Source organism: Aquabacterium soli, from assembly GCF_003933735.1.
In the GTDB taxonomy this organism is placed as follows: domain Bacteria; phylum Pseudomonadota; class Gammaproteobacteria; order Burkholderiales; family Burkholderiaceae_C; genus Aquabacterium; species Aquabacterium soli.
Genome location: NZ_RSED01000001.1, coordinates 342,898 through 397,687, shown reverse-complemented (window position 1 = coordinate 397,687; position 54,790 = coordinate 342,898). Strand labels below are relative to the sequence as shown.

At 66.8% G+C, this 54,790-nt stretch carries 57 protein-coding genes (2 of these 57 running past the window's edge); 36 read left to right on the top strand and 21 right to left on the bottom strand.

The window, feature by feature from the left end; translation table 11 throughout:
- The 4 genes in view from EIP75_RS01665 to EIP75_RS01650 are tightly spaced (at most 41 nt apart) and all read left to right on the top strand, a layout consistent with a single transcriptional unit that may run on beyond the window.
- Window positions 1-495, top strand: the final stretch of a protein-coding gene (locus EIP75_RS01665; protein ID WP_125241461.1) for a ribonuclease catalytic domain-containing protein. 1,575 nt of this gene lie to the left of the window's left edge; the window shows 495 of its 2,070 coding nt (coding positions 1,576-2,070); the start codon falls outside the window, past its left edge; its stop codon occupies window positions 493-495.
- Between the two features lie 38 nt (window positions 496-533).
- Complete coding sequence (locus EIP75_RS01660) at window positions 534-1,424, top strand: energy transducer TonB (protein WP_125241460.1); 891 nt, start codon at window positions 534-536, stop codon at window positions 1,422-1,424.
- On the top strand, window positions 1,421-2,320 hold the full coding sequence (gene aroE / locus EIP75_RS01655) for a shikimate dehydrogenase (protein WP_125241459.1): 900 nt from the start codon (window positions 1,421-1,423) through the stop codon (window positions 2,318-2,320). The genes EIP75_RS01660 and aroE overlap by 4 nt, the downstream gene beginning before the upstream one ends.
- Before the next feature lie 41 nt (window positions 2,321-2,361).
- On the top strand, window positions 2,362-3,129 hold the full coding sequence (locus EIP75_RS01650) for a transglycosylase domain-containing protein (protein WP_199758464.1): 768 nt from the start codon (window positions 2,362-2,364) through the stop codon (window positions 3,127-3,129).
- A gap of 25 nt (window positions 3,130-3,154) precedes the next feature.
- Here the strand turns inward: EIP75_RS01650 and EIP75_RS01645 are convergent, their stop codons facing one another.
- Window positions 3,155-3,484 carry a hypothetical protein gene (locus tag EIP75_RS01645; protein WP_125241458.1) on the bottom strand — a complete coding sequence of 110 codons (330 nt, stop codon included), beginning with the start codon at window positions 3,482-3,484 and terminating at the stop codon, window positions 3,155-3,157.
- A 273-nt stretch (window positions 3,485-3,757) separates the two neighbouring features.
- On the opposite strand from EIP75_RS01645, the gene EIP75_RS01640 reads away from it, so the two are divergent.
- From EIP75_RS01640 to EIP75_RS01610, 7 genes are all read left to right on the top strand, one after another.
- The gene (locus EIP75_RS01640; protein ID WP_125241457.1) at window positions 3,758-3,955 is read left to right on the top strand and encodes a CsbD family protein; all 198 of its coding nucleotides are present in this window, start codon (window positions 3,758-3,760) and stop codon (window positions 3,953-3,955) included.
- A 90-nt stretch (window positions 3,956-4,045) separates the two neighbouring features.
- Window positions 4,046-4,630 carry a ferritin-like domain-containing protein gene (locus EIP75_RS01635; protein WP_125241456.1) on the top strand — a complete coding sequence of 195 codons (585 nt, stop codon included), beginning with the start codon at window positions 4,046-4,048 and terminating at the stop codon, window positions 4,628-4,630.
- Between the two features lie 8 nt (window positions 4,631-4,638).
- Window positions 4,639-5,469: a putative outer membrane beta-barrel protein gene (locus EIP75_RS01630; RefSeq protein ID WP_125241455.1), complete on the top strand. Its 831-nt coding sequence runs from the start codon at window positions 4,639-4,641 to the stop codon at window positions 5,467-5,469.
- 9 nt (window positions 5,470-5,478) lie between these two features.
- The gene (locus tag EIP75_RS01625; protein WP_125241454.1) at window positions 5,479-6,279 is read left to right on the top strand and encodes an MlaE family ABC transporter permease; all 801 of its coding nucleotides are present in this window, start codon (window positions 5,479-5,481) and stop codon (window positions 6,277-6,279) included.
- A gap of 2 nt (window positions 6,280-6,281) precedes the next feature.
- On the top strand, window positions 6,282-7,037 hold the full coding sequence (locus tag EIP75_RS01620; RefSeq protein WP_125241453.1) for an ABC transporter ATP-binding protein: 756 nt from the start codon (window positions 6,282-6,284) through the stop codon (window positions 7,035-7,037).
- Entirely contained in the window at window positions 7,034-7,990 is a 957-nt protein-coding gene (locus EIP75_RS01615) for an MlaD family protein (protein WP_125241452.1), read from the top strand. Before EIP75_RS01620 ends, EIP75_RS01615 begins: the two co-directional genes overlap by 4 nt.
- 12 nt (window positions 7,991-8,002) lie before the next feature.
- Window positions 8,003-8,665 carry a PqiC family protein gene (locus EIP75_RS01610; RefSeq protein WP_125241451.1) on the top strand — a complete coding sequence of 221 codons (663 nt, stop codon included), beginning with the start codon at window positions 8,003-8,005 and terminating at the stop codon, window positions 8,663-8,665.
- Here the strand turns inward: EIP75_RS01610 and EIP75_RS01605 are convergent.
- Complete coding sequence (locus EIP75_RS01605) at window positions 8,627-8,803, bottom strand: DUF1328 domain-containing protein (RefSeq protein ID WP_125241450.1); 177 nt, start codon at window positions 8,801-8,803, stop codon at window positions 8,627-8,629. The two genes, EIP75_RS01610 and EIP75_RS01605, sit on opposite strands and share 39 nt — an antisense overlap.
- Before the next feature lie 306 nt (window positions 8,804-9,109).
- Here EIP75_RS01605 and EIP75_RS01600 point away from each other — a divergent pair, with 306 nt between their 5' ends.
- Window positions 9,110-9,454, top strand: a complete 345-nt coding sequence (locus tag EIP75_RS01600) for a hypothetical protein (protein ID WP_125241449.1) — start codon at window positions 9,110-9,112, stop codon at window positions 9,452-9,454.
- 64 nt (window positions 9,455-9,518) lie between these two features.
- Here the strand turns inward: EIP75_RS01600 and EIP75_RS01595 are convergent, their stop codons facing one another.
- The 3 genes from EIP75_RS01595 to EIP75_RS01585 all read right to left on the bottom strand — a co-directional run bounded on the left by EIP75_RS01595 (window position 9,519) and on the right by EIP75_RS01585 (window position 13,082).
- Window positions 9,519-11,561 (bottom strand): AsmA family protein, encoded by a 2,043-nt coding sequence (locus EIP75_RS01595; protein WP_125241448.1) that lies wholly within the window; start codon window positions 11,559-11,561, stop codon window positions 9,519-9,521.
- Entirely contained in the window at window positions 11,558-12,055 is a 498-nt protein-coding gene (locus tag EIP75_RS01590) for a pyridoxamine 5'-phosphate oxidase family protein (protein WP_125241447.1), read from the bottom strand. Before EIP75_RS01590 ends, EIP75_RS01595 begins: the two co-directional genes overlap by 4 nt.
- Before the next feature lie 112 nt (window positions 12,056-12,167).
- Window positions 12,168-13,082: a YihY/virulence factor BrkB family protein gene (locus EIP75_RS01585; RefSeq protein WP_158622711.1), complete on the bottom strand. Its 915-nt coding sequence runs from the start codon at window positions 13,080-13,082 to the stop codon at window positions 12,168-12,170.
- 132 nt (window positions 13,083-13,214) lie between these two features.
- Between EIP75_RS01585 and EIP75_RS01580 the strand changes: the two genes are divergently transcribed.
- Window positions 13,215-13,778 (top strand): DUF1345 domain-containing protein, encoded by a 564-nt coding sequence (locus EIP75_RS01580; protein WP_158622710.1) that lies wholly within the window; start codon window positions 13,215-13,217, stop codon window positions 13,776-13,778.
- 56 nt (window positions 13,779-13,834) lie between these two features.
- Here the strand turns inward: EIP75_RS01580 and EIP75_RS01575 are convergent, their stop codons facing one another.
- Window positions 13,835-14,632: an endonuclease/exonuclease/phosphatase family protein gene (locus EIP75_RS01575; protein WP_125241444.1), complete on the bottom strand. Its 798-nt coding sequence runs from the start codon at window positions 14,630-14,632 to the stop codon at window positions 13,835-13,837.
- A 304-nt stretch (window positions 14,633-14,936) separates the two neighbouring features.
- Here EIP75_RS01575 and EIP75_RS01570 point away from each other — a divergent pair, with 304 nt between their 5' ends.
- From EIP75_RS01570 to EIP75_RS01550, 5 genes are all read left to right on the top strand, one after another.
- Window positions 14,937-18,140 (top strand): response regulator, encoded by a 3,204-nt coding sequence (locus tag EIP75_RS01570; RefSeq protein ID WP_125241443.1) that lies wholly within the window; start codon window positions 14,937-14,939, stop codon window positions 18,138-18,140.
- Between the two features lie 2 nt (window positions 18,141-18,142).
- Window positions 18,143-18,982 carry a CheR family methyltransferase gene (locus tag EIP75_RS01565; protein WP_125241442.1) on the top strand — a complete coding sequence of 280 codons (840 nt, stop codon included), beginning with the start codon at window positions 18,143-18,145 and terminating at the stop codon, window positions 18,980-18,982.
- Window positions 18,979-19,590 (top strand): chemotaxis protein CheB, encoded by a 612-nt coding sequence (locus EIP75_RS01560; RefSeq protein WP_125241441.1) that lies wholly within the window; start codon window positions 18,979-18,981, stop codon window positions 19,588-19,590. Before EIP75_RS01565 ends, EIP75_RS01560 begins: the two co-directional genes overlap by 4 nt.
- Window positions 19,587-20,756: a hybrid sensor histidine kinase/response regulator gene (locus EIP75_RS01555; protein ID WP_125241440.1), complete on the top strand. Its 1,170-nt coding sequence runs from the start codon at window positions 19,587-19,589 to the stop codon at window positions 20,754-20,756. The genes EIP75_RS01560 and EIP75_RS01555 overlap by 4 nt, the downstream gene beginning before the upstream one ends.
- 82 nt (window positions 20,757-20,838) lie before the next feature.
- On the top strand, window positions 20,839-21,237 hold the full coding sequence (locus EIP75_RS01550) for a response regulator (RefSeq protein ID WP_158622709.1): 399 nt from the start codon (window positions 20,839-20,841) through the stop codon (window positions 21,235-21,237).
- On the opposite strand, the gene EIP75_RS01545 is transcribed toward EIP75_RS01550, so the two are convergent.
- Together EIP75_RS01545 and EIP75_RS01540 are read right to left on the bottom strand one after the other, a co-directional pair.
- Window positions 21,238-21,963: a hypothetical protein gene (locus EIP75_RS01545; protein WP_125241438.1), complete on the bottom strand. Its 726-nt coding sequence runs from the start codon at window positions 21,961-21,963 to the stop codon at window positions 21,238-21,240.
- Between the two features lie 110 nt (window positions 21,964-22,073).
- Window positions 22,074-22,652 carry a hypothetical protein gene (locus EIP75_RS01540; RefSeq protein WP_125241437.1) on the bottom strand — a complete coding sequence of 193 codons (579 nt, stop codon included), beginning with the start codon at window positions 22,650-22,652 and terminating at the stop codon, window positions 22,074-22,076.
- A 285-nt stretch (window positions 22,653-22,937) separates the two neighbouring features.
- On the opposite strand from EIP75_RS01540, the gene EIP75_RS01535 reads away from it, so the two are divergent.
- The 7 genes from EIP75_RS01535 (at window position 22,938) to EIP75_RS01505 (ending at window position 27,730) form a co-directional block, all read left to right on the top strand.
- Window positions 22,938-23,096, top strand: a complete 159-nt coding sequence (locus EIP75_RS01535) for a DUF3309 family protein (protein WP_125241436.1) — start codon at window positions 22,938-22,940, stop codon at window positions 23,094-23,096.
- Between the two features lies 1 nt (window position 23,097).
- Window positions 23,098-24,600, top strand: coding sequence for a dihydrolipoyl dehydrogenase (locus tag EIP75_RS01530; protein WP_125241435.1), 1,503 nt, complete (start codon window positions 23,098-23,100; stop codon window positions 24,598-24,600).
- A gap of 126 nt (window positions 24,601-24,726) precedes the next feature.
- A complete protein-coding gene (locus EIP75_RS01525) occupies window positions 24,727-25,239 on the top strand; it encodes a BON domain-containing protein (RefSeq protein ID WP_125241434.1) in 513 nt (170 codons plus the stop codon).
- A 115-nt stretch (window positions 25,240-25,354) separates the two neighbouring features.
- The gene (locus tag EIP75_RS01520; RefSeq protein ID WP_125241433.1) at window positions 25,355-25,561 is read left to right on the top strand and encodes a hypothetical protein; all 207 of its coding nucleotides are present in this window, start codon (window positions 25,355-25,357) and stop codon (window positions 25,559-25,561) included.
- Between the two features lie 22 nt (window positions 25,562-25,583).
- Entirely contained in the window at window positions 25,584-26,096 is a 513-nt protein-coding gene (locus tag EIP75_RS01515; RefSeq protein WP_125241432.1) for a hypothetical protein, read from the top strand.
- Window positions 26,097-26,239: 143 nt separating this feature from the next.
- Window positions 26,240-26,593, top strand: coding sequence for a response regulator (locus EIP75_RS01510; protein ID WP_125241431.1), 354 nt, complete (start codon window positions 26,240-26,242; stop codon window positions 26,591-26,593).
- A gap of 45 nt (window positions 26,594-26,638) precedes the next feature.
- Window positions 26,639-27,730 carry a zinc-binding metallopeptidase family protein gene (locus tag EIP75_RS01505; protein WP_125241430.1) on the top strand — a complete coding sequence of 364 codons (1,092 nt, stop codon included), beginning with the start codon at window positions 26,639-26,641 and terminating at the stop codon, window positions 27,728-27,730.
- A gap of 45 nt (window positions 27,731-27,775) precedes the next feature.
- Here the strand turns inward: EIP75_RS01505 and EIP75_RS01500 are convergent, their stop codons facing one another.
- A complete protein-coding gene (locus tag EIP75_RS01500) occupies window positions 27,776-29,185 on the bottom strand; it encodes a phospholipase D-like domain-containing protein (RefSeq protein ID WP_158622708.1) in 1,410 nt (469 codons plus the stop codon).
- A gap of 287 nt (window positions 29,186-29,472) precedes the next feature.
- Between EIP75_RS01500 and EIP75_RS01495 the strand changes: the two genes are divergently transcribed.
- Window positions 29,473-29,934: a PA2169 family four-helix-bundle protein gene (locus tag EIP75_RS01495; protein ID WP_125241428.1), complete on the top strand. Its 462-nt coding sequence runs from the start codon at window positions 29,473-29,475 to the stop codon at window positions 29,932-29,934.
- A gap of 39 nt (window positions 29,935-29,973) precedes the next feature.
- On the opposite strand, the gene EIP75_RS01490 is transcribed toward EIP75_RS01495, so the two are convergent.
- On the bottom strand, window positions 29,974-31,155 hold the full coding sequence (locus tag EIP75_RS01490) for an alkane 1-monooxygenase (protein ID WP_125241427.1): 1,182 nt from the start codon (window positions 31,153-31,155) through the stop codon (window positions 29,974-29,976).
- Between the two features lie 222 nt (window positions 31,156-31,377).
- Between EIP75_RS01490 and EIP75_RS01485 the strand changes: the two genes are divergently transcribed.
- Window positions 31,378-32,334: an AraC family transcriptional regulator gene (locus EIP75_RS01485; protein ID WP_125241426.1), complete on the top strand. Its 957-nt coding sequence runs from the start codon at window positions 31,378-31,380 to the stop codon at window positions 32,332-32,334.
- Window positions 32,335-32,456: 122 nt separating this feature from the next.
- Here the strand turns inward: EIP75_RS01485 and EIP75_RS01480 are convergent, their stop codons facing one another.
- Window positions 32,457-34,052, bottom strand: a complete 1,596-nt coding sequence (locus tag EIP75_RS01480; protein ID WP_125241425.1) for a DEAD/DEAH box helicase — start codon at window positions 34,050-34,052, stop codon at window positions 32,457-32,459.
- Window positions 34,053-34,090: 38 nt separating this feature from the next.
- Window positions 34,091-35,224: an aminoglycoside phosphotransferase family protein gene (locus EIP75_RS01475; protein WP_125241595.1), complete on the bottom strand. Its 1,134-nt coding sequence runs from the start codon at window positions 35,222-35,224 to the stop codon at window positions 34,091-34,093.
- Window positions 35,225-35,321: 97 nt separating this feature from the next.
- On the opposite strand from EIP75_RS01475, the gene EIP75_RS01470 reads away from it, so the two are divergent.
- The 5 genes from EIP75_RS01470 to EIP75_RS01450 are packed head-to-tail and all read left to right on the top strand — an operon-like array spanning window position 35,322 to window position 41,197.
- Window positions 35,322-37,835 (top strand): LPS-assembly protein LptD, encoded by a 2,514-nt coding sequence (locus EIP75_RS01470; RefSeq protein ID WP_233584624.1) that lies wholly within the window; start codon window positions 35,322-35,324, stop codon window positions 37,833-37,835.
- A 4-nt stretch (window positions 37,836-37,839) separates the two neighbouring features.
- Window positions 37,840-39,249: a peptidylprolyl isomerase gene (locus tag EIP75_RS01465; protein WP_158622707.1), complete on the top strand. Its 1,410-nt coding sequence runs from the start codon at window positions 37,840-37,842 to the stop codon at window positions 39,247-39,249.
- Window positions 39,239-40,051 carry a 16S rRNA (adenine(1518)-N(6)/adenine(1519)-N(6))-dimethyltransferase RsmA gene (gene rsmA / locus EIP75_RS01460; RefSeq protein ID WP_125241423.1) on the top strand — a complete coding sequence of 271 codons (813 nt, stop codon included), beginning with the start codon at window positions 39,239-39,241 and terminating at the stop codon, window positions 40,049-40,051. The genes EIP75_RS01465 and rsmA overlap by 11 nt, the downstream gene beginning before the upstream one ends.
- Entirely contained in the window at window positions 40,048-40,665 is a 618-nt protein-coding gene (locus EIP75_RS01455; protein ID WP_125241422.1) for a hypothetical protein, read from the top strand. Before rsmA ends, EIP75_RS01455 begins: the two co-directional genes overlap by 4 nt.
- 10 nt (window positions 40,666-40,675) lie before the next feature.
- Entirely contained in the window at window positions 40,676-41,197 is a 522-nt protein-coding gene (locus EIP75_RS01450) for a hypothetical protein (protein ID WP_125241421.1), read from the top strand.
- A 16-nt stretch (window positions 41,198-41,213) separates the two neighbouring features.
- On the opposite strand, the gene EIP75_RS01445 is transcribed toward EIP75_RS01450, so the two are convergent.
- Window positions 41,214-41,678, bottom strand: a complete 465-nt coding sequence (locus EIP75_RS01445; RefSeq protein ID WP_158622706.1) for a PEP-CTERM sorting domain-containing protein — start codon at window positions 41,676-41,678, stop codon at window positions 41,214-41,216.
- 220 nt (window positions 41,679-41,898) lie between these two features.
- Here EIP75_RS01445 and EIP75_RS01440 point away from each other — a divergent pair, with 220 nt between their 5' ends.
- From EIP75_RS01440 to EIP75_RS01425, 4 genes are all read left to right on the top strand, one after another.
- Window positions 41,899-43,152: a multifunctional CCA addition/repair protein gene (locus EIP75_RS01440; protein ID WP_125241419.1), complete on the top strand. Its 1,254-nt coding sequence runs from the start codon at window positions 41,899-41,901 to the stop codon at window positions 43,150-43,152.
- Window positions 43,153-43,168: 16 nt separating this feature from the next.
- The gene (locus EIP75_RS01435; protein WP_125241418.1) at window positions 43,169-43,879 is read left to right on the top strand and encodes a response regulator; all 711 of its coding nucleotides are present in this window, start codon (window positions 43,169-43,171) and stop codon (window positions 43,877-43,879) included.
- 5 nt (window positions 43,880-43,884) lie between these two features.
- A complete protein-coding gene (locus EIP75_RS01430) occupies window positions 43,885-45,708 on the top strand; it encodes a hybrid sensor histidine kinase/response regulator (protein ID WP_125241417.1) in 1,824 nt (607 codons plus the stop codon).
- 86 nt (window positions 45,709-45,794) lie between these two features.
- Window positions 45,795-45,992, top strand: coding sequence for a hypothetical protein (locus tag EIP75_RS01425; RefSeq protein WP_125241416.1), 198 nt, complete (start codon window positions 45,795-45,797; stop codon window positions 45,990-45,992).
- Between the two features lie 207 nt (window positions 45,993-46,199).
- On the opposite strand, the gene ftsZ is transcribed toward EIP75_RS01425, so the two are convergent.
- The 8 genes from ftsZ to murD all read right to left on the bottom strand — a co-directional run.
- Window positions 46,200-47,426 (bottom strand): cell division protein FtsZ, encoded by a 1,227-nt coding sequence (ftsZ, locus tag EIP75_RS01420; protein WP_125241415.1) that lies wholly within the window; start codon window positions 47,424-47,426, stop codon window positions 46,200-46,202.
- Window positions 47,427-47,482: 56 nt separating this feature from the next.
- The gene (gene ftsA, locus EIP75_RS01415; RefSeq protein ID WP_125241414.1) at window positions 47,483-48,712 is read right to left on the bottom strand and encodes a cell division protein FtsA; all 1,230 of its coding nucleotides are present in this window, start codon (window positions 48,710-48,712) and stop codon (window positions 47,483-47,485) included.
- 21 nt (window positions 48,713-48,733) lie between these two features.
- Complete coding sequence (locus EIP75_RS01410) at window positions 48,734-49,567, bottom strand: cell division protein FtsQ/DivIB (RefSeq protein ID WP_125241413.1); 834 nt, start codon at window positions 49,565-49,567, stop codon at window positions 48,734-48,736.
- Between the two features lie 37 nt (window positions 49,568-49,604).
- Window positions 49,605-50,624: a D-alanine--D-alanine ligase gene (locus EIP75_RS01405; RefSeq protein ID WP_125241412.1), complete on the bottom strand. Its 1,020-nt coding sequence runs from the start codon at window positions 50,622-50,624 to the stop codon at window positions 49,605-49,607.
- A 16-nt stretch (window positions 50,625-50,640) separates the two neighbouring features.
- A complete protein-coding gene (gene murC, locus EIP75_RS01400; protein WP_125241411.1) occupies window positions 50,641-52,044 on the bottom strand; it encodes a UDP-N-acetylmuramate--L-alanine ligase in 1,404 nt (467 codons plus the stop codon).
- A complete protein-coding gene (gene murG, locus EIP75_RS01395; protein ID WP_125241410.1) occupies window positions 52,041-53,171 on the bottom strand; it encodes an undecaprenyldiphospho-muramoylpentapeptide beta-N-acetylglucosaminyltransferase in 1,131 nt (376 codons plus the stop codon). The genes murC and murG overlap by 4 nt, the downstream gene beginning before the upstream one ends.
- A 168-nt stretch (window positions 53,172-53,339) precedes the next feature.
- Window positions 53,340-54,605: a putative lipid II flippase FtsW gene (ftsW, locus tag EIP75_RS01390; RefSeq protein WP_125241409.1), complete on the bottom strand. Its 1,266-nt coding sequence runs from the start codon at window positions 54,603-54,605 to the stop codon at window positions 53,340-53,342.
- Window positions 54,602-54,790: the 3' portion of a UDP-N-acetylmuramoyl-L-alanine--D-glutamate ligase gene (gene murD, locus EIP75_RS01385; RefSeq protein ID WP_125241408.1), read on the bottom strand. It continues 1,674 nt past the right edge of the window; 189 of the gene's 1,863 nt are visible here — the last part of the coding sequence; the start codon falls outside the window, past its right edge — the gene reads right to left on this strand; it ends in the stop codon at window positions 54,602-54,604. Before murD ends, ftsW begins: the two co-directional genes overlap by 4 nt.

Sequence of the window (54,790 nt, the reverse complement as noted above, 5' to 3'; positions counted from 1 at the left end):
ATCGTGGCCTGCGCGCGCCACGGGCGCACCGCCGCCCTGGCCGCCCCCTTCAAGCCCAAGGATGCCGAGCTCTTCGCCATCATCTCCAACTTCGATGCGGCCTACAGCGCCTACAACGGCTTCCAGTCCAGCCTGGAGCGCTACTGGACGCTGAAACACCTGCAGCAGCAGGGCGTCACCGAGCTCGACTGCGCCGTGATGATGAACGGCCTGGTGCGCGCAGACAGCCTGCCCCTGGTCTTCAAGGCCCTGGGCTGCGAGAGCCTGCCACGCAACGCCAAGGTGCGCGTGCGCGTCACGGGCATCGACGAACTCACGCTGGATGTGCACGCCAGCCTGCTCACCCGCCTGGACGATGCGGCTGCGCCGGCCCAGGGTGATCCCGAGGCCGAAAGCGAGGACGAGGTGCTGGACAATGCAGGACCGCTGACCCTGGCCATCGACGTGACGGATGCCGACGCATCCGCCACCGAGGCCCCAGGATCCGGCGCCTGACACGACACCCCAGCGGCCCGCCCCGCCTTCCGGACACCATGCCCAACAAGCTCCTGTCTGCCCTCGGCAACTTCAGCCTGCTGCAAAAGACACTCGCGGTGTCGGTGGCCCTGCACGCCGCCCTGTTCACGGTGCGCTTCGTCGATCCGGAAGGCTTCAACCGCGTCTTCAAGGACACGCCGCTGGAAGTGATCCTGGTCAACGCGGCCAGCGAGCAGAAGCCTGACAAGGCACAGGCGCTGGCCCAGGCCAACCTGGCCGGCGGCGGCGATGCCGACAGCGGCCGGGCCACCTCGCCGCTGCCGCCCTCGCCGCAGAGCGAACTGGGCGATTCGCTGGACGCCGAGCGGCGCATGATCGAGAACATGCAGATCGAGCAGCAGCGCCTGCTCACCCAGATCCAGGATGAACTGGCCGCCCTGCCTCCACCACAGCCGCGCGCACCCAACCAGGCCAGTGACAACCGCTCCGACCGCGAAAAGCGCCGCCAGCTGACCGAACTGCTGGCCGAGATCGACAAACGCATCCGCGAAGAGAACGCACGCCCCAAGAAGCGCTACCTCAGCCCGGCCACGCTCAAGTCGGCCGATGCGCTGTACTACAGCCAGTTCCGCACGCAGGTCGAGCGCGCCGGCACCACGCACTTTCCCACCGAAAGCGGCCGCAAGCTCTACGGCGATCTGGTCATGGAAGTCTGGCTGGACCGGCAGGGCCGCGTGGTCGATGCGATCGTCACGCGCAGCTCGGGCAACAAGCGGCTGGACAAACGCGCCGCCGCCATCGTGCGCAATGCCGGCCCCTTCGGCGTCGTGCCCGACGACGTGCGCGCCGGCCATGACCTGCTGCTGATCTCTTCGCGCTTTCGCTTCACCCGCGACGCCGGCATGGAAGCCACGACCACGGCCACGCAGGCCACGCCCACGCCATGAACGCTCCCGCCAGCACCCCGTCCGACGCCCGGGGCTTGGACCGCTACGCTGTGGCCGGCAACCCGGTCGCCCACAGCCGCTCCCCCAGCATCCATGCGCTGTTCGCCGCACAGACCGGCCAGACGCTGGACTACGGGCGCCTGCTGTGCCCGCTGGACGGGTTCAAGGCCACCTTGACCGAGTTCGTGCAGCAGGGCGCCCGCGGCTGCAACGTCACCGTGCCCTTCAAGTTCGAAGCGTTCGAGATGGCCGCGCGCCACACCCCGCGCGCCGTGCTGGCCCACGCGGCCAACACCCTGCGCTTCGACAGCGAGGCCGACGGCGGTTGGCTGGCCGACAACACCGACGGCGTAGGACTGGTGCGCGACATCACCGCCAATGCGGGCGTGCCCCTGCAGGGTCGGCGCGTGCTGCTGCTGGGCGCCGGTGGTGCCAGCGCGGGTGTGCTGGGCCCCTTGATCGAACAGCGTCCCCGCGAACTGGTGCTGGCCAACCGCACCGTGGACAAGGCCCGTGCCCTCGTCGAGCGCCACCAAGCCTGGGCGACCCAGCACGGCGTCGCCCTGCAGGCCCGCGCCCTGACCGACGCAGGTGAAGGCTTCGACGTGCTGATCAACGGCACTGCCGCCAGCCTGGGCGGTGGCGAGGTGCCCGTGGGCGCCCAGGCGCTCAAGCCCGGATCCCTGGCGCTGGACATGATGTATGGCCCCGCCGCCCAGCCTTTCCTGGACTGGGCGCGCGCGCAAGGCGCCATGGCCCGTGACGGCCTGGGCATGCTGGTGGAACAGGCGGCTGAGAGCTTCGCGCTCTGGCGTGGCGTGCGGCCTGATACCCGCCCGGTGCTGGCGCAGCTGCGCGCCGAGGTGGACAGCCTCACGCCGGAGGCCACCCGGTGAAGCCTTCGATCGGCCGACAAGCCTGGCGCATCGTGGCCCTGATGGTGCTGTCGGGCGTGTGCCTGCAGCTGTACTTCGCGGCACGCATCGGTGCCATGGCCGTGATCGATCCGCAATCAACCGCCTTCCAGCGCAGCGAGATGTCGCGCCTGTTGCGAGAGCAAGGCCGCATCCTCTGGTCCCAGTCATGGCTGCCGGCCGCACAGATCAGCCCGTCCATCAAGCGCGCCGTGATCGCCTCGGAAGACGCAGGCTTCGTGGACCACAACGGTGTGGAGTGGGATGCGCTGGAGAAGGCCTGGCAGAAGAACAGCAAAGCACAACAGCGCCTGGAAAGCCAGAAGCAAAAGGCCATGGAGCGCTACCAGCGTGCCGCCAGCCGCGCCCAGGCCCGTGGCCGCCCGGCGCCTGAGATGCCTTCGGCCCTCAACGCCACGCCCAAGGTGATCGGTGGCTCCACCATCACCCAGCAACTGGCCAAGAACCTGTTCCTGTCCAGCGAGCGCAGCTTTCTGCGCAAGGGCCAGGAGATCATGCTCACCTTCATGCTCGAAGGCATGCTGGGCAAGGAGCGGATCCTGGAGATCTACCTGAACAATGTGGAATGGGGCGAAGGTGTGTTCGGCATCGAGGCCGCATCACGCCACTACTTCCACATCTCGGCCTCTCAGCTGTCGCCGCTGCAGGCGGCCCGGCTGGCCGTGATGCTGCCGGCACCCAAGCGCTTCGAGAAGAACCCCGGCTCGGGCTATCTGCGCCTGCGTTCGAACATGATTGCCGCGCGCCTGCGGGCGGTCGAACTGCCCTGAGCACCCCAGGGCCGCGAGCCACCCGTCAGCGGTAGGCCAGGTTCAGCGAAGGCTCGACGTCAGACGAGAGGTTGGGCAGCTCTGCCTGCATGGGCGAGGCGAACTGTGCGCGGCAGGCGGCCCGCGCCTCCCCCCCGATCTTCCATTCGCAGCGGCTCAGGGCCAGCGTACGGTCCACCGTGTCGCGATGGCGCTGCTCGGCGCGGTTCACCGTGTCCGACATCACGCCGTAGAACACCGCCAGCAGCGTGATCCACAGGGCCAGCAGCAGCGTGTAGAACAGGTAGGGCATGAGCGACGCATCGTCGTCAGGCGTGGCGGGGGCCTTCAGGCTCCAGGTAGGTGCAGCGCTCATGGTGGTGTCCTTCTCGTCGGGTGGGCTCGGGCAGTGCTTTCACGGCATGGGCTGAATGGTTCACCAATGTGCCCCGCTTGCGCAGACGGCGGGCGCCGAAAGCTGTGTCAGGCGCGTCTGACGCGTAACGAAGCGTCAGCGCTTGCTGACGCCAGCTTCATCACTTGACTACAGACGTTCCGAAGGCGTGTTCCTACAGTGCATTCGAACGCCCGAGCAGGTTTCACCTGACGGGACACCCCCGATCAATCACTTCAACCAAAGGAACAGGCCATGAACTGGGATCGCGTACAAGGCAATTGGAAGCAACTCAAAGGCAAGGTGCAGGAACAATGGGGCCAGCTGACCGACGACGACTTCGACAAGATCGAAGGCCGCCGTGAGCAGTTGGTCGGCCGCATCCAGGAGCGCTATGGCGTGGCCAAGGATGAAGCCGAGCGCCAGGTGGACAGCTGGACCTCCAACCACTGACCCCCGGAAAGCCCGGCCCCGTCCGTCCCCACGGCCGCGCTTCCCGAACCACCCCGACAGCAACCATCTGCAGCCCATCAGGAGAGTGAGATGTCTCACCCAGCCCCCCGAACGTCGACGCCAGCACAGGGACAGCCTCAGGCCAACCCTGCGCTGCATTCCCTGACGCTGGACGAAGACGCCATCGAAGCCGCCCGCCAGGGCATCGACGACGGCGCCATCACCCCCAGCTACGGCCCTTGGCGCGACGAGATCGTGCGCTTGCTCAATGGCGCCCTCGCCACCGAGCTGATCTGCGTGCTGCGCTACAAGCGCCACCACTTCACCGCGCACGGCCTGGCCTCGCCCAAGATCGCCGAAGAGTTCATGGTGCACGCCAACGAAGAGGCCGGCCATGCCGACCAAATCGCCGAACGCATCATCCAGCTCGGGGGTGAGCCTGACTTCAACCCTGTGGGCATGCTCGAGCGCAGCCACGCCGACTATGACACCTCGACCGACCTGCAGGCGATGGTGCGGGCCAACCTGGTGGCCGAGCGCGTGGCCATCGAAAGCTACCGCCAGATGGTTGCCCTGATCGGGGACAAGGATCCCACCACCCGACGCATGCTGGAGTCCATCCTCAGCGTCGAAGAGGAACACGCCGACGAACTCAAGGACATGCTCGAATCATGAGGCCTATCGTGAAATCAAATCAAAAATTCATCTTCACATCCGCTGTCATCGCCGCCTCGGCTCTGTGGAGCCTGGCTCCCCGGATCGCCCACGCGGAACCTTCACCCGCGCTCGACCGCGTCAGCATCTGGCTGGGCGGCTACCGCGCCGACATCGATGGCTTCGCCTCGGTGCGCGATCCTGGCAACAACGTCGACACGGGTGACCAGCAGTTCCTGTCGGGCCAGAAGACGGTGCAGCGCGCCCGCCTGGACTGGCTGATCATGGACAGCCAGGGCTTCTCGGTGGATTACTTCCGCGTCAAAGACGACAGCTCGCGCAGCATCGAGCGTCCCTTCTCCTTCGGTGGCGTCAACTACACGGCCACCGGCCGCGTGGCCGCCGACACCACGCTGGACATCGGCAACTTCTCGTACCGCTGGTGGTTCGGTGATTCGAGCAACAAGAACATCTTCGGCCTGGGCCTGGGTGCCGCGTACTACAAGCTCGACGCCACCTTGCGCGCCTCGGTCGGCGTGGGCCCCCTCACCTACGACACCATCCAGCGCACCGATGAATCGGGCTGGGCACCGCTGGTGACCCTGGGCTGGCGGACACAGGTGAGCGACCAGGTCCGCATCTACGCCGATCTGTCGGGTGTGCGTAAGAATGGCGACGACCTGTCGGGCACCATCACCAACGCCGCCATCGGTGCGGAATGGTTCCCCTGGAAGAACATCGGCGTGGGCGCCGAATACGCCTCCACCCGGATCCGCCTGAAGCAGAAGGACGACGCGTCCACGGCCCGAGTGAGGCTTGAACTGGACGGTCCCGCGGTTTACCTGCGGATGCGCTTCTAAAATAGGGCCATGCCCAGACTGGCGGCCCCTTCTTCCCTCAAGACCGAACTGCAGTCACGCCTCAAGGCGTGGCTGCTGCCCGTGGCCTTTCTGGGGGAGGTGCTGCTGGCCAGTGGCCGCGCCGCGCGCGGCTGGCAGTTCCGCAAGCCTGACCTGCTGCGCGTGCTGAACGAAGCCAGCGCGCAGGCCTTGCCCATCGTGCTGATCGTCAACGCGCTGGTGGGGGCCATCCTGGCCTTCGTCGGCGCGGTGCAGCTGGTCAAGTTCGGCGCCGGCATCTACGTGGCCGATTTGGTCAGCATCGCCGTCACGCGCGAGATGGCGGCCGTGATCACCGCGGTAGTGATCTCCGGGCGCACCGCAGCATCCTTCGCAGCTGAGCTGGCCACCATGCAGGCCAATGAAGAGATCGACGCCTTGCGCGTGCTGGGGCTCGATCCGATCGGCTATCTGGTGCTGCCGCGTGTGCTGTCGCTGCTGGTGATGATGCCGCTGCTGTATGTGTACGGCTGCGTGGCGGCCTTGCTGGGCGGCATGGCCGTGGGCACCACCATGCTCGACATCAACCCACAGGCCTATTTCGACCGCGCCCTGCTGGCCAGCCCGCTGAGCTACGTGGCCCTGGGCATCAGCAAGACCGTCGTCTTCGGCATCCTGATCGCCATCGGCGGCTGCTACGCCGGCATGAACGCCAGCCGGGATGCCGCCGGGGTGGGGCGCGCCACCACCAAGGCCGTGGTCGCTGGCATCGTCGGCGTGATCGCGCTCGACGCCATCTTTGCAGTGTGCGCCAACGCACTGGACATCTGAGCATGAGCCGGCTGGACGTCAAGAACCTCACCATGCGCTTCGGCGACAAGCTGATCCAGGAAGGCATTGAGCTCTCGGTCGAGTCCGGCACCATCTTCGCCATCATGGGGGGCAGCGGCTGCGGCAAGAGCACCTTGCTCAAGCACATGATCGGCCTGCTGCGCCCCTTCGAGGGCCAGGTGCTGGTGGACGATCAGGACTACTGGGCCGAACCCGAGAGCGCCCAGCGCCACATCCGCCAGCGCTTCGGCGTGCTGTTCCAGAGCGCCGCCTTGTGGACGTCCATGAGCGTGGTCGACAACGTCATGGTGCCGCTGGAGCTCAAATCACCTGACCTGGGCAGCGCCGAGCGCCGCGAGCGCGCGATGGAACTGCTGTCGTGGGTGGACATGCAGGATGCTGCCGACAAGCGCCCTTCCGACCTCAGCGGCGGCATGAAGAAACGCGCCGGTCTGGCGCGCGCCATCGCCGGCGAGCCTGATTTCCTGTTCTTCGATGAGCCTTCCGCCGGGCTGGACCCGATCAGCTCGGTGCGCCTGGACCGCCTGATCACCGACCTGCGCGACCGCACCGGCGCCGCCGTGCTGATCGTCAGCCACGAGCTGGAAAGCCTGCTGTCCATCGCCGACGACGGCATCTTTCTGGATGCCGACAGCAAACGACCGATCGCGCGCGGCAAGCCTGCCGATCTCAAGGCAGCCTCCGACACCCACCCCACCGTGCGCGCCTTCCTGGCGCGCCAGGAGCCTTCATCATGAAACGCAACGCCCTGATGATCGGCCTGTTCGTGCTGGTCTCTCTGGCCCTCGGGGCTCTGGCCATCACCTTCCTGGGCGGCAACCGCCTGTTCGAACAGCGCACGCGCGCGGTGGTGTACTTCACCAACAGCGTCAAGGGCCTGTACGTGGGGGCGCCCGTCACCTTCCGTGGCGTGCCCATCGGGCAGGTCGATGCCATCGGCATCGAGCTTGACCCGAACAGCCTGGTCACACGCGTGCCCGTGCAGCTGTTCATCACCTCCAAGCTGTTGCAGATGAGTGGCGGCGACACGATGGACCTGGGCCAACTGGTGCAGCGCGGCCTGCGCGCCCGCCTGGCACAGCAGAGCCTGGTCACGGGTCAGGCCTTGATCGACCTGGATTTCGACCCACAGACCCCGCTGGCCCTGGTGGGCGACAAGGACAGCAAGAGCGTCGAGATCCCCGTCGTCAAGGGGGCATTTGATGATCTCGTCGCCCAGATCACCGAACTGCCCCTGAAAGACACCGTGGGCGATCTGCGCAGCACCCTGGCAGCCCTTCAGAGCACTTCGGCAGAGGCGCAGAAGGTGATGAAACAGGCCGGCGAAGACTGGCGCCAAGCCTCGCTGGCCGCGCAGCAGATTCTGCGCAACACCGACCGCACACTCCAGACCGTGGGCACCCAGGCCAATGCCACGCTGGCGTCCGTGCAACGGCTGTCGGACACCACCAACAGCCTGGTGGCCGCCACCCAGCCCGACATCGCGCGCACGCTGTCTTCCACGCGCGATGCGGCCCGCTCGGTCGAGGTCGGCATGCAGTCGTTCTCGGAACTGTCCGCGCCCGGATCGCCCCCCCGAGAAGACCTCGAGTCCACCCTGCGCGATCTGTCGCAGACGGCGCGCAGCCTGCGCCAGGTGGCGGAACTGCTCGAGAACCAGCCCAATGCCCTGATCTTCGGACGCCGCTGAGGAGACCTTTCCATGCTCAAGCACCTTGCCCCATCCTCACGCCGCCCGATCCTGGCCCTGGCCGTGACAGCCATGATGGCCCTGGTGGGCTGCGCCAGCAGCGCACCCGAGCAGCACCTGCTGGCCTTGCCCACGCCTGCGCTGCCACAGACCGCCGCCGGCGGGGCAGGCCCTGACACCCGATGGCTGCAGGTCGGCCGGCTGGACATCCCCGAATACTGGCAGTCGCGCGCCGTGCGTTACCGCGATGGCGGCGATGTCAAATCATGGGAGAACACCGTTTGGGCCGAGCGGGTCGAGGTGGGCCTGACACGCAACCTGTCGATCGAGCTGGAGAGCGCTTTGCCCGCCCCCTGGCGCTTGTGCCCGCTGCGCTGTGAAGGTGCATCGCGCCGGCCCGTGCGGCTGCTGGTGAGCCTGTCACCGATGGACTATGACCGCGCCAGCCAGATCCTCACGGCCTGGGCGCAGTGGACCTTGATCGGCGCAGAGGGCCAGGTGCTGCGAACCAGCAGCCAGCCCCTGCAAAGCAAAGGCAGCGGCACCCTGGCCGCTGCGCAGACCGACGCGATGGCCGGCCTGATGAAGGCCATCGCCGACCTGGTGGTCCGCGATGTGCCTTTGCTGCCCGCTCAGTCAGCGACTGAACGCCTTGACGCCAAGAACGGCCAGTAGCAGCACCACCAGCGCCAGCACCAGGAAGATACCGAACAGGATCTTGGCGATCGAGGCGGCACCCGCCGCCACGCCGGTGAAGCCCAGTAGACCGGCCACGACGGCGATCAGCGCAAAAATCAGTGCCCATTTCAACATGATCAGGTCCTTTCTATAGGCGCCTGCCAAGTGGGCGCCCCGTGGTCTCCATGGTGCCTGCCGGACCACAGCATCGCCGTCGGGCCGTGCCCCCGCAGCGCGCCAGCGCTCCCTGATCACCGTGTGAGGGCTGCCTGACGCACGGCCGGGCCGGGGGAGGTCGGGGCTGAAGATCTACCTCCCCCATGTCCGGGGTCGGCCGCCGCCTACACGGCAAACAGGCCAGGACGACAGACGCCCCGATCACGGATCCTTAGCATGACCTCCATGCCGAAAGAGCGACACAACGATAACGAGGTACATGCGATGAAGATCATGACGATCAAGGAGCTGGACGAAGTTCTGGCCACGGAAGACCCCGAGGAGCACCCCGAACAAACCCATGACGTGGAAGTGAGCCTGGCCAACCACAAGGTGGTGGTGGTGCCTTGCATGCTGGCCGTGGCCGACCGCCCACAGCGTCCGCAAGAGATCGCCCTGGTGATTCCGCGTGGCCTGTGCCGCGGAGGACAACCCACCCGCCAGGGACTGCTGCATGCCGCTGCAGAAGCCGTTCGCCGCCACCTGGCCCACCGCAAGCACCCTTGGCTGGAGGTGCGTACGCGCATCAACGGCGTGCTGACACCGCTGATGCGCGTGCACACCGCCTGACGGCGTCGCACGTTGAAAAGGCCGCCCATGTGGGGCGGCCTTTTTCATGAGTGTGGCTGGCGCGTCAACTGGATTCGCAGGCCATGTCCGCCTGTCGGGCGATGTCCTTGTTGCCCGGATCGATCAGCGGCACGATGGCAGCAACCGGGTTCAGGAAGCCGAGGGCCACGGCCCCCGCCACCCGCGGCAGCAGCGCCGAGGCCTTGATGGACACCTTGGGATCGTTCAACGGCCCCTTCACCAGCACCGGTGTACGCAGAGTCAGTACGCTGAAATCCTTGGGCGCCACCCGGGCCTGCAGGTCCATGCGCTCGTCCTTGAGCGAAATGGCACCCTGCACCCACACGCTGGAATCGGTGGTGTTCAACACGAACAGCTCCGGCGTGAGCATGCCGTTGAAGGCCTTGATGTCAGCCCGCGCACAGGGCACGGCCAGCGATTCGTCGCCTTTGATCAGCACGCCCAGCAGTTGCGCCACATCGATGCCGGCGCCTTCCACCGCCAGGTGTGAGATGGTGCCGTCGCGAAGGCGAACCTGCACCGGCCCGGTGAGCGAACCCAGGATGGCTGCCGTGGACTGGCCTTCACCTTTGACCAACGCCCGCCCATTGATGCGCCCTGTGAGATAAGGCGGCCGCCCTTCGGGCTTGAGCGCCTTGATCCAGTTCTCGATCACCACGTTGTTGACCGACAGATCGGCGTTCCACAAGGCCTTGGTCTTCTGCGTCCCGTCCAGGGCCAGGCGGCCGGTCAACTCGCCCTGGGCCGTGCGGGCCTGCAGATCACTGATGGTGAGCACGGACGAGTCCAGCACCAGGTGGCCTTTGAGCGGCTCCAACGGTGCCAGGGTCTCCGAGCCCAAGTCCATCTGCGCGATATCGATCAGAACATTGGCGTTCATCGCGGCCAGCGACGGCAGATCGAACTTGCGATCCGGCAGCACGCGGGCATCTTCGTTGCGGCTGGACGCAGGCTGGCCATCCGTCGGCACCCCGACGGCCGGGCCCAGATCCGCCAGCGCCAGGCGAGATCCGCCCAGGCGCCCGGACAGCATCGGCACCCGCTCACGACGGTCAAAGGCGAACTCGCCGCGCAGGCGGCTCGACCCGATCTCGGCGCCCTTGACCACCACGAAGGTGCGAAGGCCCTGGTGGCGCACATTACCACGCATGTCGAACGTGCCCGTGGTGGGCAATGTCACGCCCAGGGGCTCACCCATGGCCGCAAGCGAAGGCCCACGCGCCTTGAACGTCCCCAGCACATCGGCCTCGGCACTGAGCTGGTCCACCGATCCGGTGAAGTCAAGACGCGCCTGGCCCACGTTCAGGTGGAAATCGATGGGCCAGGCCATGCGGCCCTCGCCGCCCAGCAGCCATGGCGCCAGTTGACCGGACGTGAGCGAAGCCCGCAAGGGGAAGCGGTTGTAGCTGCCTTGGGTCTTCGCACGCAGACCTTCGGGCACATCTCCCTCGACAGGCCCGGCACGCCGCGCATCGCGCACACTGAGCGAGACGTCTGTCCGGGAGTCCAGCGCCAGCAGGGCATCCTTGTAATGCACTTCGCCCTGCGCGAGCTGGAGCACGTCGAAATGCAGGCCATCGAACAGCGAGGGCGCATCCGGTTTGCTGGTGCGGGGTGGGCCGAACTGCCAGGAGGCACGGTTGTCCGCGGTTCTCTCCAGCCAGGCCGTGAGCTGGCGCGCACGCAGTTGCTCGACCAGCACAGGCCTGCCACGGTAGGCCCGCCACAGGTCGTGGTAGGCCAACTGCAGATAGGCCCCCTCGGCAGACACCATGAAAGGCGCTTTGCTCCACTGGGGGGAACCAATGCGCAGTTCATCGGCCCAGACGCGGATGCCGCCCAACAGACGCACCCGAGCCTGGCCTTGCCCAGCGGTCTGGCCGAAGCTCACATCGCGGTGCAGCGCGCCTGACAACAGGCGCTCGGTAGGCGCTGACAACCATGGCCATGCCCGGTGCTCTCCATAGGCGATGCCGCCCACCACGCCGACGATCACCAGGCCACCCACCCACCAGCCCAAGTGCAGGCGGCGCCTGGACGTGGGTTGGGCGGGATCTAACGCAGACCTTGAAGGCTGGTCACTCATCGTCCACCCAGTGCCAGATGTTCATGTTCCCCCAGGCCCACCGGCTTGCCGGCGATCACCGACGCGGCGATCGCGAACATGCGGACCACTTTGCTCGAAGGCGAATCCCAGTAGTCCACGCTGCGGGGCACGAACTTCAAGGCGCGCAGGTCCGGGCTTTCCGGGCCGTCAGGGAACCAGGGCTTGGCGAACGATGACCACAGGTGTTCCTTGGTCGGCGTGTCGTCGATCAGGTAGGCGCTGCCTTCCATGGACACATAGCTGGCATCCGACTCATTCGAGAATGCCGCGGTGAGCGATTCGAGCCGCACACCCTCCATGGCCGAGGCGCTGGTCAGGAACCAGAGCGCGCCATCCTTGTCCAGCAGGATCGGGCTCATGGGGCGGCTGGCGAGGTGGTGGCTGTCCACTGCGGTGATCATGCAGACGTTCATGTCCTCGATCAGGTCGGCCACCTTCTTCATGGCGGGATGGGTCTGGTCATGCACTTTCATGGCTTCTCCTGGGGTATGAAAAAAGACAGCCCCAGATTGCGCCACTCATCCCCGTGATGCCATCAGCACATGGCGCGTGTGCGCGTCAGCAGAGACTGACATGGCGCCGGCATCAGCGGAACAGCTCATCCTGGTAGCGGTAGAACTGGTAGGTGAGCTCGACGCCGAACAACAGCACCATCGCGACATAGTTCAGCCACACCAGCAAGACAGCCAGCGTGCCAGCGGCGCCGAACACCGACCCCACCGCCCCCTGCCCCAGGTACAGCCCCAGAGCCCATTTGCCCACCTCGAACAGCACAGCGGTGGTCAGGGCCCCCGCCGCCACGGTGAGGCGCGCCAGCTTCACCGGCGCCATCAGGCGCAGCATCATGCCGAAGAGCAGCGACAGCATCAGCAAGGACACACCCGCCTGCATCACGCTCAGCAGCACCGCTTCTGCCCGCGACCAGCGCGCCACCCATTCGCCCACGGCCATCAGGCCCGCACTGGCCAGCAGGGAGGCCACCAGCAAAAAGCCGATGCCTACCACCAGGGTCAGGCCCTTGAGCCGTTCCATCACGGCGCTCATCCAGGCATAGCGGTAGGTGCGCTGGGTGCCGAAGATGCGACCGAAGGCCGCCGACAGTTCGGCGAACAGCGCCGTGGCGCCGATCAACATGCCGCCCAGCCCGATCAGTCCGGCCTGCCAGCTGCTGGGCGAGAGATAGCTCGCCTGGATCATCTTCTGGAGCAGCTCGGCGCCTGACTGGCCCAGCAGGTCCCTGAACTGGGCCACCACATGCCCCTCGACGCTCTCCCGGCCATAGAACACGCCGGACAGCGTCACCGCGATCACCAGCACCGGGGCCATCGAGAAGGCGGCGTAGTAGGCGAGCGCGGCGGCGGTGCCGATGTTGCGGTGATCGATCCAGGCCAGGGCCGCATCACGCAGGACACCCCATACTGTGGGCTTGCCCAATTTCTCGGCAGGCGCCACAGGCCCGCCCGCCACGGTATGAAGTCCCTGATCCGGAAGCTGTTCCATGCCTACTCCCCCGTCCCCCGTTGGTTGGCTGGCCATGCTGCCGGCCGCTTACTGTGGACCCGCCGACGGCTGTGGCTGTCCATCGGTCTGGGCGGGGCCGTCTGGTGCGCGACACAAGGCAGCGGGGATCCCGTGCGCCGACTCCTGATCGCCTGGTGCACCTTTGGCGCGGTATACCTGGTGCAGGGAATGGCCTTGATGCTCACGGCGGACAACGCGTCCATCGAGCAGCGGGCCCGGCACGAAGACGAGGGAGCCGCCGTGATCCTGCTGCTGATCGTGCTGGCTGCGGGTGCCAGCATCGGCGCGGTGGTGATGGAACTGGCGGGCTCCGGACGCAGCGCTCAACCCGACCTGCTCACGATGGTGCTGGCCGGTGCCAGCATTTCCACAGCCTGGCTGGTCATCCACACCGCCTTCGCGCTGCACTACGCCCACCGCTACTACATCGTCGCGCATGGGCGCCACAACACCCAGGGCGCGCCGCTCGACTTCTCCGGACGGCAGACGCCGGTGTATGTGGATTTTCTGTACTTCTCGTTCACCATCGGCGCCACCTCCCAGACCTCCGACGTGGGCGTGGCCACCACACGCATGCGCGGCCTGGTGCTGGCGCACGCGGTGGTGTCCTTCGTGTTCAACACCACCCTGCTGGCTTTGACGGTCAACATCGGCGCATCCCTGCTGCGGCCCTGACACCTCGCGCGGTGCGCGGCCCGGACCACACAGGTTCTGGCAGGCTCCATTGCACATCAGGCCACCTCCGCCAGCACCGCTGCATGGTCCGACAAGCGGTTCCAGGGAGCCTGCGACAGCACCTTCACCGACACGGGCTCCAGGTGGCGAACGTAGACGCGGTCCAGCGGCAGCACGGGCATGCGCGCAGGGAAGGTGCGTGCCAGGCGGCCCCGCAGGGTGTGGTGCACCTCACGCAGGCCTGCACGCAGCAGCGCCGGGTGACCGCGCTGGCGCCAATCGTTCAGGTCGCCAGCAACGATCAGCGGCGCGTCGGGCGGCACGCGCTCGTTGATCAAGGCCACCAGTCGGCGGATCTGCTCCTGGCGCTGGCTTTCCAGCAGGCCCAGGTGGGCGCAGATCACGTGAAGCGTCTTGCCACGGGTCTTCCAATCCAGCTCGCCATGCAGCAGGCCGCGCTTCTCGATGGTGTGCACCGACACGTCCTGGTTGCGCCAGGCCACGATCGGGAACTTGGAGAGCACGGCATTGCCGTGGTGGCCTTGCGGATACACCGCATTGCGGCCATAGGCAAAGTCTCGCCAGATCGAATCCGCCAGGTATTCGTACTGCGACTGCGCAGGCCAGCCATGCACACGCTGCGCATGGGTGTCGTGCTGGCCCAGCACCTCCTGAAGGAAGACGATGTCTGCATCGCAGTGCTGCACCGCCGCCTTGAGGGCCGGCAGCACGAAATGCCGGTTCATCGCAGTGAAGCCCTTGTGCAGGTTCAAGGTCAGCACGGTCAGCGGGGTGTCCGCACCACCGGTGCCGCGCGGCCGGCTCACCGGCTCACTGGAAGGGTCTCGGTACATGGCTGATGTCGGCCCAGAGCAGGCAGTGATACTAGTGGTGTCACCTTAACGAGCACCTGGCTCGCAGGCTGTCGTCCGCCACTGAACCCCCTGTCGGCCGGTGCTGACAGCGCCGTGTGCGGCATCGGCTGAAACCCTTGTCAGCATCCCCCTACAGAACAATCCGACACACCTGACGAAGTGAGGCTGTTGGTGCTGGGTACCATCGCGCAGCTTTCGCCCCGATCAAACATCCGTTCCAATGTCAGCGAACGGTCTCCGGTCGGTCCCTCGCGTCGTTACAGGGCCCTGGTGCCACTCCGGAATGTCCAAGTCAGCCAGCCGCCCCCAGGGGCGACAGGATCCTCCCTGGGTCGGATTCGTGATCGCCGTGTCGATCGCCGCCATCCTGTGGATCGATCTGCTCACGCCGCTGGGCATGACGGAATGGGTGTTCTACCTGCTGCCCATCGGGCTGTGCCTGCTGCAATCCCGGGCCAACCTCCCTTTGGCGGCGGCCGTGGTGACCACCATCTTCATGGTGATCGGTTTCTGGCAGTCGCCACCCGGCATGGACCAGTCCTCCGCCGCCGCGAACCGCACCTGCGGAACCCTCGCGCTGTGGGGGCTGGCCTTCGTGGTGCGCGCCACCCTGCTGTCGCGCCAGCAAATCCGCCGCCTGATGTGGGTGGAGCAGGGCCGTGCCCGGGTGGCCGAAGCCTTGCTGGGTGACCTGACCGTCCAGCAGAGCGCCCAGAACGCCCTGGATTCGCTGTGCGGCTATCTGTCTGCACCGCTGGGGCTGGTCTATCGGCTGGATGAAGAACAACTGGTGCTGGAGGCCTCTCGCGCGCACGACACCGCTGACTCAGCCGCACCGGCGACCTTGCGCCTGGGCCAGGGCATCAACGGCCAGGTGGCACGCGATGCCCGCCCGATGCTGGTCCAATCCACGAAAGACCACGCGCTCACCTTGCGTTCCGGGCTGACCGAACTGCACCCCCGCCGCGTGGTGAGCAGCCCGCTCACCGCCGATCAGCGCGTCAACGGCGTGTTGGAGCTGGCCCTGCTCGATGACGACCCCACCGATGATGAGCTGCTGGCCTTGATGCAAGCCGTGTCCGAAACGGTGGGCATGGCCATGCGCACTGCGCTGTACCGCGAACGCCTGCTGGAACTGCTGAACCAGACACAGCGCCAGAGCGAGGAGCTGCAGGTGCAGCAGGAAGAGCTGCGCGTGTCCAACGAAGAGCTGGAAGAGCAGAGCCGCGTGCTGCAGGAAAGCCAGTCGCGGCTGGAAGAGCAGCAGGTGGAGCTGGAGCAGACCAACGTGCGCCTGGAAGAGCAGACCCAGCACCTGGAGCGCCAGAAGCGAGACTTGCTGCTGGCCCATCAGGCGATCGAGCTCAATGCGCGCCGCCTGGCCCAGGCCAGCCAGTACAAGTCCGAGTTCCTGGCCAACATGTCGCACGAGCTGCGCACGCCCCTCAACAGCTCGCTGATCCTCTCCAAGATCCTGTTCGACAACAAGCAGGGCAACCTGTCGTCTGAACAAGTCAGCTACGCGCAGACCATCCATGCCGCCAACAACGACCTGCTCAGCCTGATCAACGACATCCTGGACCTGTCCAAGATCGAAGCCGGCCACGTCGAGATCCACCCCGAGCTGCTCACCACCGACGCCCTGTTCGAGCGCCTGATCGCGCTGTTCAAGCCCCTGGCCACCGAAAAAGGCCTCAGCCTGGAAACGGTGCGCGCACCGCAGGCGCCTGCCTCATTGATCACCGACGTGCAGCGGCTGGAACAGGTGCTCAAGAACCTGCTCTCCAACGCGCTGAAGTTCACCGCGCACGGCGGTGTCGAGCTGGGACTGCGCAGCGATGCCGGCGAGCGGCTGGCCTTCTGGGTGCGCGACACCGGCATGGGCATCGCGCCCGAGCAGCAGGAGATCATCTTCGAGGCCTTCCGCCAGGCCGACGGCACCACCAGCAGGCGCTTCGGCGGCACGGGCCTGGGGCTGTCGATCTCCCGTGAGCTGGCGCACCTGCTGGGGGGCGAGATTACCGTGCAGAGCGCCCCGGGCGAAGGCAGCACCTTCACCTTGCTGCTGCCCCGCACGCTCACCCCTGCCACGCCCGTGGCCCCCGACGTGCTGCCGGCGCCCACCGCACCGCGAACCCAGGCCGATCCCTATGCCCTGCCGGCCCAGACCCGCGCCCCGCTGTCGCACGCGCGTTCGATGCCCAAGACCGGCTCGACGGCAGCGCAGCCGGCCCATGGCGACATCGCGGTGGCTGCACCGCTGGCCAGCCAGCCAGAGGGCGATACCGGCACATCCCGGCCCGCCGAGCCAGCGCGCAAGCTGATCCTGGCCGTGGAAGACGACGACAAGTTCGCCCGCGTACTCAGCGATCTCGTGGGGGAACTGGATTTCGAATGCGTGGTGGCCACCACCGGGCAGGAGGCGCTGATCATGGCGCACGAGCTCAAGCCCTGCGGCATCCTGCTGGACATCGGCCTGCCCGACCAGTCCGGCCTGACGGTGCTGGAGCAGCTCAAACGTTCATCCCACACGCGCCACATCCCCGTGCACATGGTTTCGCTGCACGACCGCTCCAACCTCAGCCTGCAGCTGGGCGCCATCGGCCATGCCGTCAAGCCCGTGGCACGCGAGGACATCGTGGGTGCCGTGCGCAAGCTGCAGGAGCGCCTTCAATCGCGCATCAAACACGTGCTGGTGGTCGAGGACGACCCGGTGCTGCGCGACAACATCGGCCTGCTGCTGGGCAACGACGAGGTGAAGGTCGTCAAGACCGGCACGGTGGCCGGGGCGCTGGAGCACCTGCGCGCCAGCACCTTCGACTGCATGGTAATGGACCTGACCCTGCCCGACGGCACGGGCGACGACCTGCTCGACCGCATGTCCGAAGGGCTCGATGGCGGCTTTCCGCCCGTCATCGTCTACACCGGCCGGGCCCTCACGCGCGACGAAGAACAACGCCTGCGCCGCCACTCCAGATCGATCATCGTCAAGGGAGCCCGCTCGCCCGAGCGCCTGCTCGACGAGGTGACGCTGTTCCTGCACAGCGTCGAAAGCACGCTGCCCACCGACCAGCAGCTGCTGCTGCGCCAGGCCCGCCAGCGCGATGCGGCCTTCGAGGGACGAGTGATCCTGCTGGTGGAAGACGACGTCCGCAACATCTTCGCGCTGTCCAAGGTGCTTGAGCCGCTGGGCGCCACGCTCAAGATCGCCCGGGACGGCCGCGAAGCCCTGTCGCAGCTCGCCCAGCTCGACGCGGTGGACCTGGTGCTGATGGACATCATGATGCCGGAGATGGACGGCCTGACCGCGATGCGGCACATCCGCGCACAGGCCCGATGGGCCCAGCTGCCCATCATCGCGCTCACGGCCAAGGCCATGGCCGATGACCGCCAGGAATGCCTGGACGCGGGCGCCGACGATTACATCGCCAAGCCCATCGATGTCGACCGCCTGGTGTCGCTGTGCCGTGTGTGGATGGGGCGCTGACCATGGGCACAAACTCGCTGGCGCCCGCCCCGCTGCTGGACCTGGAGATCCGGCTGTTCCTGGAAGGGGTGTTCCAGCAGTACCACTACGATTTCCGCCAGTACTCCATGGCCTCGCTGCGCCGGCGCCTGGTGCTGGCCATGGAGCGCCACGGCTGCGACACGCTCTCGAGCCTGCAGTCACGCGTGCTGCGCGAACCCGAGCTGTTCGCACAGATGCTGCAGTACTTCACCGTGCAGGTGAGCGACCTGTTCCGCGACCCTGGCTATTTCCGGGCCCTGCGCGAAGCCGTGGTGCCGCTGCTGCAGACCTACCCGTCCATCAAGGTGTGGGTGGCCGGCTGCAGCACCGGCGAGGAAGTCTGGTCGATGGCCATCCTGCTGCGTGAGACCGGACTGCTGGACCGCAGCCTGGTCTACGCCACCGACATCAACGCCCAGTCGCTCAAGACGGCCGAGGCCGGCGTCTACCCCATCGAGCGCGCCGCGCAGTTCAGCCGCAACTACCTGCAGGCCGGCGGCACGGGCTCGCTGTCCGATTACTACACGGCCGGCTACGAGGCGATCGTATTCGACCGTCAGCTCAAGAAGCACATCGTCTTCGCCGACCACAGCCTGGCCACCGACCATGTGTTCTCCGAGATGCACCTGGTGTCGTGCCGCAATGTGCTGATCTATTTCGACCGCGCACTGCAGGACCGCGCCGTGGGCCTGTTCCGCGACGCGCTGGTGCCGCGTGGCTTTCTGGGGCTGGGCAGCAAGGAAACCCTGCGCTTCGGGGCCCACGAACATGTGTTCGAGCCCTGGCAGGCGGAAGAACGCCTCTACCGGAGGCGGCCATGAGCCCCGACGGACTGGTGCTCATCGGCGCCTCCACCGGCGGCGTGCAGGCCCTGATGGCGGTGCTGCCCGGCCTGCACGCCGGCCTGCGCGTGGCGGTGATCGTGCTGCTGCACCTGCCGCCAGACAAACCCAGCCTGCTGGTCGAGCTGCTGTCGCCCTTGTGCGCGTTGCCGGTGCGAGAACCCGACGACAAGGAAACCATCGCTGCGGGCACCATCTACGTGGCCCCCCCCAACTACCACCTGATGGTGGAGACTGGCGGCGACGAGCTCCACTTTTCATTGTCGGTGGACGAGGCCGTGAACTTCTCGCGCCCCTCCATCGATGTGCTGTTCGAATCGGCCGCCGCGGCCCGGCCCGGGCTGCCCATGGTGGGCGTGGTACTGTCGGGTGCCAGCCGCGATGGCGCGCGCGGCGCACAGGCGCTGGCGCTTGCCGGTGCGCCCATCTGGGTGCAAGATCCTGGCTCGGCCGAGGCCAGCCTCATGCCCGCGGCGGTGCAGGACACGGTGCCTTCCAGCACCGTGATGCCACTGCAGCGGATGGCCCCGGCGTTGTGCCGGATTTTCGATGTCGAACGCTCGAGCACAAGCAAGGAGCCGCGATGAACACGGACACTGATCTGGACGTCAATGTCCTCGTGGTGGACGATCTGGTCCAGAACCTGCTGGCCATGGAAGCCCTGCTGGCCCGGCCCGGCGTGCGCGTCATCAAGGCGGCCTCAGGCGTGGAAGCCCTGGAGTTGCTGCTGCTGCACGAGGTGGCCGTGGCCCTGCTTGATGTGCACATGCCCGACATGGACGGCTTCGAGCTGGCCGAACTGATCCGTGGCCGCGACAGCACCCGCCACATCCCCTTGATGTTCGTCACCGCGGCCGCCGCCGACCAGCAGCGCCAGTTCCAGGGGTATGAATACGGGGCTGTCGATTTCCTGCACAAGCCGGTGGAAAGCCATGTGCTGATCAGCAAGGTCAACGTCTTCATCGACCTGTACAGCCAGCAACGCCAGATCCGGCTGCAGAACGCCCGCCTGAGCGAAACCCTGCAGCTCAATGAGATGTTCGTGGCCGTGCTGGCCCACGATCTGCGCGTACCGCTGACGGCCATGTCCCTGGGTGTGCGCCTGCTGCGCGACGCGGTCAATGGCCCGCAGGCCAATACCTTGCTCGACCGGGTGGAGGGCAGCACCTCCCGCATGGCCCGCATGATCGAACAGCTGCTTGACCTGTCCCGCATCCGCGGCGGGCAGCTCTCCCTGGCCCTGCGCAGCCACGACCTGGCCGCCCTGGCCCAGCAGGCCGTGCAGGAACTCGACCCGGGTGACAGTGGCCGCCTGGTGCTCACGGCCCTGGGCGACACGCATGCCCGCATCGACCTGGACCGCTGGCAGCAGGTGCTGACGAATCTGCTGGGCAATGCCATGACCCATGGCGTGCCAGGCAGCCCGATCAAGATCACCCTGGACGGCCGCACACCCCACATGGTCACGCTCGAAGTGAGCAACCGCGGCACCATCCCGGCCGACAAGCTGCCCGAGCTGTTCCAGCCCTTCAAGCCCTGCCTGAACGCCCCGGCCAAGCCGCGAACCAAGGGGCTGGGCCTGGGTCTGTACATCGTCCACCAGTTCGTGCGGGCCCATGAGGGCACCATCGACGTGAACGTCAACGAGGAAGAGGACACCACGTCCTTCGTGGTGCGCCAACCGCGTTCTCCGGTCAATGAGCCGTCGGAGGCACTGGGAACCACCACCGCCCAGCTTGTCAGGCAGCCCTGACGCAGGATCGCGCCTGCAGCCGACAGCGGGCGATCTGGCTTGGGCAGACACTGGGCCACCGCCACTTCCGGGAGGACATCCCATGACGGGCAAGAACGTGCTGCTGGTCGAAGACCAGCCCAAGGCCATGGAGGCGTTGACCGTCCTGCTGGGGCTCGTGGACACGGACTTCGACATTGCGCTGGCCAGCGGCCAAAGCCAGGCCAGCCGCATCATCGAGCGTCAGAAGGTGGACCTGGCCATTGTCGATCTGGGCCTGGGTGAAGGTTCGGGCCTTCAGGTGCTGCATGAGTTGGCCACCCGCCAGCCCGATGCGATGCGCGTGGTCTACACGCAATCGCGGTCGCCGAAGCTGCGGGATCAGTGCCTGTCCCTGGGCGCCGATGTGTTCATCCACAAAGGCACCGACCGCAGCGATCTGGTCGAGGTGCTGATGCTGTTCAAGCAGTTTTCCCGCCCGCCAGCGGCTGGCCTGAACTGATCAAAGCCCGGATGCCGGGCCGCCGATCCAGAGCTCGTGGCCATTGAGTTGAATCTCCCAGCCCTGGGCATGCAGCAAGGCATGCAGGCCGTCTTCATCGACGCGCAGGCGCTGCGCCATTTCCCAGCCCTGAGCGGGGTCCAGATCACCCAACGATTCAGGAGGCTCGAGGCGCCACCGGCAGCCCCGTCCGCCTTCAGCCTGCACGGTAAGCCGCGCGCCCACGGAGGCCTCGTGATCGAACCAGTACCACAGCGCCGTCAGCACGCCATAGTAGGCCTCCACCGAGGCGGCAAAGGGCCATGGGGCATCCGGCCGCTCGCGGCTGGGCAATGGGGGCAAGACCTCCAGCGTCAATTCGCGGCACTTGAACGCAAGCCCCACCCAGCCGCTACAGGCGTCGAGCACCTGGTCCAGGCTCACGGGCTCCAGGCTGTGCATCCAGCGGGCCAGGCCACGGCCCACATCGATGGCCTCACGGATGTCATCGCACAAGGCGCTCACGGCCTCGTTCGTCGATGCCGCGCTGCCGCCACCTTGCTGTGCCAGCGATGCCTTCAGCAGGGTCGTGCGCAGTTCGATGACCATCAACTGGTTCATCAAATCGTGGCGCATCGACGGCACCACGCGCTGCAACACCTCCAGCCTGACCGAATCGGCACTCGGCTGGGCCTGCTGGGTGATCAAGGGCTGTACAAGGGGCAGGGTAGACAACGGGACACTCACGGCGAACCACCAGCCATCCAGGCATCAATGACAACGGACAAGGGCGGCTGACCTGGTGGCCAGCCGCCCGCGTTCAAATCCAAAGAACGAGAGAGGAAACGCGCTCGACTTTACTTGGCGAAATCAGCCTTGACCTTGCTCTGGCAAGCGTCCTTGGCATCACCGTTCAGAGAATCACACTTTTCCTTGGCAGCAGCATACTTCGCATCGCTCTTGTCTTCAGCGGCTTCGTTGATGGCCTTGCGGGTCTTCAGCTTGACCTCGGCGTCGGCCTTGGCTGCGGTGTACGTGGCTTCTGCTTCCTTCTTGCACACGTCCTTGGCATTGCCGGTCTGGTCATCGCACTTTTCCTTGGCCAGATCGTACTGGGCTTCGGCGATGTCCTTGCGGGCGGCGTGCGCGGCCTTGGGCGTGTTCTTGTACTGGGCTTCAGCCGTGGACACGGCGGTCACGTGGTGCACCTTGGCTTCGGCCTTGCACACATCGGCGGCATTGCCGCTGAGCTGCTTGCAGCTTTCCTTGTCGGCGTCGTACTTGGTCTTGGCCTCGGACTTGGTGTGCTCGTAGGCTTCCTTGCTGCCCTTGGCGTGGGTGTCGGCAGCGTGTGCCACCGAGGCCAGGAACAAGGCGCTGGAAGCGAACACCAGCGATTGAAGAGCAGTGCGGGCGATGCGGGGTGTATTTTTCATGGGTATCTCCGTGTGGTTCATGTCGAAACGAAGGCACTTCGTTGGATGGCCCCCTCAGCAGCAGGGCCTTGAAGTGACGTCATGGAGTGTGCGGCGCCGCTGTCAGGGCCACATCTGGATGGATGCCGACAAAGACGGCAGCATCGGCTGATAGGCCTGTAGGGCAACGCCGACAACAGGCTTGTGGGTAGGCACCACCCTACAGCCGATCGCGCTGTCCGCTGATGCCAAGCGTGCCGAGCCTTGCCTACAGTGGCCTCATCGAACCACAACGAGGAGACGACCATGACACTGGGAACCATCCTACTGATCGTGCTGCTGCTGATGCTGATCGGCGCCCTGCCCGCCTGGCCCCACAGCCGCAACTGGGGTTACGGCCCCACTGGCGGCCTGGGCCTGGTGGTGGTGGTGCTGCTGGTACTGGTCCTGCTGGGCCACATCTGACGTGACCGCCGCCAAGCCAGGGCTTCGGCACCTGGATGTCGACCTGGCCATCGTGGGCGCGGGGTCGGCGGGCATGGCCGCCTACAAGGCGGCCGCCCGTCATACATCGCGGCTCGTGGTCATCGAATCCAGCGGCTATGGCACCTTGTGCGCCCGAGCGGGCTGCATGCCCAGCAAACTGCTGATCGAGGCTGCCAGCCGTGCGCATGCCATCAGGCAGGCCCATCGGTTCGGTATCCAGGCGGTGGGTGCGCGGGTGGATGGCGCAGCGGTGATGGCTAGGCTGCGCGAACTGCGCGACTACTTTGTCGACAGCGTGATCCGCGAAGCCGAAGCCTGGCCTGCGGCACACCGGCTCACTGGCCGCGCCAGGTTCATCGGCCCGTGCGAGCTGCAGGTCGATGACCATGCCATCGTGAAGGCCCGCAGCATCGTGCTGGCCACAGGCTCGCGTGCCGTGGTGCCCGACGCCTGGCGCGAGGCCATCGACGGTCACCTCCTGACCACCGACACCCTCTTCGAACTGCCCTCCCTGCCGCGGTCCATCGCGGTGATCGGGGGCGGAGCGATCGGCACCGAAATGGCACAGGCCCTCAGCCGCCTCGGCGTGCGTGTCGTGTGGCTGATGCGCGAAGACGCGCCGGGAGGCTTGAGGGATCCTGCCTTGCGCCCGCTGGCCATCCCGCTGCTGTCCGAAGGCATCACGCTCATCACCCGGGCGGAGGTGCGCAGCATGGCTGAAGCAGAAGGTGGCCAGGCCCGCGTCGAGTTCGATGCCAACGGCGAACGCGGCAGCGCCGTGGTCGACAAGGTGCTGGTGTGCATCGGCCGCCAGCCCGTGTTCGACGGACTCGACCTGGACAAGGGCGGCCTGACGTTGAACAAGGAAGGCCTGGTTGACCACGAGGACCGCAGCACACGCGTCGGCGAGAGCTGTGTCTTCCTGGCTGGCGACGTGAGCGGGGCCCACCCCTTGCTGCATGAAGCCGTGCGGGATGGGCGCCGGGCAGCGACGCAAGCCGTCGCGCAACCCGGACCGCCTCATCACCTGCCTGAAGCGCCGCTGGAAGGCGGCCGTCGAACCGCGCTGCGCATCGTGTTCTGCGATCCGCAGATCGCGGCCATCGGCCGCGGCCACGAAGAACTGACCCGCTCGCATCATCCCTTCGTCACCGGCGTGGCCGACTTCACCGACCAGGGGCGCAGCCGCATCAAGGACATGAATCGCGGGGCCCTGCGCGTGTATGTGTGCCGCGACCGGCGTGTGGTGCTGGGTGCCGAGATGATCGGGCCGTGCGCCGAACACCTGGCGCACCTGCTGGCCTGGTCCGTGCACCAGGGGCAGACCATCGACACGCTGCTCGACTGCCCCATCTACCACCCCGTGGTGGAAGAAGCCGTACGCACCGCCCTCGGCCATGCGCGCGCCCAGCTGGCCGGACAGGCCACGATGCGCCCTGCTTCCCCATTGTCAGCATGCGCCGACATGGGAATCGGCCTCTGATGACTGGCCGCCCGAGCGGCGCGCTCTTATCGTTATGAGCATGCGGAAGACGGTCTGGCCGCCATCCGACGCACCACCAACACAGGCGGCTTCTTGAGAGCGCCGCCGCTGGACAAGGAGAAAAGCATGAACACTTTGAAACACCGACTGATCGCTCCCGCCACCCTGGCCCTGCTGGGCGTGGTCGCCCTGAGCGGCTGTAACCGTCATGACGAACGCACCGCCGGCCAGCAACTGGACAGCGCCATCGCCAGCGCCTCCAGCGCTGCCGACAATGCCGCCACCGACGCCCGCCAAGGTGCTGCAGAACTGAAGGCAGACACCCAGGTGGCTGTCAACGATGCCCGCGAATCTTCGGCCAATGCTTCCAACGAAGCCAGCGCCAAGGCCAAGGACCTGGGCAACAAGATCGAATCGAGCGTGGCCGACGCCACCATCACCACGAAGGTGAACGCTGCTTTGGCAGCCGATGACAAGCTCAAGGCCACCAAGATCAACGTGGACACCAGCGCCGGTCAGGTCACCCTGACGGGGGTGGCCCCTGACGCTCAGTCCCTGGCACGCGCCTCGGAGCTGGCACAGGCCGTGACGGGCGTGACCAATGTGGTCAACCGCCTGACCGTCGACAAGACCTCCTGATCGGCTGCGGCCGGCAATGCATCCGTCCGGCGGCCAAAGGAGGGCCAGTGACCTTCCGGCCCCGGTGGCGTCTGCGGACGCGGACTGAGGATCGAACACCATGGAGCAGACAACCATGAAAAAGAACAAAGCCCCTCATTCCGCGTCCGAGGCACCATTGCCTCACGAACGCGATCAGGACCACCACGACGTCGCACCCGACCCGGACGGCGTCATCGAACAGGCCCGACGAGACATCGAGTCAGGCCAGATGGACACCGACCTGCACGGCATGCGCGGGCTGGACCAGATCAAGAAACCCGGACGCCCCGAGCGTCCTTGACACCAAGAGCCTGGAGTGCGACATGGGTGAGTTCCACAGACTGATGACCGACGACCACACGACCGTGCGGCTGTACATGGATGCGATCAAGCGCATGGGCGAACTCAACCCTGAGCTGCGCCGTGAAGCGCTGGCCGAGCTGATGTGCTTCCTGATGGCCCGCGACAGCGCGCTGGGCCGCACCGATGTCGGTGGACGCAGCATGACCGAGGACCGGGCCTTCACCGAGCGCGAGTGCTACCACGCCATCCTGCCGCGCCTCGTTGCCATGGATCCGAGCCAGGACAACTGGATGGTCATGTTCGACGTGATCCACGCCAAGGTGGAAGCCGCGCTCCTGGCGGAAGAAATGATGGTGTCGCTATGGCGCGTATCTCCCCAGGCAGAGGCCCTGGCCTGCGAGTTCTACCTGGAGCAGCGTGAAACCATGCTGCACCGGCTGCGCCGCTCGCTGGAACGCTCGCTGCCGACCTCCACCCGCTTTGCGGACCACGACCTGTCTCGCCACCACGCCTTGCAGGCGGCGGCGGCTTGATTCCCCCGGGGGTGCTGCACGCCCAGAGGCCACCTGCTGCGAGGTGTCATGGGATACCATGCCGACTTGCCAGCCGATGACTCACAGAACTGGTGCGTGCCGACCCTTGATTCCTGGCTTTTTGCCGCCCTGACCCAGACCGGATGAAGATCATTTACATCGAAGACGCTCCCGACGTGCGGGACATGGTGGAGATGCTGTTGCAATCGTGGGGCCACGACGTGCGCGCTTTCGAGAGCGCCGAGGCCGGCACCGAGGCCTTGCAGTCCAGCCAGCTCGACCTGCTGATCAGTGACCTGGAGCTGCCGGGCATGTCCGGCCTGGAACTGATGCGTCAGGTGATGGCGGTCAATGCCCATGTGCATGGACTGCTGCTCACCGGTCACCGCGCCGAGATGTACCGCCCTCACCTGCCCGAGCGCGTGCACATCCTGTCCAAGCCCTTCGATGTCGATGAACTGCAGCGGCTCCTGGACGGTCTGACCCCGGCGTCCTGACACGTCGCAGACCAGGGCGGTGCTTGACGAACGAGCACACGCACCATGAGGACTTTCCGCTGCGACCACTGCGACAGCCCGGTTTACTTCGAAAACCCCCGCTGTGTCGCCTGTGGCCACACCCTGGCCTTTCTGCCCGACCAGTTCCGCCTGGCTGCCCTGGAGCGCAGCGATGACGGCCTGTGGCGCGTCGCAGCCCAGGAGCAGGCCGATGGGCAGGCCGACGCCCCCGCCTACCGCCTGTGCCACCACTATGTGAGCACGGACACCTGCAACTGGGCCGTGGAGGCCGCAGACACGAACGAGCTGTGCGTGTCCTGCCGCCTCACCCGCGAGATCCCCGACCTGTCCCTGGAAGGCCGTCAAGGCGCCCTTTACAAGATGGAACTGGCCAAGCGCCGGCTGGTGTTCAACCTGCGCGAATTGGGCCTGCCCCTGTTCGAGCACGAGACGATCAACCCGCTGTATTTCTCGTTTCTGGAAAACCTGCCCGAGCAGAACTGCCGGATCATGACAGGGCACGACAATGGCCACATCACCATCAACCTGGCCGAAGCCAATGATGTGGAACGCGTGAAGGCCCGCACGGAGATGGGCGAGCCTTACCGCACGGTGCTGGGCCATTTCCGCCACGAGATCGGCCACTTCTACTGGGATGAGCTGGTGGCGCCCCATGAGGCACGACTGCAGGCCTTCCGTGAGCTGTTCGGCGATGAGCGCGAAGATTATGCGCAGGCACTCCAACGCCACTACGAGCAACCCGATCTCAACTGGGGCGAGAAGCACATCTCGGCCTACGCCAGCGCCCATGCCTGGGAAGGCTGGGCCGAAACCTGGGCGCATTACATGCACATGCGGGCGATGATCGAGACAGCCGACGATTTCGCCGATTCGGTTCGCTTGCCTGGCCAGGACCCCAAGGCTGCGCGCAAGGCCCGCCAGGACGCCTTGCTGCTGGACCGCTGGCCTGATTTCAACGATCTGATCCTGCGCTGGATGCGGCTGGGGCTGGCACTGAATGCCTTGAACCGCAGCATGGGCATGGACGATGTCTACCCGTTCACGCTGTCGGAGACCGTGCGCCAGAAGCTGCGCTTTGTGCACGACACGGTGCGCGAGTCGGCCATCATGGCCTGACAGGGGCGCGGCCCCGGCCCACTCGCCCGGGCCGGGAAGATGGCCTCACATCAGCCGCTCGAACAGCCGCGCGCCCTTTTCCTTGAGTTTTTCCATCATGGGGCGCTGGCCCCAGGTCGCAGGGTTGATGGGGGTCGACGAGCCCAGGTCTCGCTGGAACAAGGCTTCCATCGACTGGCCGAAATCGCGCCCGAGCACCACGACGTTGATCTCGTTGTTGCTCACGAAGCTGCGCCAGTCCATGTTGCTGGAGCCCACGGTGGACCACACGCCGTCGACCACGGCGGTCTTGGCATGCAGCACGGCGCTGTCTAGCTCATAGAGCTTGACACCGGCCGCCAGCAGTCGGTCGTAGTACGCCCGTCCTGCGTAGAGCACCGGGCTGAAATCGCTGATGGAGGGCAGGATCATCTGCACCTCGACGCCGCGCTGGGCGGCATCGCACAAGGCCTGGACCATGTCCTCGCCCGGCGCGAAATAGGCCATGGTGATGTGGATGCTCTGCTGCGCGGCGTCCAGCGCGGTCAGCAGCGACACATAGGTGTCCATGCCTTTCTCGTCGGGGCCGCTGGGAATCACCTGCAGGACCTTGTCACCGCGCTTTTGCGCACCCTTGGGATCGCTGCCAGTGACGATGGCCGGGTCGATCGCAGGCTTGCAGCCTTGCACATCCCAGGTCTGGCGCACGATGCGGGCCATCTCGGCGGCTGCCGGCCCATCGATCTGCACCTGGGTATCGCGCCAGCCATTGTCCTTGCCCGCTTCTTCAGAGGGCTTCTTCTTCTTGAAGATGGACGATCCTGACGAGTACACCTTGGAGATGTTGATCCCCCCGGTGAAGGCCTGCTGTTCGTCCACTGCCAGGATCTTGCGGTGGTCCCGGTGGTTGATGCTCCAGTAACCGGGACGCGTCAACGGGTTGATGGGGTTGAAGGCGCAGGTGTGCACGCCCGCATCGCGCAGGCTCTGGAAGAAATCACGCGAGGTGCCGATGGACCCGACCGCGTCGTAGATCACGTGCACGGCCACGCCCTCGGCACGCTTGCGGATCAGCAGCTTGCGCAGCTTGAGCGCGATGTCCTCGTCCTCGATGATGTAGCTCTCCAGCCAGATCGACCGGCGGGCCGCCTCCAGCGACTTGAACATCGCCGCGAAGGTCTGCGGCCCGTCCACCAGCAGGTGCACATCGTTGTCGGCCAGCAGGCGCACGCGCTCCTGCGAGGTCATGGCCGCGAGGTGGCGCTTGACCAGGTCTGCGCGCCCCTCGGATTGCACCTGCCCGAGCAAACGCGTGCGCTCGCCGCGCCGCAGGTTGTCGCTGGCCGTGGCCACCTGCAGGCGGCTGGCCAGTTGCACGTTGTTCACCGCCGTGTCGGCATTCAGCTGAGGCCGGCGAGGCTCCAGCGTGGAACACCCCGCGATCCCGGCAGCGCACACCAAAGCGCTGATGAGCATGTGCTGTCTCCTCGGTACTTGACCTTGTTGTCGTTCGTGCATCACGCCACACCTTAGCTGCGCAGACCAGATGCACTGATTGTGGGCATGCGCCCACGCGCGGGCTATCGGGGCCTGCCGACAAGGCTGTCAAGAAGCACTGACAAGGGTTAACAGGCGTCAGGCTTGGCTGACCTTCAGTTCAGGGCCGACTGACTGCCCTCGGCCGGCGGGCGGCCTACTCTGAGGACTCGGTTTGCCAGCCACCACATGAAAGGCTGGCCAAGGATCTCAAAAGGAGAACCCCCATGAGCTACGCAACCGAAGTCATCGACACCGTGAACGACGTCATCGAGAACTGCAAGGACGGCGAGTACGGCTTCCACGAGTGTGCCGAGCACGCCGACTCCCCCACCCTGAAGACCATGTTCGAGCGCCGTGCCACGGAATGCCAGGCCGCCGCCACCGAACTGCAACGCATCGTCTACGCCAACCAGGAACAACCGGCCACGGGCGGCACTGCCTCTGGCGCCCTGCACCGCGGCTGGCTGAACATCAAGGCCGCGCTGTCGCTGTCTGATGACAAGGCCGTGCTGGAAGAATGCGAGCGCGGTGAAGACCGCGCACTGGCCCGCTACGACAAGGCCCTGAAGAAGGATCTGCCGGACGAGATCCGTTCGGTGCTGGTGGCCCAGCGCGCCGGTGTGCAGCGCAACCACGATCTGGTGCGTTCGCTGCGTGACCAGGCCCGTGCTGCCGCTCACCACTGATGCACAGCGCTCGAGGCCGCATCCCGCGGCCTCGTTTGATCAAGCCCGGGCCGTGGTCCGGGCTTTTTGCTGGCCATAACGGGCCAGCAAGGCCTCACGCTTGGACGGATGCAAATTGGCCTGTGTGATGTCTCCGCTGTAGTGGTTCAGCACCTTCTTGTCCATCAAGGCGAACCACAGCGGCGGGATGTAGGCCACCATCAGCATGGCCGCATAGCCTGAGGGCAGTTGCGGGCCTTCGTCGAAGTGGCGCAAGGCCTGGAACCGCCGGGCCGGGAAGGCGTGGTGATCCGAGTGGCGCTGCAGGTGATACAGGAACAGGTTGGTCACGATGTGGTTGCTGTTCCATGAATGGCGCGGTTGGCAGCGCTCATAGCGGCCATCAGCACCCTTCTGGCGCAGCAGGCCGTAGTGCTCCAGGTAGTTCACCACCTCCAGCAGCGAGAAACCATACACCGCCTGGATGATCAGGAAGGGCAGGACCGCCCAGCCCAGCCACGCCACCACGGCGGCGAAAAGCACCAGCGACATCGCCCAGGACTGCAGGTTCTGGTTGTGCACGCTCCAGGCGCTGCGGCCCTGCTTGGCCAGGCGCTCGGCCTCCAGGTGCCAGGCGGATTTCAGGCTGCCCACCACGGTGCGCGGCAGGAAGGCCCAGAAGGTCTCGCCCATCCGGGAGCTGGCCGGATCCTCCGGCGTGGCCACGTTCTTGTGGTGGCCACGGTTGTGCTCCACGTAGAAATGCCCGTACCAGGACGGCGCCAGCGCAATGCGGGCCAGCCACTGGTCGAGCGTGTTCTTCTTGTGGCCCAGTTCATGGCCGGTGTTGATGGCAATACCGCTGACCAGGCCCACGCTCAGGCCCAGGCCCAACTGGTGGTACCAGGGCACATCCACGTTGACGAACAGCCAGGCGCCCCAGAGGGTGACCGCCAGCTGCAGCGGCACGAACGCAAACAGCAGCCAGCGGTAGAAGGGATCGGCCTCCAGCGCAGCGATGGCGCTGTCCGGCGGGTTCTCTCGATCTTCCCCGACGATCCAGTCCAGCAGGGGCAGCACGCCATGCACGATCAGCATGGGCATCCACACCACCCAGTGCCAGTGCAATTGCTGGAACAGGCCCAGCGCTACCAGGCCGATGACGGGCACCCCGGGGCCCAGCAGCCAAAGATACCGTTTGTGATCCACCCAGGGGGCCTGGGCGATGCCTGCTTGTGCCATGGTCGTACTCCTTCGGGGCGCCTGTGCGCCGATGACAGGAGTGTCTGCACAGCAACCCGAAAGCGGAATGGCCGCGAAGCCGTCACAGTTCAGTCATACGCCGCCGCCCGCCGGGTGAAAACCCTGAAAGTTGAGGATGAGACCGCATTCCGGCGAATCGCACAGCGCTGTCGGCGTTTTCACGAAGACACGCGTCCCACAGACGTGGCATTCTCCGACACCATGGACCCATTGAGTCTCATCATCGACGACATGCGCTTCGACGGTGTCGTCTTCGTGGCCACCGAACTGAGCGCGCCCTGGGCCCTGCAGCTGCACACCCCGGGCCTGGCCGCGTTCCACATCCTCACGGAGGGGCAGGCCTGGCTGCTGCGCGACGGCCACGACCCGGTGGCCCTGCAGACCGGCGACCTGGTGGTGCTGCCCGCCGGCGTGCCACACCGCGTGCAGGACCGGCCCGCCCTGGCGGCCAATCCCCATGACCTGGGCGACCACCTGCAGCGCCCCGACCTGGCCCCGCTCAAGCTGGGCGGCGGCGGGCCGCAGGCCCACATGATCAGCGGCCACGCCCGGTTCGACGTGCACATGGCCGCGCCCCTGGTGTCGGCCCTGCCCGGCCTGATGCACATCCACGGCCTGGGCGAGGCTCCGCCGCCCTGGCTGGCCATCGGGCTGCAGTTCCTGGCGCAGGAGCTGATGAGCCCACGGCCCGGGCAGCAGGCCATCATCAACCGCCTGGGCGACATCCTGTTCATGGAGTGCCTGCGCGATTACGTCAGCTCGCTCACGGAAGAATCCGGCAACTGGCTGGCCGCCTTGAAGGACCGGGCCTTGTCCACCGCCCTGGCCTGCATGCACCGCACGCCGGCGCACAACTGGACGGTGCCCGAACTGGCCCAGCACGCCTGCCTGTCGCGCTCGGCCTTTGCCGACCGATTCAGCCAGACCCTGGGCGAGCCGCCTCTGACCTACCTGACGCGGCACCGCATGCGGCTGGCTGCGCGGCAGCTGGCCGGCAGCAATGCGCCGATCAGCCGGGTGGCCGATCAGGTGGGGTATGCGTCTGAAGCGGCGTTCAGCCAGGCGTTCAAGCGGGAGTATGGGCTGTCGCCTTCGGCCTGGCGGCAGATGCAGGCGGCGCGGGCGAGTGGGGCGGCTTCTGAGGTGGCGGCTGCTTAGGGGTTGTTTTTTTCTTTGCCTGCGCTGGCCCGACAAGGCGCCACAACCACCGCAGACCAAGAAAAAAGGCCCCAGGCAAGATGCCTGAAGGCCTTTGTCATCGACGCGCGGGAACCGCGTGATCAGCGTGCGCCAGACCCGCTGCCAGAGCCACCGCCCGTGCCCGACCCACCAAGCAAGGTCGCCACCTTGCGCCTGGGCTTGATGAAACGAGACAGCCCGCTGCCCGCGGAAGACGCTGCCGCAGCAGCCGCCCCCTTCTGGTCCCAGGACGGATCCGCGTCGTTCTGCGCCTCGTAGGGCTTGTCGAAGAACGGATCGGCGTGCGGGCGGCGGATGCCGGGCCGCACCGCACCACGCGCATCGGCAGGACGCGGCGCATGGGCATGAGCGTGCGCATGACCAGCCGGCGCGATGTCCGGGCGGACATCATCATCACGGCGTTCACGCCGGAACGACGGAGCACGGCGATCACCACCGCCTTCAACCTCGAAGGGCTCGATGTCCAGCTTCTTCTTGGTCAGCTTCTCGATGTCGGCGATCAGGCGCGCATCGGCGCCGGTGACCAGCGACACGGCCAGGCCCGAGGCACCGGCTCGGCCCGTGCGGCCGATGCGGTGCACATAGTCTTCGGCGTTGAAAGGGATGTCGAAATTGAACACCGCCGGCAAGGCCGCGATGTCGATGCCGCGCGCCGCCACGTCGGTGGCCACCAGCAGGTCGACCTCGCCGGCCTTGAACGAGGCCAGGGCCTTGAGGCGCTCGTCCTGCGACTTGTCGCCGTGCAGGGCCACGGTCTTGAGGCCGTCGCGCTCGAAAGAGCGGGCCAGGCGCGCAGCGCCCAGTTTGCTGTTGACGAACACGATGCTCTGGGTGATGCCGCGGTCGCGCAGGATCTGGCGGATCACCTGGCGCTTGTCGTCGTCGGAGACCTTGTAGAAGCGCTGCTCGACGTTGGTGGCCGTCTGGTTGGGGCGGGCCACTTCGACGAACACCGGATCCTGCAGGTAGCTTTGTGCCAGCTTCTTGATCTCGGGCGAGAAGGTGGCCGAGAACAGCAGGGTCTGGCGCTGCTTGGGCAGGTAGCTCAGGATGCGCTGCAGGTCAGGCAGGAAGCCGATGTCCAGCATGCGGTCGGCCTCGTCGAGCACCACGTACTCGACCTGCGACAGGATGCAATTCTTGGCCTCGATGTGGTCCAGCAGGCGGCCCGGGGTGGCGATCAGCACCTCGACGCCGGCCTTGAGCTCAAGCGTCTGCTCGCGCATGTTCATGCCGCCGAACACCACGGCCGAGCGCAGGTTGGACTTGCTGGCGTAGTTCTTGACGTTGGCGGCCACCTGCACGGCCAGTTCACGCGTGGGGGCCAGCACGATGGCGCGCACGGGATGGCGGGCGGGCGACACGCTGGCGTTCTCGTGCTTCATCATCTTCTGAAGCAGCGGGATGGAGAAGGCGGCGGTCTTGCCGGTGCCGGTCTGGGCGGCGCCCATCACGTCGCGGCCGGCCAGCACCAGCGGGATGGCCTTGGCCTGGATGGGCGTCATCGTGGGGTACTCGATGGCGCGCAGCAGCTTGGGATCCAGCGGCAGGGTGTCGAAGCGGGCGGGCGGGGCTTCTGGCGTGGGCACATCGGTGGCCACGGGGGCGGCCACAGGGGCAGCATCAGGGAGTTGGTCGGCGGAGATAGCGGTCTGCTCAGGCTGAGAGGTGGTCATAGAACCTCAGGGTTGTGGCCAGGCGATACATAGCCTGGTCAGAAGGTGTAGCCGGTTTGGCGCTGGATGCCCAGCGTACCGGCCTCGGCGGCCTCGAGAAGAGCCGCCAGGGGGCCCAAGCCGTTGTAGCGTGTACAGACCCGATGGGCGTACTGCCAAACGCGCGGGATGTCGTCCAGGTACTGCTGCTTGCCATCGCGCAGCGCCAGACGCGCAAAGATCCCCAGCACCTTCAGGTGGCGCTGCAGGCCCATCCACTCCGTGTCGCGCCAGAAATCCCCGAAATCATCGGGGACCGGAAGGCCGGCCTTGCGGGCCTTGTCCCAGTAGCGAACAGCGTGGTCGATCTGCAGTTCTTCGTCCCACACCACATAGGCATCACGCAGCAAGGACACGAGATCATACGTGACCGGGCCCCATACCGCATCCTGAAAATCGATCACCCCCGGGCGGGCGCGGGGATCGGTGGGCGAGACCATCAGGTTGCGCGAGTGGTAATCGCGGTGAACCAACACCTTGGGCTGGGCCAGCACCTGGGCCTTGATCAGGCCGAAACTGCGGGTCAGCACGGCCTGCTGGGCCTCGGTCAGGGTCAGGCCACGCAACTGGGTGAGGTACCACTGGGGCAGCAGGTCCAGCTCGCGTTGCAGCAGCGCGTCGTCATAAGGGGGCACCTGCGCCTGGGCGTCGATGCGCTGCAGCAGCACCAGCTCGTCGAGCGCCGCGGTGTACCGTGCGCGGTTGTCGACATCGGCCTGGGACATCTCGGGGGCCTCGGGCTGCAAGGTGGACAGCAACGTGTGCTCTCCAAGGTCGCTGAGCAGCATGAAGCCCTGGGCCTCATCCCACGCGAGGATGGCGGGCGCCCCGACCCCACCCGCCTGAAGCAGCCGCGCGATCTTGACGAAGGGCTGGCAGTCTTCCTTGTCGGGCGGAGCGTCCATCACGATGAAGGTCTGGCCCGCGCTGCCATCCACCCGGAGGTAGCGGCGAAAACTGGCGTCGGCGCTGGCCGGGCGCACGGTGGCTGGCTGCAGGCCATGGGCACCAGCCACACCGGCCAGCCAGGCTTGGAAAGCCACCCGGCGAACCGGATCGGCCCAGCTCACGGAAGGCGCCTGCAGGGCGCCATCGGGCACGGCGTCGGACAAAGATTCGGAAGGCTGGGACATGGTGGCAGGGAAGGCGCGGGTGCGCATGGAATAATCGCCCAATTTTAGTCGCCCCCACCCCTGGCCTTCGACGGGCCGTTCGACACACCGATTTTTTGTGCCGCCTTCAGCCCTGACCATCCGCCGCGCCGCTGGCGCCCGGCCCCGTGCCTGGCGCCTGCCCTTGCCGAGCCCGACCCCGGTGGCCTGTGCAGCGGCCCTGGCCCTGTGGAGCCCGTTTTTCGTGGGTGCCGTGGAGGCCGACGCAGACGCCGAGGCCGCGCCCCTGCGCATTTCGTCCTCCCTGGCTGCGCCAGTGGGTGGCACCGACGCCAAGGATCTGCCGATCTACTTCGAGGCGGACCGTCTCGATGGCACCCCCGGCCTGAAGACCCACGCCTCAGGCAATGTGCGCCTCAAGCGCGGCGATCTGACGATGCGCGCCGACGACATCACCCACACGGCCGACAGCAATGTGGCCGAGGCGCTGGGCGGCGTGCGCATCAGCCGGCGCGGCGACATCTTCTCGGGCCCGGCCCTCACCCTGCAGCTGGACACCCTCGAGGGCGAGTTCACCAACCCGACCTACCGCTTTGCGCGCACGGGTGCCGGCGGGCAGGCCGAGAAGGTGGAGTTCCTGGGCAACAACAAGCTGCGCGCCATCGGCGCCACCTACAGCAGCTGCACGCCGGAAAACACGGCCGAGCCGTCAGACCTGGACTGGGTGCTGACCACCAGCGATGTGTACATGGACTTCGAGACCAACGAAGGCCGTGCCAAGAACGCCGTGATCCGGTTCATGGGTGTGCCCATCCTGGCTGCCCCGGTGCTGACCTTCCCGCTCAGCGACGAGCGCAAGTCGGGCTTCCTACCCCCCAGCTTCGACATCGACAACAAGAGCGGGTTCGAACTCTCACAGCCCTACTACTGGAACATCGCTCCCAACCGCGACGCCACCATCACACCCACGCTGTCGACACGGCGCGGCGCTGGCGTGGAAGGCGAGTTCCGCTACCTCAGCGACAGCGACCAGGGCACCATCGAAGTCATGGCCTTGCCCAATGACCAGGTGGCCAAGCGCGATCGCGGCATGATCAATGCCCAGCACAAGGGCGAACTCGTGCGAGCAGGCTCGCCGAGCCTGACCAACTACGACTGGCAGTGGCTGCGCGTCTCCGATGACGACTACTGGAAAGACTTCACCCGCAGCCGTGCCACGCTGACGCCGCGCCTGTATGGCAGCCACGCCAGCATCGAACGCCAGATCAACACGCGCGCCTGGGGCCTGGGCAGCAGTCAGACCGCCTTGTATGCCCGGGTTCAATCCTGGCAGACCCTGCAGGACCTGGACCCGGCAGCGAGCCCCGATTCCCGCATCATCTCGCCCTACCGGCGCGAGCCGCAGATCGGCCTGCGCAGCCGCAGCACCTCCGACGCGGGCCTGGTCTGGAATTTCGAGACCGAGGTCAACCGCTTCGGCAACGAAGACAGCACCCGCGTGACCGGCGACCGCCTGCATGCACTGGGCACCATCTCTCGCCCCTTCGGCGATGCCGGCTGGAACTTCACGCCCAAGCTCAGTCTCAATGCCGCCAGCTACTCGCTGGACCGCAACGACGCCAGCATCGGCACCAAACGCAGCCAGTCACGCGTCATACCGACGGCGAGCCTGGACGGCGGAGTGGTCTATGAGCGCCCGATCAACTGGTTCGGTGGCAGCCAGATCCAGACCCTGGAGCCACGCGTCCAGTACGTGTACACCCCCTACAAGCGGCAGTCCGACATCCCGCAATTCGACAGCGCCATCCGCGACTTCAACCAGTACAGCATCTTCAGCGAGAACGCCTTCACGGGTGTGGACCGCGTGTCGGACGCCAACCAGCTCAGCCTGGGTGTGACCACGCGCATCCTGGATGCAGACACCGGTGGCGAGATCATGCGCCTGGGGATGGTGCAGAAGGTGCAGTTCGACGATCAGCGCATCACCGCGGACGATGGCCCGGTCAACACACAGCGCTGGTCCGATCTGCTGTTGCTGGGCTCCACCTCCGTGGTGCCGCACTGGTACTTCGACAGCACGGCCCAGTACAGTGCCCGCGACAGCCGCATCGAGCGCTCGCTGCTGGGCATCCGCTACAACCCGAGCGACTTCCGCACCATCAGCGCCAACTACCGATACACACGCGACAGCAGCGAACAGCTCGATGTCGGCTGGCAGTGGCCCATCGCCGGGCGCTCGCCGGCCGCCGAGGCCGTGGCGTCGGCGCTGGCGCAGGCTGCTGGCGTGAAGCCCACGCCCGGCAGCTCGGCCGGCTGCGGCGGTACCTGGTACAGCGTCGGCCGGCTGAACTACAGCCTGCGGGACAAACGCCTGAGCGATGCCCTGGTGGGCCTTGAGTACGACGGCGGGTGCTGGATCGCCCGTGTGGTGGCCGAACGCACCTCCATCGGCAAGACCGAAGCCGCCACCCGCCTGATGTTCCAACTGGAGCTGGTGGGGCTGTCCCGACTGGGATCGAGCCCGCTGCGCGCCTTGAAGGACAATATCCCTGGTTACCGCCTGCTGCGCGAGGACACCGGCCTGCTCACGGCCCCTCCCGTACCGCCCTCTGCCTACGTGAATGATGATTGACCTGATGCCTGTCCGCACCGACCGCCCCTCGCGCCTGGCCCGCCCATGGTCGCCCCTGCTGCTGGCCGTGTGCATCGCCGCATCCGGCGCGCCCGCTCTGGCCCAGTTCAGCCTGGGCGACGCGCCGTCCGTGTCGCCACGGATCCCGGGCGTGCCCAGCCTGAGCACAGACCTCAAGCTGCAAGGGCAGCAGACCACCGCCGACTACATCGTCGCCGTGGTCAACCAGGAGCCCATCACCCACACCGATGTCGACAAGCGTGTAGGACGCATCATGGAGTCGGCCGGTCGCAACCCCAATGCCCGGCTTCCACCTCCCGATGCCCTGCGCCAGCAGGTGCTCGAAGCCCTGATCGACGAGAAGGTGCAACTGCAGTACGCCAAGACCACCGGCATGAACGTGAGCGATGCCGAAGTGGACGATGCCGTGGCCAACATCGCCTCGCAGAACCAGATCTCGCTGCAGGAGCTGCGCCAGCGCATGCGCGCCGACGGCCTGGACTACGACCGCTACCGCAACAGCCTGCGTGAGCAGATGCTGCTCGAGCGCGTACGTGCCCGCGAGGTCAACGCCCGCATCCAGATCTCCGACAGCGAGCTCGACGCCTTCAACGCCCAGGCGGCGGCGGCCGGCCGAGACACTGACCTGAACCTGGCGCACATCCTGATCGCGGTGCCCGAAGGCGCCAGCGCCGACAAGGTGCGCCAGCTGGCCGCCAAGGCCGAGGCATTGCGCGAACGCGCCGTCGCTGGTGTCAACTTCGCGCAATTGGTCAAGGACAACACCGACGACACGGGCACCCGCGACAACGGCGGTACCTTCGGCATGCGCCCTGCCAGCCGCCTTCCCGAGCTCTTCACCGACGCCGTGAAGGACCTGAAGGTGGGCCAGGTGTCCAAGGTCGTGCGCTCGGGTGCGGGCTTCCATGTGCTCAAGCTGATCGAACGCGAGAACGCCGGCAAGGCCAGCTACACCCAGCAACGCGCTCGCCACATCCTGCTGCGCACCACGCCACAGATGAGCATCAAGGCTGCACGTGACCGCATGATGAATATCCGCAAGGAGATCGTCGGCGGCCAGGCCAGTTTCGCCCAGATGGCACGGCAAAATTCGGAAGACGGCAGCGCCACCCGTGGCGGCGACCTGGGCTGGGCAGCCCCTGGCCAGTTCGTGCCCGAATTCGAGCAGGCCCTGCTGGCCCTGCAGCCCGGCCAGGTGTCCGAGCCGGTGGTGACGCGCTTCGGCGTGCACCTGATCCAGCTGATCGAGCGACGCGAGGTGCAGCTCACCGACCAGCAAAAGCGCGAAGCTGCCCGCAGCGTGCTGCGCGAGCAGCGCTTCGAATCCACCTACGAAGACTGGGCCCGCGAGCTGCGCGCCGCCGCTTTCGTGGACATGCGTGATGCGCCCTGACCGCCCCGACCGCGGCGCGGGCGCCGGCGACAGCCACCGCGCCCGCAAGCGTTTCGGCCAGCACTTCCTGGCCGACCCAGGGGTGATCGACGAGATCGTGCGCGGCATCGACCCGCGCCCGGGCCAGCCTCTGGTCGAGATTGGTCCCGGACTCGGCGCGTTGACCAACCCCGTGGTCGACCGCAGTGGCCAGCTCACCGTGATCGAGCTGGACCGAGACCTGGCCGCGCGGCTGCGCAAACGTCCCGAGCTCAACGTGGTCCAATCCGACGTGCTCAAGGTCGATTTCGCCGCGCTGGCCGACCAGGCCGGCAGCGCTTTGCGCGTGATCGGCAACCTGCCCTACAACATCTCCACCCCCATCCTGTTCCACCTGCTGCCCTTCGCCAGCCGTGTGCAGGACCAGCACTTCATGCTGCAGAAGGAGGTGGTCGACCGCATGGTGGCCGAGCCCGGCAACAAGGATTTCGGCCGCCTGAGCGTGATGCTGCAGTGGCGCTATGACATGGAATCCATCGTCGACGTGCCTCCCGAGGCCTTCGACCCGCCACCCAAGGTGGATTCGGCCGTGGTGCGCATGACGCCGCGCCGTGCAGACGCCCATGGCGACCTGGACGTGGCCCTGCTGGGCGAGATCGTCACGGTGGCGTTCTCACAGCGCCGCAAGATCCTGCGCAACACCCTGGGCCGCTGGCTGGACGAGCGTGGCGTGCAGACCGACTTCGATCTGAAGCGCCGTGCCGAAGAAGTGCCCGTGGACGACTACCTGGCGCTGACGCGCCTGGCGGCGGCGCAGAGATGACCATCAGCCGGCCCTGGCTCGGACGTGGCGGCTTCCCGCCGCACGTCGTCCGCCAGCCCAGGCCGGCCACCGAGCGCAAGCTCACCATCGGCGAGATCGCGATGGCGCAGAAGGTCTTTGCGGCATCCGTCAAGTACGACGCGGTGCGCGTGCACAAGGGCCGCTTCCTGCCCGGCAGCGGCGACAACGCCATGACGCCTTTTGGCGAGATGTATTTCCCGCCCAACGAGTACCGGGATGACTTCTCGCTAGGCGCCGATTCCGCCAAGATCTGGTTCATCCACGAGATGGCCCACGTGTGGCAATACCACCTGGGCCTGTGCGTGATGTGCAACGGCATCACCCTGGGCTTTCGGGGTGGCTATGGCGAGGGCGCCCCGGCCTACGACTACGACCCCGTGCTGGACAAGGACAAGAAGCTGCCTGACTTCAACATGGAGCAGCAAGGCGACCTGATCGCCCATTACTTTGACGCGCGCCATCTTGCCGGCAACGGCAAGCTGCACGCACGGCGTGTGGGCCTGCTGCCGTTCTACGAGGCTGTGCTCGCGGACTTCCTGAAGAACCCTGCCGATGCCAAGCTTCTGCCCAAACACGCCCGCGTCGGCCGCTAGGCGTCGCGCCATGGCCTGGGTGCTGGGCGCCTGCGTGGCGCCCGCCTGGGCCACGTCATCCGAAGTGCATGGCCCGGTTGAGTTGCAGATCAATGCGCAGGGCCGCCCCTGCGCGTATGTGCGCGCCGGCTCACCCAACGAAGCCAAGCAGGGCTGGTCCATTCAATTGTGGCAAGGCGGTCCACACGAAGCTGAGCAGGGCGGCACGCCTGCCTGGCAGATCGATGCCGATCCGGGAAGCCCTGCCCACGCCACCTGGCCCAATGAGGCCAGCAAATGCATCGCGCTGCCCTCGGCGGCACTGATGCCCAGCCGCCCCTATCTGCTGGAGATCAGCAGCATCCGGCTCTACCGCAGCAGGTTCTGCTGGCAACCCATGCCCCAGGGCAAGCCAGCCCATCTGGTGGCCGTGGACAGCGAAAGCGGTCGATGCACCGCCCAACCATGGGTCGGCCAGGATGGACACGCCTTGCGCATGCCGGCCTGGTGGGACCGCTTTCAGAACTGGTGGCGCGGCCTGCCGAGACCCTGAGGCCGCGCCTGCCTCATCAGGCTTGTGATGACGCGCCTGACAGGCGACGACGGCCCAGCATGCCGAGCACGCCCAAACCGGCGATGGCCAGGGCCAGGGATTCGGGCTCCGGCACCAAGGCCACCGACGTCCCATAGCTCGGGATGATGTCGAAGGTGAAACCCGTACCGGCTGGGCCAAACAGCTCGAAGGTGTAGATGCCGGCGGCCAGGCTGGTGAAGCTGTAGATCGACTGGAAGGACGGCAGCGAGAGCACGGCCGAAGGCGCCACCGGTGCCGGGCTGTACAGGCCGCCAAACGTCGGGCCCGTGCCGGAGATCACGGTGGTGATGCCCCCGCTGGAGAGCAACTCGAAGGTCACCGAGGCACCGCCCGTGTAGGGGTAGATGCTGTCGAAGGTGCCCGACACCGTCAACGCATTGGCCGCACCGGCCGACAGCGCCATCACCGCACCGGCCACAGCCGACATCAAGCATTTCATTTGCGAGCTCATAGAACCTCCACCGCGTCTGCGATCAAAGATACAAAAATGTGAGAGAGCTCACGCATGGTCCGTGCCAGAAATCACACCCCGTTCAGGGGGCTGATCAGCCTGCTTGCGGTGCGTTTTTGCCGACAATGGGCAGCAAAGGGGCTGTCAGCATGGTGCAATGCACAATAAATGCGCACCCTTTGTGGCGCATGGCCCATCCTTCCGCTTCATGAAAACCTACCTCGTCGGCGGCGCCGTCCGCGATCGACTGCTGGGACGCACCACCCAAGACAACGACTGGGTGGTGGTTGGCGCGTCGCCTGAAGGCATGGTGGCCAAGGGCTTCCTGCCCGTGGGCCGCGATTTTCCGGTCTTCCTGCACCCGCAGACGAAGGAGGAATACGCCCTGGCCCGCACCGAGCGCAAGTCCGGCCGGGGCTACCATGGCTTCGTCTTCCAGACCACGCCCGACGTCACACTGGAAGAAGACCTGGCCCGCCGCGACCTGACCATCAATGCCATGGCACAGGCGGCCGACGGCACGCTGGTCGATCCCTACAAAGGGCAGGACGACATCCGCACCCGCGTGCTGCGCCACGTGTCTCCCGCGTTCGGCGAAGACCCTGTGCGCATCCTGCGCCTGGCGCGCTTCGCTGCCCGCCTGCCCGACTTCACCGTGGCCGCGGAAACCGCCGAGCTGATGCGCCGCATGGTCGACGAGGGAGAGGCCGACCACCTGGTGGCCGAGCGCGTGTGGCAGGAGCTGGCCCGTGGCCTGATGGAAGAACGCCCTTCGCGCATGTTCGAGGTGCTGCGCGACTGTGGCGCCCTGGCGCGCCTGCTGCCCGAGGTCGAGCGCCTGTGGGGCGTACCCCAGCGCGCCGATTACCACCCCGAGGTGGACACCGGCGTGCACCTGATGATGGTGCTGGACATGAGCGCGCGGCTGGGGGCTTCGCTGCCCGTGCGCTTCGCCTGCCTGTGCCACGACCTGGGCAAAGGCACCACCCCTGCGGACGTGCTGCCCCGCCACATCGGCCATGAACAGCGCAGCGCCCACTTGCTCAAGCAGGTGTGCGAGCGCCTGCGCGTGCCCAATGAATGCCGGGAACTGGCCGATGTGGTCGCCCGCGAGCACGGCAACATCCACCGCAGCGAGGATCTGTCTGCCGCTGCCACGGTGCGCCTGCTAGAACGGCTGGATGCTTTCCGCAAGCCGCAGCGCCTGCCTGACATCCTGCTGGCCTGCGAATGCGACGCACGCGGCCGACTGGGTTTCGAGGAACGCGCCTACCTGCCAAGCGAACAACTGCGCCAGGCGCTGCAGACCGCCCACGCGGTGGACACGGCCCAACTGGCCGCCGAGGCGCTGGAGAAGGGCCTGAAGGGGCCGGCCATCGCCCAGGTCATCCAGCAGGCCCGCATCGCGGCCGTCGAGCCCTTGCGCCCGCCGGTGGCAACCCAGGACCCGTCGACACCATGAACAGGGCCCGGCTGCCGTGACCCGGACGCTGTTGGTGGTGGAAGACCACGCCCTGGTCAGCGAAGGCATCCTCAAGGTGGTCACCACGCAGTGGCCCGATCTGGTCGCGCACCAGGCCTGCGACCTCGCCAGCGCCTTGCGCTGCCTGGACAATGCCGGCATCGACGTGATCATCACCGACCTCAACCTGCCCGATGCGCAAGGACTGGACACCCTGGTGCGCCTGCGCGCGCATGCACCGCGCTCGCGCATCGGCGTGGTGTCAGGCAGCAACGAGCTGAGCCTGGCCCTGGCCTGCCTGCGCGAAGGGGCCTGCGCCTTCGTGCCCAAGGCCGGCAGCCTGGCCCACTTCACCGAGGGGCTGCGCACGCTGGCCCATGGCGGCGTGTACTTCCCGCGGGAGCTTCTGGCGCAAGCCCATGCGGCCGCCATCACAGGCCCGGATGACGAAGCCTTGGCCACCAACACAGGCGCCAGCGTTTCGGCAGCACCCTCTGGGCGCCCCGGCAGCCCGGCACGCCTGACCCCTCGACAGATCGAGGTGCGCGCACTGCTGTTGCACGGCCTGGCCAACGCCCTGATCGCCGACCAGCTGGGCATCAGCGAGGAAACCGTCAAGCTGCACGTGCGCGCCATCCTGCGGGCGCACGGCGCACACAACCGGGTGCATCTGCTGCTCAACTGCGCGCGAGACGGCCTGCCCGAGTCCCCCGCCTCGGGCAGGTGACCGGCATGAAGTTCCTGCGACTGAACCTGCAAGGCCTGTCATCCACCGACCGCGCCATCTACCTGGAACAGCTGCGAGACCACTGGCGGCTGGATGTCTGGGCCATCCCAGGGCAGTTCATCGCGCTGCTGGCCCTCATCCCCGTGGTGCGACGCAGCGGCTTGTCTCCGTGGGAATGGGGCCCGCCCATCGCCTTGCTGCTGGCCACCTGGGCATGGGGCAGCCTCTCCATCTGGCGCCTGCGCCGCGTGGTGCTCGACGCAGGCAACTACCCGCGCTGGCGCGCGATCACGCTGATGCGCGAAGTGACGCAAGCCACCGGCTGGGCGCTGCTGGCCGCCATGCTGTGGGGCGCCCTGCCGACGCAATGGCATCTGCTGATCCTCACGGCGCTGATCATCTTCGGCTACACGGCCATGTTCTTCAGCACCCACGATTCAGGCGTGGCCACCGCGGCCAACCTGCCCATCCTGCTGATCGTGCTGACGCGCCTGCTGCTCGACCCGGCCGAAGGCACCGCCACCATTGCGCTGATCCTGACCTTGTCCATGGTGACCTGCCTGGGCGTGGGCCGCCTGATCGAAGTGCGTCTGCTCGATGCCGAGCGCCTGCGCATCCGCAACGAACAGCTGGTGGCCGAACTGGCCGACGAGGTCGACAAGGTGCGCCAGGCCAAGGAGGCCGCCGAGCAGGCCAACCGCCACAAGAGCGAGTTCATCGCCACCGCCAGCCACGACGTGCGCCAGCCCCTGCACAGCCTGACCCTGCTGTCGGGCCTGCTGCTCACGCGCCTGCAGGAGCCCGAATCCCGAGGCCTGGCGGGCAAGATCAGCGCCGCGGTGGACGGCCTGCGCGGCATCTTCGAGCAGCTCTTCGACATCGCCCGAGTGGACTCCCACAAGCTGGTGCACCAGCCCCAACCGTTCATGCTGGCGCCCTTGCTGGGCCAGATGAACGACGAGTTCGAGTTGCTGTGCCAGGACAAGGGACTGCACTGGCAGGCCTGTGATCCCCCCTGCCCGGGCGCCGACTTGGCCGTGATGGCAGACCCGCTGTTCATGCAGCGCATCCTGCGCAACCTGCTGGAAAACGCCCTGCGCTACACCGCGCCCGGCGGCACTGTGCGGCTGCGCGCGTTTGCACGCGCCGGCGGGGTGGTGGTGCAGGTGTGGGACGAGGGCCCCGGCATCGCCCGCGAGGACCGGGCCCGCATCTTCGAGGACTACGTGCAGCTGCACAACCCGGCCCGCCATTTGCGCGAAGGCCTGGGGCTGGGGCTGGGCCTGGTGCGGCGCCTGATACACGCCGGCGGCTACCGGCTGACGGTGCGCTCGAGGATGGGCCGTGGATCGGTGTTCTCGCTACGGGTGCCGACGGCGCAAGCCACGATGCTCCACGGGCTCGAACGGACCGAGCCATCGGCGTCATCCTCGGCCACAACATCCGATGAAGTCCATCGGGCCCGCGCTGTGCTGCTGGTGGAGGACGATGACGAGGTGCGAGGCACCACCGCCACCGTGCTGCAGGCCCACGGCTGGACCTGCTTCGCGGGCCCCACCCTTGCTCAGGCCATCGACGCGCTGGCCCGCGCCGAGACCTGGCCCAGCGCCCTGCTGACCGATCTGCGGCTGGGCACCCCTGATGACGGCCTGGATGTGGCGCGTGCAGCCCGGCACGAGTTCGGGGCCGAGCTGCCCGTGCTGCTGCTCACCGGTGACCTGGATCCGTCCCTGGACGGTCGGGCTCAAGAGGCCGGTGTGGCCTTGCGACGCAAGCCCTTGTCGCCCGCGGAACTGCTGCAGGCCCTGGAAACCCTCGCGTCGCGCTGAAGCCGCAACTACCCCCTGAGGGTTATGGACTCGGATTAGCCCTTTCGCATGGAATGGCTGTCTCCGACCCTCAGCGCAGTACCCACATGCCCGACACACCCGACACCACCTTGCCCGCCACCGACCAGGACGCCCGCATCCCGCTGGGTTGGGATGTGCTGGTGCTGATGACTGCGGCGGGGTCGGCCAGCGCTGCGGCCTTGCTGGACGCCGCCTTGACGCCCCTGCTCATCGTGGTGGGGCTGGCCTGCCTGATCCGCCTGGAGCGGGTCTGGCGCCCCTGAACATCCGGACACCTCATTGATCCGCTTTTTCATGGCTGCCGCTCACGCGCAGGCATGAAAAAGCGCCCCCGGATGCCGTGCGTGAGCACGAAAACATGCGGAGGGCGCGAAGCCCGGCCCCGGCCGGCAAGCCGGGGCCTTCGATTCACTGGTCAACGGTCATGACATGCCGGGGCAGCACGCCTGCCCCGGAGCGCGAGCACAGCCTCAGTCGGCTTGCTTGCGCAGGAAGGCCGGGATCTCCAGCTCGTCCATGCCGTTGCTGGCCAGGGCGTCCACCTTCTGGGCCGCCTGCGTGCGGCCGCTGCGCCACACGCTGGGGGTGTTCAGGCCGCTGAAGTCATTGCCATGGCCGGCGTGGCCCATCTGGTGACCACCCGGGTGCACCGGGTTGTTCAGGATGGGCAGGTTGTCGGTGCCGGTGCGGGCGAAGATCTGCGAATGGCTTTGCGGAGCGCTGTGCACCACGGTCATGCGCTTGGCAGCGCTCAGGCCGGTGGCGATCACGGTCACGCGAAGCTGGTCACCCAGGCTTTCGTCGTAGGCCGTGCCGTAGATCACGTGCGCGTCTTCGGCAGCGTAGCGGCGGATGGTGTTCATCGCGTTGCGCGACTCGCTCAGCTTGAACGTTGCCTTGCTTGCCGCGATCAGCACCAGCACGCCACGTGCACCCGACAGGTCGATGCCTTCGAGCAGCGGGCAGGCCACGGCGGCTTCGGCGGCCTTGGTGGCGCGGTCAGGGCCCGAGGCCGTGGCCGTGCCCATCATGGCCTTGCCGGGCTCGCTCATCACGGTCTTGACGTCTTCGAAGTCGACGTTCACCAGGCCCGGGATGTGGATGATGTCGCTGATGCCGCCGACGGCGTTCTTCAGCACATCGTTGGCCTGCTTGAAGGCTTCTTCCTGGGTGATGTCATCGCCCAGCACTTCCAGCAGCTTTTCGTTGAGCACCACGATCAGCGAATCGACGTTGGCTTCGAGCTCGGCCAGGCCGGCCTCGGCCTGCTTGAGGCGGCGGTTGCCTTCGAACTCGAAGGGCTTGGTGACCACGCCGACGGTCAGGATGCCCATCTCCTTGGCCACGCGGGCGATCACGGGCGCGGCGCCCGTGCCGGTGCCACCGCCCATGCCGGCAGTGATGAACACCATGTGCGCGCCATCCAGGGCCGTGCGGATCTGCTCCGTGGCCTCTTCGGCCGACACGCGGCCGGCCTCGGGTTTGGAACCGGCGCCCAGGCCGCTGGTGCCCAGTTGCAGATTCTGCTCGGCCGTCGAACGGCTCAGGGCCTGGGCGTCGGTGTTGGCGTTGATGAACTGCACGCCTTGCACACCCTGGGCGATCATGTGGTCGACAGCGTTGCCGCCACCGCCGCCCACGCCGATCACCTTGATTTGCGTACCCAGGTCGAAGTTTTCAATCATCTCGATAGGCATGTCATACCTCCTAGTAGTCTCAATCAGCAGTTGCCAGTGAATTGGGAAGAAACGTTTTAGAAATTACCGATGAACCAGTCCTTCACCCGTCCGAACAGGGTCTGAACCGACCCGGCCTTCTGAGCGGCCTTCATGCCGCGGGTGCGGGACAACCTTGCTTCTTCGAGCAAGCCCATGACGGTGGCCGACCGAGGGCTGGCCACCATGTCGTGGAGAGCGCCTGAATACAGCGGCACGCCCTTGCGCACCGGTTTCAGGAAGATGTCCTCGGCCAGCTCGACCATGCCCGGCATCACCGCCGAGCCGCCGGTGAGCACGATGCCCGAGGACAGCAATTCTTCGTAACCAGACTCGCGGATCACCTGGTGGACCAGCGAGAAGATCTCTTCGACGCGCGGCTCGATCACGCCGGCCAGGGCCTGGCGCGAGAGCATGCGCGGGGCGCGGTCGCCCAGGCCGGGCACCTCGACCTGCTCGTTCGGGTCGGCCAGCAATTGCTTGGCCACGCCGTGGTCCACCTTGATGTCCTCGGCGTCTTTCGTGGGCGTGCGCAGGGCCATCGCGATGTCGCTGGTGATCAGGTCACCGGCGATGGGGATCACGGCCGTGTGGCGGATGGCGCCGTCGGCGAAGATGGCCACATCCGTCGTGCCTGCACCGATGTCGACCAGGGCCACGCCCAGGTCCTTCTCGTCTTCCGTCAGCACCGAGGCGCTGGATGCGCTGGGGTTGAGCACCAGTTGCTCGGCCTCCAGGCCGCAGCGGCGCACGCACTTGACGATGTTCTCGGCCGCGCTCTGCGCGCCGGTCACGATGTGCACCTTCACCTCGAGGCGGCCACCGCTCATGCCGATGGGCTCCTTCACCTCGTGTCCATCGATGATGAACTCTTGCGGCTCGACCAGCAGCAGGCGCTGGTCGTTCGGGATGTTGATGGCCTTGGCGGTCTCGACCACGCGCTGCACGTCGATGGGCGCGACCTCCTTGTCGCGCACGATGACCATGCCGGTGCTGTTCTGGCCGCGGATGTGGCTGCCGGTGATGCCGGTCCACACGCGGCTGATCTTGCAGTCGGCCATCAGCTCGGCCTCTTTGAGCGCCTGCTGGATGGATTGCACGGTGGCGTCGATGTTGACGACCACACCGCGCTTGAGGCCGTGGCTGGGAGCGACGCCCAGGCCGGCGAGACGCAGATCGCCACCCGGCAGGACTTCCGCGACGACCGCCATCACTTTGGCGGTGCCGATGTCCAGTCCGACGACAAGGTCCTTGTAATCCTTGGGCATGGTGTGCGGGTTTTGACGAGTTTAAGGCGTTTGAGGAGCGTTGGCCACACGCCCCTTTGGAATGTTCTGAACGGTGCTCAGGCCCTTGAGCCGCACGGCATAGCCATGCGGGTAGCGCAGGTCGGCATAGGCGAGTGGCTCGCCGTACTGTTGGCGCAGTTGCGGCAGCGTGCGCACGAAGCGTTCGGCGCGCGCCACGAGCTCATCGGTCTCGCCCCGGCCCAGCTCGATCAGGGCATCGTTCTCGAGCTTGACCGTCCACGAACCGCGATCGGTCAGCTTGAGTGTGTCGATCTCTGACTCCAGGGGCGCCAAGGCAGGCTGCAGCTTGCGCAGCATGGTCAGCATCAGGCGGGCCTGGTCTGCCGTGGCATGGGCCGGGCCTTGCAAGGTGGGCAGCGGATCGTCTTCGACATCGCCCAGGTTGGCATCGAAGACCTCGCCCTGCTGGTTGACGAGCTGGTCGTCGCGGTCTTCGTGGCGCCAGTAGGCGGCGGGCTTGTGCTCTTCGAGCGTGACGCGCAGCTCATTGGGCCACACGCGGCGCACCAGCGCCTGGCGCACCCAGGGCACGGACTCGAACACGGCGCGCGCACGGGCCAGGTCCACCAGGAAGAAGTTGCCCTCCACGCGCGGCACGACGTTGGCCCGCACCGTGGCCAGGTTGTTGCGCTGCATCTCGCCGTCGATGCTGAGCTTGTGGATCACGAAGTAGGGCTGGCGGATCAGCACGTTGAAGGCCGCCGCCAGCACCAGCAGCACCGCCACCACGGCCAGTGCGGCGGTGGCGGCGTTCATCCAGCGGATGTCTTGCGGCATCTCGCTGGGTGATTGCAGGGCCTGGGCGGTGAGCATGGTCGTGGTGGTGTCCGGTGTGGGGCTGCGGGGCGGTTCAGTCCGAACGCTGGCCAGCGCTCATGGCCTCGTACATGCCGGGGATCTCGCGGTCCAGGGCGGCGGTGGTCAGCAGGTGCACGCACAGCTGCTCGTAGCTCAGGCCGGCCACGCGGGCCGACATGGGCACCAGCGAGTGCGAGGTCATGCCGGGCGCGGTGTTGATCTCCAGCAGGCTGGGCTCGCGGGTGACCTTGTCGATCATCACGTCGACACGGGCCCAGCCACGGCAACCCAGGGCCTTGAAGGACTTGACCACCAGGCGCTGGATGTTCTCTTCCTCGTCGGCCGACAGGCCAGACGGGCAGTGGTACTTGGTGTCGTCGGTGAAGTACTTGTTCTGGTAGTCGTAGTTGCCATCGGGCGCAGCGATGCGGATCACCGGCAGGGCCACGGGCTCGCCATTGACCTCGAGCACCGGGCAGGTGGTTTCGTCACCGTCGATGAACTCCTCGCACATGACTTCTTCGTCGTGCTGGGCGGCCAGGGTGTAGGCCGCAGCGCACTGGCTGCGGTCCGTCACCTTGGTCAGGCCGATGGACGAGCCTTCACGGGCCGGCTTGACGATGATGGCCGCGCACTCGAGGTAGTCGAACGCCTCTTCGCATTCGGCCGCGCTCTTGACCACACGCCAACCCGGCGTGGGCACACCCTTGTAGCGCCACATCAGCTTGGTCACATCCTTGTCCATGGCCTGGCTGGAGGCCTTCACGCCCGAGCCGGTGTAGGGCAGCTGCAGCCATTCGAGCTCGCGCTGCACGGTGCCATCCTCACCGCCACGGCCATGCAGGGCGATGAAGCAGCGCGTGAAGCCCTCCTTGCGCAGGTCTTCGAGCGGGCGCTCGGACGGGTCGAACGCATGGGCATCAACGCCTTGCGACTGCAGGGCCTTGAGCACGCCGGTGCCGGACATGATGGAGATCTCGCGCTCGGCGGAATCGCCGCCGAACAGCACGGCGACCTTGCCGAAGGAGGTCGGATCCACGGTGGGCGGGGCAATCTGGAGGGGGGCGCTCATGGCATCGGTCCTCGTCTCAATCTTTCAGCAGTTCAACAACCTTGGCGGGCACGCCGCCAATGGAGCCCGCCCCCATGCAGATCACGACATCACCCGCACGGGCGGTGTCGGCGATGCTCTGCGGCAATGCGGCGATCTCGTCCACGAAGAGCGGCTCGACCTTGCCCGACACGCGCACGGCGCGGGTCAGGGCGCGGCCGTCGGCGGCCACGATGGGTTGCTCGCCGGCCGCGTAGACCTCGGTCAGCAGCACAGCATCGGCCGTGCCCAGCACCTTCACGAAATCCTCGAAGCAATCGCGCGTGCGGGTGAACCGGTGCGGCTGGAAGGCCAGCACGATGCGCTGGCCCGGGAAGGCGCCGCGCGCCGCGCTGATCACGGCGGCCATCTCGACCGGGTGGTGGCCGTAATCATCAATCAGCGTGAACGTGCCGCCATCACTGGTCTTGAAATCACCGTAGCGCTGGAAGCGCCGGCCCACGCCGGTGAACTCGCCAAGCGCCTTGATGATGGGCCCGTCGGGCAGTTCGATCTCGGTGGCCACGGCGATGGCGGCCAGCGCGTTGAGCACGTTGTGCACGCCGGGCAGGTTCAAGGTCACGGTGATGTCGGGCATCACGGTGCCGTTGCGGCGCTGCACGACGAAGCGCATCTGGCCGCCGGCCAGGGCCTCGACGTTGACCGCGCGCACCTGCGCGTCTTCACCGAAGCCGTAGGTGATGACCGGGCGCGAGATCAGCGGGATGATGGAGCGCACCCCCGGATCGTCACCACACAGGATGGCCGACCCGTAGAAGGGCATGCGGTGCAGGAAATCGACGAAGGCCTGCTTGAGCTTCGCGAAATCGTGCCCGTAGGTGTCCATGTGGTCGGCGTCGATGTTCGTGACGACGGACAGGATGGGCAGCAGGTTCAGGAAGGAAGCGTCGGATTCATCGGCCTCGACCACGATGTAGTCGCCCTTGCCCAGCGCCGAGTTGGCCCCGGCGCTGTTGAGCTTGCCGCCGATCACGAAGGTGGGATCGACGCCGGCTTCGGCCAGGATGCAGGTGACCAGCGAGGTGGTGGTGGTCTTGCCGTGCGTGCCGGCGATGGCGATGCCGCGCTTGAGGCGCATCAGCTCGGCCAGCATCACGGCGCGCGGCACCACGGGGATGCGCCTGGCGCGCGCGGCGATCACCTCGGGGTTGTCGCCCTTCACTGCGGTAGAGGTGACCACGGCCTCGGCGCCTTCGATGTGCGCGGCCTCGTGGCCGGTGAAGACACGGATGCCCAGCGAGGCCAGGCGGCGCGCGGTGGCGCTGTCCTGCTGGTCGGAGCCGGACACGGTGTAGCCCAGGTTGTGCAGGATCTCGGCGATGCCGCTCATGCCGGAGCCGCCCACGCCGACGAAATGGATGTGCTTGACCGCGTGTTTCATGCTGCGGCCCCCTTTCGGGTTGAAGATGAGGTCAGTCGTTCGATGTCGTCGGCCACGGCCGCAGCGGCACCACGGCGGGCCAGCGCGTGCGCCTTGTCGGCCATGGCGCGCAGGTCGTCGCGGTGCAGGCCGCGCAGGCGCTCGGCCAGGGATTCGGGTGTCAGCTCGCCCTGAGGCAGGTGGATGGCCGCGCCGTGCTTCGCCATGTAGGCGGCGTTGTCACGCTGGTGGGCCGTGGTCGACACCACCAGCGGCACCAGGATGCTGGGCACGCCGGCCACGCACAGCTCGCTCACGGTGATGGCGCCGGCTCGGCAGATGATCACATCGCAATCGGCCAGGCGCTGGTCCATGTCGTTGATGAAGGGCAGCACCTCGACCTCGCGCGGCAGGTCGATGCCCTGCTGGCCGTACGTGGCCTTGACGGCCTCGTACTGGGCCACGCCGGTCTGATGCGTGATGCGGGGGCGCTCTTCAGGGGCCAGCAGGGCCAGCGCGCGGGGCAGCGTGTCGTTCAGCACCTTGGCGCCCAGGCTGCCGCCCACCACCAGCACGCGCAGCGGGCCCAGGCGGCCGGCAAAGCGCAGCGCAGGCGGTGCGATGGCCTCGATCTCGGCGCGCACCGGGTTGCCCGTGACATGGGCCACGCGGTGGCGTGTGGCCACCTTGGCCACGTCCTCGCTGTCGAAGCCGAAGGCCACGGCATCGGCCACGGGCAACAGGGCCTTGTTGCTCATCAGCAGCGAGGCATCGGCGTTGACCAGCACCAGCGGCAACCCGCGCGCCGACGCCATCAGGCCGCCGGGGAAGCACACATAGCCGCCCATGCCCAGCACGGCATCGGCCTTGCGGCGGCCCAAGATGCCGAAGCACTCACCGAAGGCCTTGACCAGGCGCAGCCCGCCGGTCAGCGTGTGCAGCAGGCCCTTGCCCCGCAGACCGCTGAAGCCGATGGTGTCCATGGGGATGCCGCTGGGCGGCACCAGGCGGTTCTCCATGCCGGCCTTCGTGCCCAGCCAGCTCACGGCCCAGCCGCGCTGCTGCATCTCGCGCGCCACGGCCAGGCCGGGCATGACGTGACCGCCGGTGCCGGCGGCCATGATCACCAGGTGCTTGGAGGTGCTCATGCGCGGCCTCCGCGCATCAACGGTCGCTTCGCGCCCTGCCCCCGCTGCGCGGTGGCCTGCCGGTTTTGGGGAAACAGCCAGTTCATGCGCGGCCTCCGCGCATCAACGGTCGCTTCGCGCCCTGCCCCCGCTGCGCGGTGGCCTGCCGGTTTTGGGGAAACAGCCAGTTCATGCGCGGCCTCCGCGCATCAACTGCCTGTTTTCGATGTCGACGCGAAGACAGATCGCCAGCGCCACGCAGTTGAGCAAGATGCCCGAGCCGCCATAGCTCATCAAGGGCAGTGTCAGGCCCTTGGTGGGCAGCACGCCCAGGTTCACGCCCATGTTGATGAAGGCCTGGCCGCCCATCCACACGCCAACGCCCTGGGCCACCAGGCCCGAGAAGACGCGGTCGAGCGCGATGGCCTGGCGGCCGATGTGGAACAGGCGGCGCACCAGCCAGAAGAAGGCGAAGATCACGATGGCCACGCCGACGAAGCCCAGTTCTTCGCCGATCACGGCCAGCAGGAAGTCGGTGTGGGCCTCAGGCAGGTAGTGCAGCTTTTCCAGGCTGGAGCCCAGGCCTTCGCCGAAGATCTCGCCGCGCCCGAACGCGATCAGCGAGTGCGTGAGCTGGTAGGCCTTGCCCAGCGCGTTCTTCTCGTCCCAAGGATCGAGGTAGGCGAAGATGCGCTCGCGCCGCCAGGGGCTGAGCGACACCATCAGAACGAAGGCGCCGACCAGCACCGCCGTGATCAGGAAGAACATGCGGCCGTTGACGCCGCCCAGGAAGAGGATGGCCATCGCGATGGCAGCGATCACCATGAAGGCGCCCATGTCGGGCTCGGCCAGCAGCAGCAGGCCCACCACGCCCACGGCCACCGCCATCGGAGCCACGGCACGGAAGAAGTGCTCCTTCACGTCCATTTTGCGCACCATGTAGTCGGCGGCATAGAGCGTGATGGCCAGCTTGGCGAGTTCAGAAGGCTGGAAGTTCATCACGCCCAGTGGCAGCCAGCGGCGCGCGCCGTTCACGCCCTTGCCCACATGCGGGATCAGCACCAGCATCAGCAGCACCAGGGAGGCCACGAACAGCCAGGGGGCGACACGCTCCCAGACCGACAGCGGGATCTGCACCACGATGCAGGCGGTGGCCAGCGACAACGACAGCGAGAACAGGTGGCGGCTGAAGAAATGCGAGGCCGCGTAGTTGGCGAACTTGGGGCTGTCGGGCAAGGCGATCGAGGCCGAGTACACCATCACCAGGCCCAGCAGCAGCAGGGCCATCACAACCCACACCATGCCCTGGTCGAAGCCCATCACGCGGGTGGGCTGGCTGGACACGCTGACCCAGTCGCGCACGGGCAGGCTGCCACCCTCACCGCGTTGCAGGAGGCGGTTCTTCAGCCGTGCAAACAGGCCGGGGGTCGGCTCAAGGCTGGTCGTGTCGGTCATACCACCTCCCCCCGATCGGCCGCGATCTCGCGCACGGTGTCGATGAAGACCTCGGCGCGGTGCGCGTAGTTGCGGAACATGTCCAGGCTGGCGCAGGCCGGGCTGAGCAGCACGGCATCACCGGCGCGGGCCTGTTCGAAGGACCAGCGCGTGGCCTGCTCCAGCGTGTCGTGGCGCTGCACGGG

Excerpts from the sequence above, each read along its gene's own strand:
- ftsW (WP_125241409.1), bottom strand. The coding sequence starts at position 54,605 with ATGACCGACACGACCAGCCTTGAGCCGACCCCCGGCCTGTTTGCACGG.
- EIP75_RS01645 (WP_125241458.1), bottom strand. The coding sequence starts at position 3,484 with ATGAGCGCTGCACCTACCTGGAGCCTGAAGGCCCCCGCCACGCCTGAC.
- EIP75_RS01525 (WP_125241434.1), top strand. The coding sequence starts at position 24,727 with ATGAACACTTTGAAACACCGACTGATCGCTCCCGCCACCCTGGCCCTG.
- EIP75_RS01440 (WP_125241419.1), top strand. The coding sequence starts at position 41,899 with ATGAAAACCTACCTCGTCGGCGGCGCCGTCCGCGATCGACTGCTGGGA.
- EIP75_RS01500 (WP_158622708.1), bottom strand. The coding sequence starts at position 29,185 with ATGCTCATCAGCGCTTTGGTGTGCGCTGCCGGGATCGCGGGGTGTTCC.
- EIP75_RS01430 (WP_125241417.1), top strand. The coding sequence starts at position 43,885 with ATGAAGTTCCTGCGACTGAACCTGCAAGGCCTGTCATCCACCGACCGC.
- EIP75_RS01480 (WP_125241425.1), bottom strand. The coding sequence starts at position 34,052 with ATGACCACCTCTCAGCCTGAGCAGACCGCTATCTCCGCCGACCAACTC.
- EIP75_RS01595 (WP_125241448.1), bottom strand. The coding sequence starts at position 11,561 with ATGAGTGACCAGCCTTCAAGGTCTGCGTTAGATCCCGCCCAACCCACG.
- EIP75_RS01515 (WP_125241432.1), top strand. The coding sequence starts at position 25,584 with ATGGGTGAGTTCCACAGACTGATGACCGACGACCACACGACCGTGCGG.
- EIP75_RS01570 (WP_125241443.1), top strand. The coding sequence starts at position 14,937 with ATGTCCAAGTCAGCCAGCCGCCCCCAGGGGCGACAGGATCCTCCCTGG.
- EIP75_RS01540 (WP_125241437.1), bottom strand. The coding sequence starts at position 22,652 with ATGAAAAATACACCCCGCATCGCCCGCACTGCTCTTCAATCGCTGGTG.
- EIP75_RS01405 (WP_125241412.1), bottom strand. The coding sequence starts at position 50,624 with ATGAGCGCCCCCCTCCAGATTGCCCCGCCCACCGTGGATCCGACCTCC.
- EIP75_RS01600 (WP_125241449.1), top strand. The coding sequence starts at position 9,110 with ATGAAGATCATGACGATCAAGGAGCTGGACGAAGTTCTGGCCACGGAA.
- EIP75_RS01505 (WP_125241430.1), top strand. The coding sequence starts at position 26,639 with ATGAGGACTTTCCGCTGCGACCACTGCGACAGCCCGGTTTACTTCGAA.
- EIP75_RS01565 (WP_125241442.1), top strand. The coding sequence starts at position 18,143 with ATGGGCACAAACTCGCTGGCGCCCGCCCCGCTGCTGGACCTGGAGATC.
- EIP75_RS01555 (WP_125241440.1), top strand. The coding sequence starts at position 19,587 with ATGAACACGGACACTGATCTGGACGTCAATGTCCTCGTGGTGGACGAT.
- EIP75_RS01660 (WP_125241460.1), top strand. The coding sequence starts at position 534 with ATGCCCAACAAGCTCCTGTCTGCCCTCGGCAACTTCAGCCTGCTGCAA.
- murG (WP_125241410.1), bottom strand. The coding sequence starts at position 53,171 with ATGAGCACCTCCAAGCACCTGGTGATCATGGCCGCCGGCACCGGCGGT.
- EIP75_RS01585 (WP_158622711.1), bottom strand. The coding sequence starts at position 13,082 with ATGGAACAGCTTCCGGATCAGGGACTTCATACCGTGGCGGGCGGGCCT.
- EIP75_RS01605 (WP_125241450.1), bottom strand. The coding sequence starts at position 8,803 with ATGTTGAAATGGGCACTGATTTTTGCGCTGATCGCCGTCGTGGCCGGT.
- EIP75_RS01495 (WP_125241428.1), top strand. The coding sequence starts at position 29,473 with ATGAGCTACGCAACCGAAGTCATCGACACCGTGAACGACGTCATCGAG.
- EIP75_RS01445 (WP_158622706.1), bottom strand. The coding sequence starts at position 41,678 with ATGAAATGCTTGATGTCGGCTGTGGCCGGTGCGGTGATGGCGCTGTCG.
- EIP75_RS01610 (WP_125241451.1), top strand. The coding sequence starts at position 8,003 with ATGCTCAAGCACCTTGCCCCATCCTCACGCCGCCCGATCCTGGCCCTG.
- EIP75_RS01590 (WP_125241447.1), bottom strand. The coding sequence starts at position 12,055 with ATGAAAGTGCATGACCAGACCCATCCCGCCATGAAGAAGGTGGCCGAC.
- EIP75_RS01560 (WP_125241441.1), top strand. The coding sequence starts at position 18,979 with ATGAGCCCCGACGGACTGGTGCTCATCGGCGCCTCCACCGGCGGCGTG.
- ftsA (WP_125241414.1), bottom strand. The coding sequence starts at position 48,712 with ATGCCCAAGGATTACAAGGACCTTGTCGTCGGACTGGACATCGGCACC.
- murC (WP_125241411.1), bottom strand. The coding sequence starts at position 52,044 with ATGAAACACGCGGTCAAGCACATCCATTTCGTCGGCGTGGGCGGCTCC.
- rsmA (WP_125241423.1), top strand. The coding sequence starts at position 39,239 with ATGCGCCCTGACCGCCCCGACCGCGGCGCGGGCGCCGGCGACAGCCAC.
- EIP75_RS01650 (WP_199758464.1), top strand. The coding sequence starts at position 2,362 with ATGGTGCTGTCGGGCGTGTGCCTGCAGCTGTACTTCGCGGCACGCATC.
- EIP75_RS01615 (WP_125241452.1), top strand. The coding sequence starts at position 7,034 with ATGAAACGCAACGCCCTGATGATCGGCCTGTTCGTGCTGGTCTCTCTG.
- EIP75_RS01465 (WP_158622707.1), top strand. The coding sequence starts at position 37,840 with ATGCCTGTCCGCACCGACCGCCCCTCGCGCCTGGCCCGCCCATGGTCG.
- EIP75_RS01520 (WP_125241433.1), top strand. The coding sequence starts at position 25,355 with ATGAAAAAGAACAAAGCCCCTCATTCCGCGTCCGAGGCACCATTGCCT.
- EIP75_RS01575 (WP_125241444.1), bottom strand. The coding sequence starts at position 14,632 with ATGTACCGAGACCCTTCCAGTGAGCCGGTGAGCCGGCCGCGCGGCACC.
- aroE (WP_125241459.1), top strand. The coding sequence starts at position 1,421 with ATGAACGCTCCCGCCAGCACCCCGTCCGACGCCCGGGGCTTGGACCGC.
- EIP75_RS01475 (WP_125241595.1), bottom strand. The coding sequence starts at position 35,224 with ATGTCCCAGCCTTCCGAATCTTTGTCCGACGCCGTGCCCGATGGCGCC.
- ftsZ (WP_125241415.1), bottom strand. The coding sequence starts at position 47,426 with ATGCCTATCGAGATGATTGAAAACTTCGACCTGGGTACGCAAATCAAG.
- EIP75_RS01640 (WP_125241457.1), top strand. The coding sequence starts at position 3,758 with ATGAACTGGGATCGCGTACAAGGCAATTGGAAGCAACTCAAAGGCAAG.
- EIP75_RS01625 (WP_125241454.1), top strand. The coding sequence starts at position 5,479 with ATGCCCAGACTGGCGGCCCCTTCTTCCCTCAAGACCGAACTGCAGTCA.
- EIP75_RS01510 (WP_125241431.1), top strand. The coding sequence starts at position 26,240 with ATGAAGATCATTTACATCGAAGACGCTCCCGACGTGCGGGACATGGTG.
- EIP75_RS01425 (WP_125241416.1), top strand. The coding sequence starts at position 45,795 with ATGCCCGACACACCCGACACCACCTTGCCCGCCACCGACCAGGACGCC.
- EIP75_RS01550 (WP_158622709.1), top strand. The coding sequence starts at position 20,839 with ATGACGGGCAAGAACGTGCTGCTGGTCGAAGACCAGCCCAAGGCCATG.
- EIP75_RS01535 (WP_125241436.1), top strand. The coding sequence starts at position 22,938 with ATGACACTGGGAACCATCCTACTGATCGTGCTGCTGCTGATGCTGATC.
- EIP75_RS01620 (WP_125241453.1), top strand. The coding sequence starts at position 6,282 with ATGAGCCGGCTGGACGTCAAGAACCTCACCATGCGCTTCGGCGACAAG.
- EIP75_RS01635 (WP_125241456.1), top strand. The coding sequence starts at position 4,046 with ATGTCTCACCCAGCCCCCCGAACGTCGACGCCAGCACAGGGACAGCCT.
- EIP75_RS01455 (WP_125241422.1), top strand. The coding sequence starts at position 40,048 with ATGACCATCAGCCGGCCCTGGCTCGGACGTGGCGGCTTCCCGCCGCAC.
- EIP75_RS01485 (WP_125241426.1), top strand. The coding sequence starts at position 31,378 with ATGGACCCATTGAGTCTCATCATCGACGACATGCGCTTCGACGGTGTC.
- EIP75_RS01450 (WP_125241421.1), top strand. The coding sequence starts at position 40,676 with ATGGCCTGGGTGCTGGGCGCCTGCGTGGCGCCCGCCTGGGCCACGTCA.
- EIP75_RS01490 (WP_125241427.1), bottom strand. The coding sequence starts at position 31,155 with ATGGCACAAGCAGGCATCGCCCAGGCCCCCTGGGTGGATCACAAACGG.
- EIP75_RS01410 (WP_125241413.1), bottom strand. The coding sequence starts at position 49,567 with ATGCTCACCGCCCAGGCCCTGCAATCACCCAGCGAGATGCCGCAAGAC.